The sequence below is a fragment of the Pseudoalteromonas piscicida genome (assembly GCF_000238315.3).
In the GTDB taxonomy this organism is placed as follows: Bacteria; Pseudomonadota; Gammaproteobacteria; order Enterobacterales; family Alteromonadaceae; genus Pseudoalteromonas; species Pseudoalteromonas piscicida.
Genome location: NZ_CP011925.1, coordinates 57,672 through 115,342, shown reverse-complemented (window position 1 = coordinate 115,342; position 57,671 = coordinate 57,672). Strand labels below are relative to the sequence as shown.

Genomic DNA, 57,671 nt, shown 5'->3' with positions numbered 1-57,671 from the left:
ATTGCACTGTTCAGACCGGTTGTTTATAACTTTGTAAAACACACTGGTCGTGAAGATTCGATACGTCGCAAATATGTACGACCCTGTATTGACTATGAATTCAGAGCAGAGTTGCTCTTCAGTTAATTGCTGTTAACTAAGTATGCTTTCACCCTAAGGAAATATCTGTGTTTGATGGAATAGTAATAGTAGTTATACGCTATCAAAGCAAAATTCGCTGGTTTAAGGGTGAACGAGAGTTATGGATATTAGATTTGGTAAAACTAAGAGACGCTTTTATAGAAAATGGATATCAAGTTCCAGAGCTTGACGACTCTGATAGGTTTGGCCTCCATACTTTAGATGAAAATAATGTAGAAACTTTTCTGGATAAAATTCAGGGTAATGAAATAAGTTGCAGAGAACTAAGTAAGAGACTGGCATCTAGGTTCCCATCAGCTAGATCTTGGTGGGATGTTGCTGATTTATTCCCTATCATGTTTATCGACTTTGATGCTAAAAGTGTAGCCACATTTTATCATGAGGGCGTGCAAATGGAAAAGTACATACCACAACATTGGAACGGTGAATTTATAGATTTTGCAAATGAGTACCCAGAGAATATTTTTCCTGATGATGACAAGTTCTGGGTAAAAGGCGATTCTGACTTACTTAAAGTTCTAAATGAACGAGCTAGAAAGCAATGATATTATTCGAAAGCTGTGTTCGCTGATTTTCGGAGAAAATTAGTACAACACATCTAAGATAAAAGCTTTTATTAAAAAGTCAGGATCACTAGCTCAACTCATAACTTCTTAGCGCTTCGCGTGTCCGAGTTAATTGAAAATACTAACATCGTTTCACTACCTTCAAAATCAGATGCTGTAGGGGTTATTCAAAGCCACCAATAGAGGCCCAAGACATGTCACAACCATAGACAAGGTTATCTTAAAAAATACCGGAGAATCCCTCTCCGCTGCGCTTGCCGTGCTGCGGCTTTTTACCTAAAGAAAAGTCGGTAAAGGCGACCCAGTTAAATACCTAAGAGGCATCAACTGGCAAGACCTAGGAAAACAATCCGCCACGGAAGTTAAAAACATCGTCAAAGGCATGCAAGCCACGGTAAAACGCCTAGACGACGTCAACACCACACCAGAAAAGCATAACTTCTCGGCGGATAAACCACCTTATATGGACTCCTCCAATTGTACAAGCCACTTTTAGCATTACTAGATTAGGTTCCAAGAAAAACCCCACTGGATACGAGGTTACAGATTTTTCAAACGGATACGCCAAAGCTATATATCTAATAGAAGATGGTAACATTAAATTGCACACATTATCCCCTGAACTAAAGAAGTGAATTAGAATGAGCAAAATTAAAGAACCTTTAAGATCAATATTAAGAGACTATTGTCATGTTGAAGTTTATGATTCCAATATATTAAGAATGGATATCGGTCACGGAGAATCTTACCCTTATGACAGCGACTTGGTAAAGGCTCAACTTCGGGAGGCTATAGACTTAAATCTTATTTCACTAACAGAGTATGAAGAATTAACAGACGAAGATTTTGACTCGATAGAGGACCTTCATGAATGGCTAGAGGAGCTCTATTCAGAGTTATTATGAAAAGTTAGCGAGTGAAATTCTTATTAGCAGGCTTTGCCGAACACGGTTTTGAATAGACCTGTAGAGCTAATGTCTAGCTTTATAACCCTTCTCATTGCTGATAACACTAGACATAACTGAAGCGGTAAAACCAGCCAGAGCACTAACCAAATGATATAGGGATCCGAGCTAATAGATCGGTTTCTCCCATATCAATACCAATCTGGCTGAGTAATGTCGTTATTTGCCCTCTATGGTGCGTCTGATGATTAAATAAATGATGCACTAAAAAACCAAACTTGCGAGAAAAGGTTTTACCTTGTGTGTTTTTGTAGTGTAAATCGGCTGCAAGCGCCTCCTCAGTGACTTCATTCGCAAATTCAATAATCACCTTATCCATTTCAGCCCGTGCTTGTCTCAACGCTACAAAATCTTCATACAGCATCGCATCAAGTTTTGTCGGCAGCGGCATCGTTGCTACAGCGTTCAGTGCTTCAACATGATAGCTATGCTTTGTATAGCGCTTAAGCCAAATAATATCGGCAACAAGAATATGGTTTAACGACCCCATGATGGAGCCAAAAAAAGCCCCTCGATCTTGGTGTAATTCCGTGACGCTCAATCCCGAAACAGCTTCATATAATCTTTCGTTCATCCAGCGATTGTAATCCGCCATTAATTCAAAGTTTGCTTTCATCTAAATATTCCCTGCTCTTGTAAAAATTGACTAATCTCAACTTAGCGGCATTGGCTAGGTTAAAAAATACAAATATTTGCAGTTGAAAACAATCAATTTTATTGAACGCTTTAATCTCAACTATCAATTATACAAATCAAAATGCGCACGGCATAATGGCTACATCAACTTAAGAAGGAAAGCAAAATGTTAAAGAATATTGAAGGTCAACGCGTACCACAGGTTACATTCCCAATTAGAGAAAATGAAGAGTGGAAGCACGTCACCACCGATGACATTTTTAAAGGCAAAACTGTAGTTGTATTTTCTTTGCCTGGTGCCTTTACACCAACATGTTCGTCAACGCATTTACCACGCTATAACGAGCTTGCCAGCGTTTTTAAGCAAAATGGTGTCGACGAAATCGTGTGTTTATCCGTTAATGATACGTTTGTAATGAACGCATGGGCACAGTACCAAGAAGCGCAGAATATTACACTACTACCTGACGGTAACGGCGAATTCACTGACGGCATGGGCATGTTAGTTGATAAAAACGATTTAGGTTTTGGCAAACGCAGCTGGCGTTATTCAATGCTGGTAAAAGATGGTGTGATTGACAAAATGTTTATCGAACCAGAAAAGCCTGGCGACCCGTTTGAAGTATCAGACGCAGATACTATGCTTGAGTACATAAACCCGCGCCAAATCAAACCTGAGCCGGTTACCATTATTAGCAAGATTGGTTGTCCATTCTGTGAAAAAGCCAAAGCCTTGTTAAAAGAAAAAGGACTGGCATATGAAGAGCTGGTACTTGGTCAACAGGCATCGCTAACCAGCCTTAAAGCGCTGTCTGGTCGCGAAACCGTGCCGCAAGTATTTATCGGCGGTAAACACATCGGTGGCTCAGACGATTTAGCTGAATATTTCGCTTAATCATTCATCCCCCACAACATGACTTGGTGAACTTGCTCACCAAGTCAAAATGTTCCCCCTCAACACAACACGATGGCTAATAACTGACTGTCATGGGGGAGTATACCAATTTATCTTAATACTTGCTCAATTTGAAGGAGCCAATCTGACGCTAACTGCGTTAAAAATTTCTCATTTAGAACAACTAAATAGCAAAATTTTTTCCTGGTTATCGACAAGATTTTCTCGCCTCAAATAGACCTCTTAATTAAGTAAACTGGTATCACACTTTCTGATTTCGGAGCAAAAAATGAAAAAGATAAACACCGACGTAGTCGTGATTGGTGCGGGAACAGCGGGTCTCAGCGCCTATAGAAATGCCAAAAAATATACCTCAGAAGTACTGATGATTGAGTTTGGCGTATACGGCACAACGTGCGCTCGGGTTGGCTGCATGCCGAGCAAGTTACTGATTGCCGCAGCTGAAGCTGCACATCAAATTGAAGTCGCACCTAAATTTGGTATTAATGTAAAACCCGCTGAAATTGACGGTAAAGCGGTTATGGCGAGAGTAAAGCATGAGCGAGATCGCTTCGTTGGCTTTGTCGTCGAAGCTGTCGACGAACTACCTGAGCAAGATAAACTACGCGGCAGTGCAAAATTTATCAACAGCCATACGGTACAGTTGGACGACCACACTCAGATCACAGCCAAACGTTTTGTTATCGCTACAGGTTCAAGACCTAGTTACCCCGGTGCGTTTAATAATTTTGGCGACCGCTTAGTCATTAACGATAACGTTTTTGACTGGGACGATTTACCCGACTCAGTGGCCGTATTTGGCCCCGGTGTGATTGGCTTAGAACTAGGTCAAGCGCTACACCGACTTGGCGTAAAGGTCAAAGTATTTGGTGTCGGCGGTGCCCTTGGCCCACTAACCGATCCAATCGTCAAAGACTATGCCACCACGGTGTTCAGTGATGAGTTTTACCTCGACACAGATGCCAAAGTATCAGATATGAAACAGGTCGGTGACAAAGCCGAGCTTACCTACATTGACAAACAAGGGAAACCACAAACCGAGCAGTTTGACTATGTGTTGGCAGCCACAGGTCGTGTGCCCAATGTTGATAACTTAGGGCTAGAAAATACCACGCTTGAGCTTGATGACCGAGGCGTACCGCTAGCCGACCCACATACCATGCAATGTCTTGATGGCTCAGGTAACGCCCCGATTTTTATTGCTGGTGATGCCAGCAACCAGATCCCGCTTCTACATGAAGCCGCAGATCAAGGCACGATTGCAGGTGAAAACGCCGGTCGCTTCCCTGATGTGAGAGTGGGACTGCGCCGTGCAAAGCTTGCGGCGGTATTTAGCGACCCACAAATTGCGATGGTTGGAGCAAGTTATAAAGAACTGGAAAAGCAATATGGCAATTTCGGCTGCTTTGCCATCGGAGAGGTGAGCTTTGAAAACCAAGGCCGCAGCCGCGTGATGTTAAAAAACAAAGGCCATATGCGAGTCTACGCTGAGCAAGGCACCGGATTATTCTTAGGTGCCGAATTTGTCGGCCCTGCTGCTGAGCATATGGCGCATTTACTTGCTTGGGCGCTACAAAACAAGATGACCGTGCCGCAAATGCTCGAAATGCCTTTCTACCACCCAGTGATAGAAGAAGGCCTAAGAACGGCACTGCGAAATCTAAATGCAAACTTGAAGTTTGGCCCAGATATTATCAAGCACTGCTTGGAATGTGGTCCTGGCGCTTAATACAAACATTGCTGGAGCCGGCCGTAACTGCTGGCTTTATCTTTTTACTGCGTTGCTTTAAATTCTCTGGCGAGCTCTCTATTTACCGCTTTTATCGTTTTCACTACGGACTTTTCGGAAACAGGGCTCGAAAAGTAATACCCCTGAATTTTATCTACTCGTGCTTCTTTGCACACATAATACTGCTGATAGTTCTCAACACCTTCAACAACAATGCTCAATTGCAGGCTCTTAAGCATATCAATCAAACCCTTAAATATCCTTTTCCCTCTATCGTCTACCTCAATTCTGTCGGTAAGCGATTTATCCACTTTAACAATATCAATTGGATAATTAAGCAAGTGCGATATTGAAGAATAGCCCGTTCCAAAATCATCTAGCGCAATCTTGCAGCCAAGCTCTTTAATGCGGCTTAGGCTTGATATTACCCGTTCACTTTCATCCAAAAGCGCAGTTTCTGTTAGCTCAAAGGTAAATAAAGTACCGTCAATATCGACTCGTTTTAGACAATCATTGATATATGCTGGTAGAGAAATGTCTCCGAGCTGTAATGGCGACAGGTTTATTGCTAAACGAATAGGATATCCGCACTTTGTCTGTATCAGTTTCAATGTAGTGATCGCGTGCTCAATAATCCACTTTCCCAACGGTTCTATGAGCTTTGACTCTTCAGCTATTGTAATAAACTCTTGAGGACTACTTGTGTATTTTGCAGTAGGCCATCGGATCAACGCTTCGAGAGACACGACTTTGGCCTGCTGAATATCGACAATCGGCTGAAACGCTAACTCTAACTCTTGCCTCTCTATCGCTCCTCTTAAGTCTTGCTCCACGTTATACTTCATTTGGAACTCAGTCTGCATATTATCTTCGAAAATGCACGCCATCGCACTTTGGGAAGATTTAGCTCTAAATAGTGCAATATCAGCAAAACGTATTAAGTCATCAGCATTATTACCATTAAGTGGGTAAAGAGAAATTCCCATTCTTACTTGGCAGTAGATGTCTAACTCATAGATTGAATAGTTTCGGCTTAGTAACCGGATAAGCTTTTCAGCTTCTATTTTAATTTGAAGCGGGTTGTCACAAGACACCATCAAACAAGCAAACTCGTCTCCACCAAAACGACTGACAATATCCTCTTGCTTGGTGTGCCTCTTAAAACTTGCTCCTAGTTCAAGTAAAAGTTGATCAGCGATTTCATGGCCAAAGCGGTCATTTATCTTTTTAAAATCGACGATATCAACGACAAGGATCCCAGCACACTTATAGCGCTTTTTATCGGCTTGCATCAGCCGCTGGCAGGTTTCTTCAAAATAGTAACGATTATACAACCCCGTCAATGAGTCGCGTTCAGCCATCTGCTTTACTTGCAGGTAGCTTTTATGCAGTTGACTTTCTAGCTCAAAGCGTTTCCTTGCTTGGATAATAGAACGGCTCAAAAGCGATGCGGTGACTTCTTCTTTGAGTAGAAAGTCCTGTACGCCCAAATCTAGACATTTCAAAACCAACTCTTCAGAATGCGAATTGCTGATCATGACTATGGTTAAATCTTTAATATGGTTAATACGCTTAAGTTCAATAAGTAAGTCCAAACCATTTTTGGACGGCATATTGTAATCCAGTAGTAATAGGTCGAAGCAAAGCTCTTCTAGCGCAAAGATTCCTTCTTCTACTGTACTAACCTCTGTCAATTGATGTTCAATCCCGCCTTTCACTAAGGAACGGCGGATCATCTTTCGGTCAACCACATCATCATCAACGAGCAATATATTCATTTACAACCTCATTACTTAGTTGGAAACTGTACAATTCGCCAATATCCATCCAACATATCAACAAGGCTCATCATTGAGTTACTTGCTTCTTCTTTTAAAAAATATCCTGCTACGTTTTTTTCATAACTATGATGAATATCATCTTCATCTTTCGAAGTAGTAAGTACAAACACAACGGTATCTTTTAACTCTGGGTCATCCCTCAACTTACCTAAAAACTCAAGCCCACCCATGCGAGGCATTTTTAAATCTAATAGAACAATAAATGGATACTCTATTTTCTTAGTTTGTAAGAATTCTAACGCTTCAACGCCATCAATTGCCCGAACCATAGGGTTCATAATCTTGCGTTTTGAAAAGCTACGTTTTACGGTCATATAGTCAATGTCATCATCCTCGACGACCAGCACTGTAATATCATTATTTTGCATAAAATGAATACCTAATTTGGATTAACTCTGGTATCTACTTTTGGCCACTTGATCACAAACTCAGTACCAACATTGCTATCCACAATGTCGACCGAGCCGCCATAGAAATTGAGCACTTTTTTAATTATTGCCAAACCCATACCACTACCTTCTTGTTGATCTCTAGGTTTAAGCGTTTGGAACATTTCAAATACTTTCTCTCTATACTCAGGTGGGATCCCCGGTCCATCGTCAATAAAATGCATTTCATACTCTTCAGGGCTTTCTTTAACGTGGATTATTAGTGAGCCATTTTCACAGTCGTGGTGTTTAAGCGAGTTGCTAATTAAATTGCGGGTCACTACTTCAAGTGCTGTTTTTGGTAAGGTGACAATTAAAGAAGTACATTCCAATTTCAGCTTCGCCTCAATATCAATAGAGTCATATATCTCTTTTGTAAACTCGCTGAATTCAAACGTTTCGTTTTCGCTATGCTTTCGATTTACCCGCGAGTAAATCAGTAAGTCATGGAGCAATTTACTCATTCTTGATACACGTTGCTGAATTAAATCAAAATTCTCCTTAGCACCATCGGGTAACTCATCGCCGTAGTCTTCATCAATCCAAGTTACCAACTTGGAAATCGCATTGAGTGGCGCTTTTAAATCATGAGAGGCAATATAAGCAAATTCGTCTAAGGCTTCATTGGAGCGCTTTAACTGAGCGACAAGATGCTCCCTTTCGGTTACGTCACTGGAAAGCCCTAAAATATACGTCGCGCCTTTGGCATCATAGAATCGCTTTTTGCGAGTAAATAATGTTCTTACGCCACCATCTGGGAAATTGATAATCTCCAAACACTCTGCATACCCTGTTTCCAAGGCTTTTTTATCATCTTTAATGAACTCTTCTACTTCTTCTGGTTGATAAGAGTCAAGTGTGGTGTAGCCAATAATTTTCTCTCTGGCTTCTTCTGGATACATGGAGCGAAAAGCACTGTTCGCTTTTACGATCCTGAGCTGATCATCTTTGATAAAGGCGTAGTCCGGAATATTGTCAAAAATTAAATCGGAAAGCGCATCATCGCCAATAAATCTGTCTGCTTTCTCAAGTAGGGTTGAGTCTGTCATAGGAATTTACATTGGGAACAGGTAATAAGATCTATAGTAGGAAAGCGATATTATTCAAGATAAAAGTAATGGAAATGTTAAATAACAAGTGTGCTTCATCACAAAAATGTCTACACTATTATTCGTGCCAGATGCTTTATTTACAGTGCGATACTTACCTAATATTAATCCTGTTAATAGCAACATAATTGCACTTTGACTTTTTAAACATAAAGACATAGCACACAATCTAAGCCTGCAATAGGAATAAAGGCAATAGCATGTTTGAAGATGTTGTAGAACTAAATAACTGTACCATAGTAGTCGTAGAAGATTCGCCACTCACTCAAAAGGTGCTATGCGCATGTTTAGAAGACATATGCAAAGTCGTCGCTTTTGAAAGTGCTGAGAAGGCCTTGGAATATGTAAAACTTGCATTGCCAGATTTAATCCTAATGGACTGGATGCTAGAAGGGATAACGGGTATAGAGGCTTGTACAGAGCTTCAAAAAGATCCAATAACCGCCCGAATTCCTGTCATATTTGTGACATCCAACATTAAAGAAAATCAGCAAGAAATGTGCTGGGATGCAGGTGCGGTCGATTTCATCAGTAAACCAATAGTAACACGCACGCTGTTTAATCGCGTACTTACCCACCTAAAGTATAAAAAGCAAGCCGATCAACTTAGAGAGTATTCATACGTTGACGGGCTTACTGAAGCGTTTAATCGCAGATTATTTGATACTGACTTGGAGCGCCACTATCGCGGTGCAAAGCGCTCCATTAGCCCGCTTAGTGTCGTGATGCTCGATGTTGACTATTTCAAACTCTATAACGATGAATATGGTCATTTGATGGGTGATGATGTCTTGAAGGTTTTTGTAAGCACCGCCAAAAATCATATTCGTCGACCTATGGATGCGCTGTACAGGTACGGCGGTGAAGAGTTTGCCATCTTACTGCCAAACACACCCTATTCTTTCGCCTTAGAGATCGCGCAAAGAGTGGTACAAACCTTCTTCGAAACCGCTATTGAACATAAACTTTCACCACTAAAAGCTGTATCGGTTAGTGCTGGTGTCGCTTCACTTAGTGAGGATAATATCAATCAAACTGTTGAAGAATTAGTAGAAAGAGCAGATAACGCGCTATATGAAGCTAAAAAGAATGGTAAAAATCGAGTGTTTGGAGAGGCAAGCTAGCAGCTGTTATCACCATAGTAAGTGGTGACCGTTTCCATACGGATCAGCGCAACCTCTGAATTAGGGAAAGGGAGCTGCTTTAGTGTCTTGCTGTAAGATAAATAACTAAAAATGGAGCCAACTCATCCACCATATCGTGTAGAGCTAGCTATAAACTTAGATTTCTATTTAGAACAATTCTTGATATTATTGCAACTCGTTGGGGAGTAGCCTGCTTCCAATGCTCGGAAGAGTCCGTATCAACATAATTGGCCATATGCCATGGTGCGGACACCTCTCGGTTGGCGAGACCATCGATATATCCATGCCTGTGGTCGGGCGTGTGGATGTATCGTGGACTCAAATCGCCCGGCCGGAGCAATGTAAATGAATTTCGTCACCCTGCTACTGTTAGCATACGCCATGTCTACCGATGCGTTTGCTGCGGCAATCGGTAAAGGCGCCAGCCTAAAATCACCTCGGCTTACCGAAGCCATAAAAATCGGCCTCATTTTTGGGATTATTGAAGCCAGTACACCGCTGATTGGCTGGTTAATAGGACAATCTGCAGCTGGCTATGTCGAGGCTTGGGATCACTGGATTGCCTTTATCTTACTGTTAGGACTTGGCGCTCATATGATTTATGAGAGCCTTAAGGGTAATGACGATGCGCCAGCACAGCACGCAAAGCAACCTTGGTTAAAAACCATTATCACAGCGTTTGGTACCAGTATTGATGCAATGGCTGTCGGTGTCAGTCTCGCATTTGTTGATGTGAATATATGGCTCGCCGCTTCGCTCATTGGCCTTGCCACCACCATGATGGTAACAATTGGTGTAATGATTGGGCATTCGGCTGGAAAGTTTCTTGGTAGTCGAGCTGAAACCTTTGGTGGGGTGACCTTAATCTGTGTGGGAACTTGGTTGCTATATAGCCATCTTTCGATTTAATCTGACTCGCAAAAAGAGCGGTATATTTACCGCTCGCTTACTAACACCCTTTGAGTTAGGGCTAATGGCTTTTAAGCCTTTTTAATCGCTTTTTTCAGCTTTTTGATTTTCGCTTCATGCTTTTCAATCTTTGCTTTACGCGCTTTCAGCTCTTTTTTAAGCGCTTTAACATCGCTTTTCTTCGCCATAACTAATCTCCTTTGGTTGTTTTGCGAACACCTACTACCATAGCAAAGTGGCTGACAATATCAAACTGCACTCGTACTAAGGATCTATCTAACCCTAAAACAAAACCCCTTAGCATCACGCCAAGGGGTTTTTTATACCAATTTACTAAATTAAGTGGTCTATTTTGAGGCAAGAAAATCTTGTCGATAGCCCAGCAAAAATTTTGCTATTTAGTTGTTCTAAATGATAAATTTTTAACACAGCTAGCGTCAGATTTAATCCCTCAAATTGAGCAAGTATTAAGTCAAATTGGTATTATTATCCGAATAGTAGAGTAAACTTTTTACTTCTCTACTGGAAAGCCTCTATCACGCATAAGCGCTTCAACTTCAGCGTCACGGCCTCTAAACTTGCGATACGCTTCTGCTGGATCCATTGAGTTGCGAACTGAGAATAGGTAATCCACTAAACGCTGTGCAACGCCTTTGTCGTAGAAGCCACCTGGCGCTTCAGCAAACGCTTCTGCTGCATCAGAAGTTAATACCTCAGCCCACAGGTAACCGTAGTAACCCGCTGAATAATCTTCACCTGAGAACACGTGACCAAAGTGAGTAGTACGATGACGCATCACGACCTCGTCCGGCATGCCTAGCGCACCTAACTGAGACTTTTCGAATGCAACAGGATCACCAATCTTATCAGGATCTGTGGTATGGAAAAGTATATCCATGATAGCCGAGCCAAGGTATTCAGTCGTCGCGAACCCTTGGTTAAAGGTTGCTGACTTCTTGATTTTCTCGACTAGTGCTTTAGGCATAGGTTTACCTGTTTTATAGTGAACTAGGTAACGATTGATCACTTCATCTGTCGCCAACCAACGCTCCAATAACTGAGATTGGAACTCAGTGTAGTCGCGCACGCCAGAGTTTGAACTTGGATACTTCACGTTTGATGAAAGCGCATGCAGTGCGTGACCAAACTCGTGGAAATAGGTTTCTGCATCTGACCAAGAAATTAAGGTCGCTTCACCTTCTGGTGCTTTCACAAAGTTGGAGTTGTTTGAGCTAAGCACATTTGTTTTACCATCAAATGTTGTATGGCTACGATATGATATGGCCCACGCACCAGAGCGTTTACCTTTACGTGCGAACGGGTCTAAATACCAAAGGCCGATATTATCACCGGTGGTTTTGTCTGTTACTTCCCATACACGAACGTCAGGGTGGAACACTGGTACTGAGCCCTTAGGCACTTCGGTGAACTCAAAGTTAAACAAACGGCCTGCAACATAGAACATTGCTTCGCGCAGATTGTCTAGCTGTAAATAGGCTTTAACTTCGTTTGAATCCAATTGATATTTAGCTTGGCGAACCTTCTCGGCGTAGAAACGATAATCCCATGGTTTGATCGTGATATCAGCGCCTTCTTTGTCGGCGATCGCTTGCATGTCAGCAACTTCTTCTTTCACGCGCGCAATTGCTGCTGGCCACACTTTTTTCATCAGCGCCATCGCGTTTTCAGGCTTTTTCGCCATGCGATCTTCAAGACGCCACTGCGCATAATTATCGTAACCCAGTAAGTTAACGCGCTCATGTCTAAGCGTTAAGATATCAGAGATAATCGCTTTGTTGTCGTACTCATCACCGTTGTTGCCGCGGTTATAGTAGTTGCTCCATACTTTCTCGCGTAACTCACGCTCTGTTGAGTAGGTTAAAAATGGATCCATTGACGAGCGAGAGTTGGTGATCGCGTACATATCCGCCTTGCCGCGTGCTTTTGCAGCGGCCGCTGCCGATGCAACAAACGACTCAGGCAAACCTGACAACTGCGCTTTAGTGAGGTAAACCACGTAGTTTTCTTCATCAGCAAGGACGTTATTTGCAAACTTAGTATGTAGCTTTGATAGCTCAAGATTAATGTCTGCGTAACGCTTAGCGTCTTCACCTTTTAGCGTCGCACCATTGCGAGCAAAGCCGTTATAACGCATCCAAGTGATACGCTGCTCTTCTGCCGTTAACTTTTTATATTCTGCACCTTCATAAACGGCTTTTACACGTTCAAAAAGCGCTTGGTTTTGGGTGATTTTAGAGCTGAATTCTGAAAACTTTGGCACAACTCGCGATTGGATTTCTCTAAACTCTGGGCTTGAAATGTTTGCACTCCAAAGGCCGTAGTAGGTAAAAACGCGATCCAAAGCGGCACCCGCTCTTTCAAGCGCAACAATGGTGTTCTCAAAAGTTGGCTTAGCTGGATTATTGGCTATTGCTTCAATTTCTTTCAAATTATCAGCCATACCAATTTCAAGCGCAGCTTCTAAATCTTCAAGCTTCATTTTGTCAAAATGAGGAACGCCTTGATAAGGACCTGAAAACTCCTGTAAAAGCACGTTATCATATTGCTTACTTTGCAGTGATTTTACTGGTTCTTGGCTTTGCTCTGCTGTGCCCGCACAACCCGCAAGGGCTAAACATACAGCTGCACTTAATAATGTGATGGAAGGTTTGAACATATTGTTTCATCGCTTGTTGTTATCGTGGGATAGATATTACGGATCGTCTCTAAAAGTGCAATCGCTTTGCGGGAGAAACAAGGTTCTCTGCGATAGAGCAAAAATGCTAGTACTCATAGTAGCTTAAAGACACTCAAACTATAGTGAGTAGAGTTTTTTCATGGGTTGTTACAATTTACCTTGAAAATTTAACTAAAATCAGCCAAGTTAGTAAAAAACTGATCTGTGAGAAGAAATAATGGAAGTTGGTATTTTTATCTATGACGGTGCGGAGTGTTTAGATTTCTGTGGCCCATTTGAGGTATTCAACACCGCAAAGCGATTTATCGAAACGCCAATTAACGTCAGCTTTGTCGCACCAAGTCATGTTCCTGTTACCTCGCGTGGCGGCATGAGTGTAAACCCCCATTACAGTATCTACTCGCACCCAAAGTTTGATTTGCTCATCGTAGTCGGCGGACTGCATCACCAAATTTGCGGAGATCACAACGTACTTAATTGGCTTGCAGAAACAGCGAACCATACCTCTCAGTGCGCATCTGTTTGTACGGGTGTGTTTTTATATGCCGAAGCAGGCCTCATTGATGGCAAGCGAGTCACCACCCACTGGCAGGATATTGACGATTTGAGAGAGCAATATCCCTCTTTAGAAGTCGTTGAGGACGTAAGGTTTGTAATGGATCAGAATTTTACTAGCTCAGCGGGTATTTCGGCAGGTATCGATATGAGTTTAGAACTGGTGAAAAAGCGCTTTGGGCAATCGGTAGCAAGAAAGACTGCAACCCAAATGGATTATGACTGGCCTAGAAGTTAATAATGATGAGTAAACCCACCATTATTAAACTAAGGCCTCGCTCACTCTAGCCATTGTTGATATCTGCGAACTCTAACTCACTCACGCGCTTTTTCGCAAATACGACGACTTTATCGTATTCACTTTGCGCCTGTTCCAAGTGTGATTTACACTGCCCTGCTTGGTGCTCACGCGCATAAGTCTCTATTTTATCGAGCAGATCAAAAAGTGTTTCTGCAGCTAAATCACCAGCTTGACCTTTAAGTGCACGGCTGTACCTTGCCGAAGCGTCGCAATTACTATTTTTGATACTCAATCTAAGCTGTTGCATTTGATTTTCAGAGTCGTTCAAGAATAAGGTGTACACCTTTTTAAGTAATTCTTCGTCCCCAGAGAGGCGCTCGAGCACGTCAGCTTCGTTTATCGGCATGCCCGTTTGCTCTTCTGCCACGCTTTCAAACGGGTGAATAAGCACAGAGTCATCATCCTTAGCATGCACACCTAGCACATCTAGCACGTCAAATAACTGTTCGACGACCACAGGCTTAGTCACAAACTCATCCATTCCTGCATTGAGACAACGTTCTTTTTCACCCGCAAGGGCACTGGCAGTCATCGCAATAATGATCGCATCTTTATACTTATCGCCACCTTGACCTTGACGGATCGCTATTGTGGCCTGATAACCATCCATTCCTGGCATATTACAGTCCATAAAGATAGCATCAAAATCAACCTCTTGATGCTCAAATAACAGTAGTTTATTCACAGCATCTTGACCATCAACGGCAAAACTCACCTTAGCTCCTTGTCCTTCCAAAATGCCTTTTGCCACAATCCGGTTGATTTGATTATCGTCTACCACCAAAAAGTGACAGCCCGCGACCAAGTTACCACTTAATGCGACTGTCTCACCTGACTTCTTCAAGCTAGGCTGTAATCGAATTGCTTTATTTAAGTCAAATAGCGCGACAAATTCTCCAACCCGAAGAGGTGAAGAGATATGCACTATGTTATCAGCATCGTTAATATTCTGAAGTTCATCCCCCACCAATATAAGTTTCTCAAAGTGATTTTGAGTTGATTTCACCTGAATATAATCTTGCTCATTCGTAATGATGCATATATCACTCTGCGTCTCTTTCTCAACGTACTTACCACCGCATTTAGCGATAAGCTTAGCGATAGAGTCTGACTCCAATTTGGTTTTACTGAGCACAGAGACTGTTTTGCCGGCCAATACTTCAGGCACGTTGATGGGTTTAGTTTGCGCACTAGAAAACGGTAATTCAAACCAAAACTTGCTGCCTTTAAACTTTTCACTCTCAAAGTGAATATGGCCGAGCATCTTTTCGACTAACTGCTTACAAATAGAAAGTCCAAGGCCTGTTCCACCAAACTCGTTCGAGGTATTAGCAGATTCTTGACTAAACGATTGAAATAGCTTGTTTTGATTAGCTTTTTCAATTCCCACGCCAGTGTCTTCCACTGTGACTTTAAGCCATACCGTGTCGTCTAACTGTTCTGTGGTAACGGTCAATTTCACATGACCTTTTTTAGTAAATTTAATCGCGTTACTAAGGAGGTTATAAATTATTTGTTTAACGCGCGCCGCATCACCGCACAGTTCAATATGCGCTACACCAGTTTGGTCCAAAATATAAGTGATACCTTGCTCTTTGGCTTTCGCCGACATAGACAGCGCGACATGTTCAATGACAGAGAGCGGGTTGAATGGTTCATTATCAATGTCCAGCTTACCCGCTTCTATCTTCGACAAGTCCAGTACATCATTAATTAACGACAAAAGCGTAGTCGAGCTCGTTTCCATCATTTCTAGGTACTTATGTTGGTGCTTAGTAACGGGCTCTTTTCTCACCAAGTTTAGTGATCCTAAAATACCATTGAGAGGCGTCCTCATTTCATGGCTGATAGTGGAAATAAATGCACTTTTCACTTCTGACGCTTTCGCTGCTTTATCTCGAGCCTTCACCAGCTCTTTGGTACGCTCCTTCACCTCTTGCTCCAGTCGTTCATTTGCACCAACTAACTGTGCTTCCGCTTCTTTTTTCGCAGTGATGTCTTCAACAAATAGTGCGACACCCTGAATGTGCCCACTCCCCCCATAGATAGGTGATAAACTAAGTGATAGCCAGATGTTTTCATGGGCGTTCAAGTCTAGTTGTAATGACTTAGACTCCACCACTTCGCCCTGTAAAACCATATTGGCATAGTGAAATAAAAACTGATGCACAGCCTCTGGCAAAAACTGTGGGTTGTTACCTAAATGACTGTTATTCAGCAGCTTAAAGAAGCGCTGTGCCGACTCATTAAAGCTGGTGAGCTTTAAGTTGCTATCAAAGCCAAGGACACCATCTGATGCACCATCTAAAATCGCCTTAAACTCTGCTCGCGTTGAATCAAGCGCACGTAAACTACTGGTATATTGCCAAAACGCAAAAAAGATGAGAGCGAATACACCGCAGGCAATCGCGAGTAAAACATAGGTGGTTAATCGTTTTTCATTGAGGCTTTGCTGATAGGTGGCAAAGGGGATGAGATTAACCAGCTTTACCGCTAAGTTATTAAAGTTTGCCCCTTCGACCTTGCTAATTAGCGCTAAAAACTGCTCCCCAGTTTGCTTATCTTCCACCAGTTGGATGTTACTGGACCACGGAGTAACGCGATACAGTGTATTAAAGCTGATTTCAGGGTTTAAATCCTTGCTATATCGTAGCGAAAACTCGGGGTGATAAATAAACGAATCATCTTCACCTAAGAACATCACTTTTTGCATATCTGGCGCTTGAGAGACTATCCTCTCTATCATCTTTTCAGTATTGGTATTAATTACCAAGATACCAAATAAGTCGTTATCTATATCGTAAGTCGGTAAGGTAAAGCGTTTGGTTGGTTGAAAAGGCGTGACGACCTGTCCGTGCTCGCGATTTAAGTTGATTGTTGTGGAATAGATAGTGCGCTCTGGCAGTTGCAGTGCTTGAAGGTAATAGTCGTGCTTACTTTTATCTTGTAATTTGCTATCGGGAACCGTGATCACTTGGCCTAATTGCCGCTCAACCCTAACCATTTCCATCCCTGTATGGGCATCAAGTAAACGGATTTGGTTAATGCCATCATAGGAATATAACATTGACCTAAAAATCGTACTTAGTCGTGCCCGCCAAACATCAAGCGGCGTGTTTTCTTGAGGGTCGATACCATCGTTTTTTTCCGCTCTGGCGATCCCCTGAATTGGCGGGGTGTCTAGCAGAAAATAAAGAAACCGGCGGTTATCGTCGATCTCTCCCAAATAAATATTGTTTTGCGCCCAATGTACCTGCTCTAAGCGCTGATAAAAGCTTTCGTTAAGGTCGCGATGGATACTGTTTTCAAAATATAAGATGGCACTCACCATCACGGCGAGCAGCAGTACAATAGCGCCCTTAGCAATATTGGAAGAAGACACATTTTCTCCTTGGACAGTGGCCTGACTGTTAGGCATAAAGACCTAAAATGCGTTTGCACTTAAGCACAAGGAGCAGCTATAAGCAAACGCATTATTAAATCTAGTCCAAATAGAAACAAAGACAAAGATTACTTACCCTGCACACGGAGGTTATTTACAACGTGATGCCTTTACGGTTATGAAAACGGTGATAATCAATGCTTGGCCCTTCTGGTACCACTTGGGTTGGATTGATCATCGTATGGCTAAAGTAGTAGTGCCTTTTAATGTGGTAAAAATCAACCGTATCTGCAATACCTTGATGTTGATATATGTCACGCACATACGCAGAAATATTGGGGTAATCTTCGATTTGCTTAATGTTGCACTTGAAGTGACCATGGTACACGCTGTCGAAACGGATGAGAGTCGTAAATAGTCTCCAGTCGGCTTCCGTTAATTGTCCTTTCACAAGATAACGTTGCGCAGCGAGTCTTGCTTCGAGCTTATCTAGCGCGTTAAATAACGCGCTTACCGCACTGTGATAAGCATCTTGGGTTGTCGCAAATCCGGCTTTATATACGCCATTGTTGATGTTGTGATAAACAAAGTCGTTTATTTCATCGATTTCATGCTGTAGCGCCTCTGGGTAATAATCAGTGTCGTTTCCCGTTATCTGGTTAAAGGCACGATTAAACATACGAATGATTTCACTCGATTCGTTGCTCACGATTTGCTCCGTTTGTTTATCCCAAAGGACTGGCACCGTGACTCGACCCGAATAATTTGGGTCGTTTTTCGTATACAGCTGATGCATAAAGCTGAGCTGATACAGGCTATCACCGACTTCTGGACGCTGACTGGTAAAACACCAACCTTGATCTAACATATCAGGGTCTACAATCGATACATCAATATGCGCCTCTAAATGTTTAAGCTTTCGGAAAATGAGCGTTCTATGAGCCCAAGGACACGCAAGAGAAACATACAAATGGTAACGTCCAGACTCGGCTTTAAAGCCCGCTTTACCCGTTGGCCCTGCACTGCCGTCTGCTGTTACCCAATTTCTTAGTTTTGCAGACTCACGCTCAAACTTGCCTTGGCTACTTTTTGTGTCATACCACTTATCGTGCCATTGACCGTCAATTAATAATCCCATGTAAACCCCCTATACAATATCGCCGAAGCGTCCTTGTTGATAATCTCTTACCGCTTGATGAAGCTCCTCTTGGGTATTCATCACAAATGGTCCCATATGCGCTATTTTTTCATTAATCGGCTGCCCTACAAGGATCAAAAAGCCAACATCATCCGTCGCTAAGAGAGCTAGGTTTTTACTTGGGTCAAGCTCAAGCAGCGTTTGCTCCCCATAGTTTTCAAATCCAGCGATGCGGTTAATATTTACGCCAGCACCATCTTGTGTTGCCTGTGCTTTGTTAGTTCGAATAATTTTCATAATAGCTCTCGGGTTAACCTGAACTTGGAATAATCAGTTCAGCGCAATTATTTAATAGTTAGCCTACCAAACCTGCGTGAGAATAAAATTAGTCAAATTTGGCTATTTCGTTCTATTACATCGAATGATTGTTCCAATCTATTACAACGCGTGGTCATACTGGTCAGAACAGTCTTTAACATTGCTCGCATCTAACAATTTTTAACAGTATTTACACAATTATCTGACAAGCTTGTGAAGCTACAATTTAACCCTTAATAGGAGCAAAGGATGAGGTCCCTAAGTTTATTGTTTGCGCTGGCACTACTTGCGGCGTGTAGTTCAACAAGTCCGGTAAGCGTAAATACGGTTGCAGGTCCCCCAACGAATCTTACGGTTGAGATCACTGATGTGACCAATACCGATGGTCAAATGCTAGTACTGTTATTTGACAACAGCGCTGACTACCACAGCGATAAAAATGTGAATGATCCAGACGCTCACTTTTTCCGCAAGCTGATTGTCACACCGCAAACCCCTACCACAACGGTCACTTTTGAAGGCGTGCCTGCAGGCCAGTATGCGATCCACGTGATCCATGACGAAGATGGTGATGGCGGCATGGATCGGATGATCTTCCCATTTACCGGTATGCCAAGTGAGCCTTATGCGCTGTCGAATAACATTCACGATAGCTTTTCAAAAGGCGATTTTGAAGAGGCTTTGTTTACTGTAAAGGCCCCTGACACTAAGATCCAACTTGCCCTCTCTACGCATTTATCAAAAATGACAGGGCTGTAATGCTTGAATACTCACAGGTGCAGCAATGCCTGTGAGTTCTCTTTTTAAGTTCTGACATTTGTCATTTTATTTCCTGACAACCCTCACTCACGCTTCATCTTATAGCAGCGCATACTGCAAATCGTACAGTTCAGTAGGAGCGAAGACGGTGAGCAACGCCATTGAGTTATCAAATATCAGTTTTGCATACAACAATACTAAGCCAATATTAGCAGACCTAAACTTTACGCTTGAACAGGGTAAAGTATATTCCATTCTTGGTCCAAATGGCGCAGGAAAAACCACCCTAATCAATATAATGCTTGGCAGACTAAGACCCACTTCAGGACGAGTTTCGGTTCTTGGTCATCAGCCTGAGTCTGATTTTTGTCGCCAGCGCGTGGGTGCCATGATGCAGTTAGGCGGACTACCTCTGCAAACCAAGGTGAAGGAGTTTCTAGCGTTATTTGCAAGTTACCATCAAGCCCCAATTCCATTGGAGAGGTTAATTTCACTCTGCCAATTAGCACCATTTTTAGAACAAACTTTCGATACGTTATCTGGAGGTCAAAAGCAACGACTGTTTATGGCAATTGCACTGGCAGGCAATCCCGACATTGTTTTTTTGGATGAACCCAGTGTTGGTATGGATGTAGAGTCAAGACAGCAACTGTGGCAGGCCGTACGGACGTTAAAACAACAAAATAAAACGGTACTCCTTACCACACACTATCTTCACGAGGCAGAAGCATTAGCGGATGAATTGTTGGTGTTAAAAGAAGGAAAATGTACCAAGCTTAACGATATACCTGAACTTGCTTACACCTATCGTCGCTCACAAATCAAGTTCACCAGCGACCTGTCTGCTGCTGCACTGGTTAACGCACTTCCCATGATAGATCTGAATGTTAAAGGCGATCAGTTCACTATATTGACGGACGAGCCAAACCATATTTTGCAGCAGTTATTAGAGAAATTTTCTATCCGCAATTTGTATGTAGCCCCAATGAGCCTCGAAGAAGCTTATTTATCTCTAATGAATGCTAGGAGCGCTTAACCATGATAAACACAACATCCTTTATACTTGAAACCAAAACTGAACTCTTGAGCACATTTAGAAGTAAGGGTTTTGTGATCCCAGCCACCCTATTTCCTTGCTTGTTTTATCTTTTCTTCGGCGTGGTGTTCAGTCATCATGACTCCCATAACTATATGTATATCAATTATCTGATATTTGGCATGATAGGACCTGCGCTATTTTCCTTTGGCGTTAACGTCGCCCTTGAAAAGCAAAATGGTTGGCTGATACTCAAGCAGCTCTCTCCCGTTTCTCCCTATCAGTATCTGCTCGCAAAATGTGTGAGTGCGACGGCTTTTTCATTGCTCGTAGCCTGCCTAATGAGCTTGCTGGCATTATTTTCTGGCGTGTCTTTAAGTTTAGCTCAATGGTTACTCGTGATTGCCATTGCCCTGCTCGGCACCTTGCCTTTGTGTATGTTAGGGCTGTTAGTTGGGCTGTCAGTGTCAGCAAAAGCGACACCTGCAGTGGTTAATTTAGTTTACCTACCACTCTCCTTGCTTTCTGGCTTGTGGCTGCCTATCACACTATTTCCTGAAGCAATGCAATGGTTTGCTTGGCTGTTGCCCACTTTCCATATTTCCCAGTTAGCGCTTTCGACCATTGATACCACCTTGGGTTTTCCAATTTACCTCCATGTGGCCGCCCTAATTACACAAACGCTAGCATTATTTTTTGTCGCACAAATTAAATTTAAAAAGGCTTAACAGGACAACCAAAAGCGCACGGCCCCAACCCTGTGCGCTTTTATTTTGTAATTACTTAACCTGAGGTTTGGATAAGGAATGTTCCAACTCATTGTTGCTAAAGCACAACTTAGTTTTTTCCTTGTCTAGCCAGAGAGTTTTAGGGAAAACAAGGCGAATTTACGCACCAATAGCTGGCTATTGGAAGTGAATTCAACGCAGTTAGCGCTAAAACTGGCTGCTAGAAAGGCATTAATTATCCGCAGCTCAGGTTACTTACTCTCTACGAGCTTACTATCGATACTGAATTTACCAGCACCTGACACGGCAAGTGCGAGAAAGCCACCAGCCATTGCAATATTTTTAAAAAACATTAAGAACTGCATTTGGTCGGCCAGCTCAAAGTGAAACAGCAACGCACTGACAACACTAAACCCTGCAAATGCAATTGCTGTCAGTTGAGTAAATGCTCCCGCAAGAATGAAAAGCCCTCCTATCAACTCAAAGGCTATAACCAATGGCAGCAGCTCGCTTGGTAATCCGCTTGAAGCCATGTATACAGCATTACCTTCGAAGTATTGGATTTTATTAATCGCAGCCAGTATAAAAATGCCTGACAGCCCTACTCGACCAAATAAAGATAATACTGATGCCATGGTACTGTTCGGTTTAATGATGTTAATTAGGTTCATGATACTTTCCTCGATAAATATAGACGGTATTGGATTGGCTCTCGGTGATGAGCCGTTAGAAGAAAGTATACGTTCGCTTTAAAATAATTAAATTAGTAAAAATATCACACATCATTCTATTGAAAAGAATTAAAGTTATCCAAACAGATTCGCTTCCAATAGGTAGTCAATAACCGCCCGTGTCCTAGGTGGAATTTGTTTACGTGATGGATACACGAGAGAAAACACCAGTTGCTCGCTACTTAACTCTGGACAGATCATTTGTAACTCCCCATGCTCAACTTCTTGCTTCACAGTAGAAGGCAATAACTGCGCAACTCCTAATCCTGCCACTGTCATTTGTTGTAACAGCATAGGGGAATTGCACCAATGTACTTGAGTTGGTGTAAAGTTTACGGCTTCACCGCCACGATAAAATTGTGTCATCCCCGTTGATTTAGCCTGCTCTAACAGTAACCAAGGTAACTGATTTAGCTGTGTGTCTTTGCTTGGTAAACCATGCAATGCTATCAGTTTAGGGCTTGCATAGAGCTTAAAACATTCTTGATGTAATTGCCTTGCAACCAGTGCGCTATCTTTAGGAAAGCCAACCCTGATGGCGAGATCTATTTGGTCGTTAATAATATCGCGCTTGTCATCATCAACGATGATATTTAACTGGATCTTCGGATATCGTGCAGTGAGCTCAGGAAGTTTAGGTAACAGAAACTTATGTGCGGTGTCGTGTGTCATGGTTATTGAGACCATACCATGAGGCTCTTTGTTATCGAGCAATACCTCAACATCATCCAAAATAGCGTGCAATGAATGCGCTTGAGCCAAAATGTCACGCCCCTCTCGCGTTAGCGTGAGTTGCCTCGTGCTACGCTGCAGTAGTCGAACGCCTAGCATGGTCTCTAACTGAGACACTTGTTCACTCACTCTAGAACGGCTAGTAGCCAGCTTTCGCGCAGCTTGAGCAAAGCTTCCCACATCCACAACCGTTGCAAATATTGCTAAGAGTTTTAGTGCATTTAAGTCTATTGTACTCAATTTCAGAACTCACCATACCGAATTAACCCACTTATGATAACAAAAATTACCACGCATAATAGCCACATCTAATACATTCTCGTTTTAAAAAGAGGTATACATCATGATCGCAATCACAGGCGCAACAGGCAAATTAGGTCAATTAGTTATCGAGTTTTTGGCACAGAAGATCCCAGCCAAGCACATTGTGGCTCTAGTTAGAGATCTCGATAAAGGAAAGGCACTTACCAATTTAGGGATCACGGTACGGCAAGCTGATTACGACAAACCGCACACACTTGACGCAGCACTTACAGGTGTTGAAAAACTGCTACTGATCTCAGGCAATCAGATCGGAAGCCGCACACCTCAACACAAAGCAGTTATTGACGCCGCAGTGAAAAACCAAGTGCGCTTAATTGCCTATACCAGTATTTTGAATGTGGACAATTCACCACTAAAGCTGGCTAAAGAGCACAAAGAAACAGAGGCGTATTTGAGATCAAGTGGCGTGGCTTATAGCATGCTGAGAAATGGATGGTATAACGAGAACTACACTGATTTAGTACCTGTATTTACAGCAAATAATGCCATTACCTCAATCGCGCCGAAAGCTCAGATCAATAGCGCTGCTCGTGCAGACTACGCACTGGCTGCTGCAACCGTATTAAGTAGTTCTGGCCATGATAATTCAGTCTATGAGCTGGCTGGCGATAACGCATTTACAATTGAAGGTTTGGCACAAGCTGTGTCAAAGCATAGTCAAGTTGAAGTAAAAGCAAAGTTTGTATCTGACGAAGAGTATTTGGCCTACTTGGTTGCTCTTGGCGTGCCCGCAGGTTTTGCCGCACTATTGGTTGACGCCGAGGCACAAGCGCAACAAGGATATTTGGCAACCCAGAATAATGCGCTCAGCCAGTTGATTGGTCGCCCGACCACAACGGTGGCCCAGTCGCTCGCAAAAAATTAAGCGTATTTTACCGCTGATATAGTGCACAGGCTTTGCTTGTGCACTTATTTTTTACTCAACCTTACCTTCTAAGGTTGATATCAATAAGTCTCGGCTCACTAGAAAACCACAAATGCTCACCACGACTAAAAAGATACCGTACATAGAGCCGATATAAACCCAGTCGCTTTGGCCAAACCAAAGGCTTGCACGAGTACCATCATTCACTAACAAGATGTTAACAAGAGACAATGTGATCACGCTGCGAAAATAAATCGGTTTATCCATATGGCTCGCAAATGCTGCGATAATGAGGGAAAACAGGCATAAGTAGAAGCCTATAACGGAAAACGTACCAGGTTGCATACTAGGATAAAATGCGACGAGAGAAAGGAGTACAGCAGCCCAACCGGTAGTTTTGTATATCATTATCAAGTCCTTTGAAAATGTTAAAAAGTGTTTGTTATGTAAACAGGCTGGAGTATGAGGTAATACTCGTAATTACGCAACTAAATGGTGATAAATATTGGCTGATATGACCTTTATTCCTTAGTTTTAAACCTATCAGATTGCCTTTGATTTTAAACCTAACCCTAAAGCATTAATTGAAAACTTAATTATCGCGTTATCAAGATGATAGCGCAGCTGAAACTCTTGTCTTTAACTGCGGTACACTGTCTTTTTCAAACCAGTCGTGCTTTTTTAACCAGATCTGATTACGGGGGCTAGGATGAGGTAATGGCAAATGACTTTGGCTGGAAAAGTCAGCATTTTTTACCATCTCAGTTACTGATGAATATTGCGTTAAGTAGCATTTTTGCGCATATTGCCCAATAAGTAGTGTCAACGATACGTGGCTGAGTGTAGCTAACACCTGAGAATGCCACGTTGGCGCGCAGATTTTAGGCGGCGGTAAATCTCCAGACTTCCCTTTACCCGGGTAACAAAACGCCATAGGCATAATGGCAAATAGTTCAGGGTTATAAAACTGTATTCGATTTACACCGAGCCAGTCTCGCAATCTATCTCCACTTGGGTCATTAAACGGCTGGCAGGTTTGATGTGCTTTTAACCCCGGCGCTTGGCCTATAATTAAGACTTTGGCCTTATAACTGCCTTGGATGATAGGTTTTGCCCCCATGGGAAGCATTTTATCGCAAAGCCTGCACTGCCTAACACGTTCAAAAATATCCATCTTCCCTTACCTGTTTTACCCAATCGCACCGTGGGTGATTATGACATAACCACATTCAAAACCCCATTGAACCAAAAGCACTTAGTCGTTAAAACGCCTCCACTCAACTTAAAACAAGTACGAATCACTATCATTTAGATGCAAATTATTGGATAATATTCTATTACGTTTTCTGTCTTTTTAAGAGGTGCTATGCCTAGTCGGGATAACACAAACAATAAGGCTATTTTGTACAGAGCTGAAGTGCTAGCACGCTTTTTCATCGCTATTTTCGGCGGCTATTACGTGACCGTTTTGGCTTCATCTTTGTTAGCTTTAACTTTACCTACTCCGCGCCTAGATGCGCTTTTATATGCATTAACAACCGGCATCGTCTTTTACGCCATCGTTTTTATTTGGGTGTTTGGATGCCGCTCTTTTAGAAAAGTATTTCTTGGCATGATCGGACTACTTTGTATTCTCTACGGCGCACTTACGCATTTTGGAGGCTCCCTGTGAGAGAGTCATTTTTCCGCAGTATGACTTGGCTACACACTTGGGTTGGTTTACTCGTTTGTTGGTTGCTGTTTTTAATCTTTTTTGCCGGTACAGCGAGTTTTTTCAGACATGAGATCAGTCTGTGGGCACAACCTGCGACACATCATCTACCTCATTACGATAGCGCTCAACAAAATGAAACCGTCAAAAAGAGTATCGAGCGGTTTCAAGATATAGCACCAAACGCAGAATCTTGGCGTATTGAAATGCCAACGGAGCGTCGCCCCAGCTTGCTACTGATGTACTCAGAAAAGCCAGCAGAAGGAGAAAGGCGCGGAAAACGCCACTCGGAGTATCTTGACCCAGTAACGCTGGAGGCACTTCCTGAGTTTAGAGAGACTAAAGGTGGTAACTTTTTCTACCGTCTGCATTTTGACTTGCATTACATGAACGCGATCACCGCGCGTTGGATTGTCTGTTTTGCAACTCTGTTTATGCTGATTGCGCTTATTTCTGGCGTAGTGATCCATAAGCGCATTTTCAAAGACCTATTCCAATTTAGAAACGGGAAAGGGTTGAGAAGTTGGCTAGACGCCCACAATCTCTCTTCAGTGGTGGCATTACCGTTTCATATTATGATCACTTATACTGGCTTAGTGACGCTTATCTTTATGTTGCTGCCACAACCTGCCGAGCAGCGCTTTGAAGATACAAAAACGCTCCGAGCCGAACGCTACCCCTTTCTTGCTGAGATCCCTGAAACAGGACAGCCACTGCAGGATCTTGAATTAAATACAGCGTTAGATCATTATTTTACTAACTCAGGCGACGCACCGCTTCGCCGCATTGTGATCTCATCGCCAGGAGATGCAAGTGCAACAATTAAGCTTTATGCCAATGCTCAACGTGCTGTTCAGGATGATCCACCAAGCTGGATGTATAGCGCGGCATCAGGAGAGTTGTTAAAAACACACAATGTGACACTGTCTGGCGCTGAAAATCTTTACGGCGGAATGATAGCACTGCACACCGGGCGGTTAGCAGAGCCGCTTTTGCGTTGGTTATACTTTGTTGCTGGATTAGCAGGATGTGCCATGATTGCAACGGGTGCGGTTATGTGGGCAAAAAGACTGCGCCAAAAGCTCAAAGGTGATGACAAGCCGGGTGTAGGCCTTAGGCTTGTGGAGTCGCTCAATTTAGGCACCATTATGGGTCTGCCAGCCGCAACGGCGATGTTCTTTTATGCAAACCGATTGCTTCCAGTGGAATTAGCGGGGCGTGCAGACAAAGAAGTTCTGGCGTTCTTTGTTACGTGGGGAGTATTCACTCTGGCTGCTCTCTTTAAGTCGGATAGACTAGCGTGGCGGCTATCTGCGAAAGTGAATGCAATCGTGTGGGGCCTACTGCCTGTCGTAAATATGCTAACCACTGATAGCAGTCTTGTGAGCTATTTCATTAATGGTCAGTGGGTATTATTTGGTTTTGATGTGATGGCTATTGGTATCGCGTTCGGTTTCTTGGTTCAAGCCAAAAAGCTCGGCAGTACCAAAGCAGCACCAGCGACACCACGTCGCCAAGCAAAACATGAGGTAAACGCCTAATGGAATGGCTAACGTTTTTACTTTGTCTGCTAGCGTTTATGGGTTTTGCAGTAGCAAAACCCAATCACTATAAAGAAGTATTTGGTACACGTCCAAAAGGAAACATAACAAACCAATTAACCATTGCCGGCTGGCTTTGCCTCAGCGGCAGCTTGGCACTTGCTCTTAAAACTCAAGGGGCCTACGGTAGCTTAGAGTTTATCGGTTATATGACCTTGGCAGTATTACTACTTATCGCTATCTTTGCGACCAAACCTAGTTACTTCAGATCACTATTTTACCTAGTCATTACCGCTATGCTGCTCAGTACGCTGTATTGGATCATATTTTAACTAAGGCGCCACTAATGGCGCCTTTTTTAGATCACAATTTTACTAACATTCCTTTGTTAACTCTTTGAAACCACATCATTTAGCATAAAATATCAGCAATAATGACGCTATACACCGCAAATTTACTAACTCAAACTAAGTTAGGTTAGTAAAATCATGATCTCATGAGCTCAATTAGCTTAATCAGTTGGTAAAAACATGATCTGGTAGTCTTGTTCTCGGACTAACTTAGTAAAATTCTGATCTAAGCGCCAAAGGAAATCTGTTGGTTGGTTAAATTCTGATCCAGAAAGCGAGAAGAGTAATTCTGCTCTGATCCGAGCTTAAGCTTTATCTTACCTTCAAGGTCTATGTGATAAGAAGATTAGCGTGCAATTTCAATTTGAAACTACCTCTTAGGATGATGGCAGTTTATCAGTGCCAGTCCCTTTATCTTTGAGCCTTTATCAACTCAGGGTAGGAAGCGCCCCTACCCTGAACACGATTTACTCGGCTTTATTCCAATCCAGCTGCATATCCCACACATATCGGTGCTCTGGCTCTAGAGGCTGTTGAGAATCATCGACTTGTTCAAGCACATTACGCGCTTTTACTATAGTGGCGTCACGACCGAACAGGTAGCTTTGCTCTTTGACAATGGTTAAGTAGGCTTTATTCAGCGCCAGCGCACGTGGTTTTGATGGTGTGATCAATTCATAAAGGTTTTTCGCAGACTGCACTTTTTTGCTGTTTACCGTACCATCCTTGTTAAACCAGCGCATTAGCATCTCTTGGTTTTGCCTAAACTCATCCCCACCGCCAACACGCATCATATAGGTCAAGAACTCGCCCTGCTCTTCGCCTTTGTTAGGTACGTCTTGCATCTCTTTTAAATTGATATAACCCCAACCCAGTTTGCCTTCAACTTTACGCGCAAACGAGAAGGTTTGGTCATAGGTTGAGCCAATGGTTTTGTGACAACCATTACAAAAAGCAAGCTCTTGCTCATGTTGCGGACGAAGCGCACCATTTTTGTCTTCAATATAACCGTTAATTGTCCAACCGAAGTTGTTATTGATCCCTTGGTCGCCCAAATAAAGCGTTTGTGGGTAATTTTCGAATGACTTTTCTTTAGCTTCTCTGTAGTAAGCAGCACCGAGTGATTGTTTGGATTTAAAGTTGTGCTTCTTCATGTAGCGCACTTCTTTCATTCTTGGCGCATTAAATACTTGGCCATTATCATCCACTCCAATATACCGAACGGTGTGTAAGAATTCAGTGTCTTGTGGATATAACTGATGAGCAAGCTCGATAGGATTGGCATCACCAAGGTAACGTTCACTGCGCAGCATGCTGGTGATCTGTGTGAGTTTGCCATCACCATTTAAATCTACGCCAACTCGCGATTCAGAAATCACTGGCGTTGATATTTCGTCAAGCCCCTTTACAGCCATTTCAACCAGACTTAAGTTGGCAAGATAGACGTCCTGATTATACGTTTCGCCCTTTTCTCTGAAGGCGTCAGCAAGACGGATCATGACATCCCCCGTCGAGCCATTGGTTGGCCAAAAAGTACTAGGAAAAGGCTTATAATTGAATGCCACCCAGCCACTGCCGTCTTTTGCTATACCAAGCTCATCGAAGGCTTTTTCCGGATATGCCAAGTTGTTAAGCGGGGTGATCTCACCTTTCCAGTCGGGGTTATTTTTTAGTTTTTCGATGAAAGGGCTGTAATTATCTTGGTTAACCCAGTTAGTAATATCTTGATCTGAGATACCTTTGATAAGCTCAGAACGATCTTTAAACAAATTTTTCCAGTGGTTTTTAAATCCAAGATCGGAAAACTCATAGGCGCCTTGTAAATTGGCATCACGCATCATGTTTGGTCGGTTTTTTTCATCATATGATTGATGGCAGGCATAGCAAGGGTTATTCACGCCATCCGTTTTGGTGTAACACTGAGGTGGGATCACTGATTCAGGGTTATAGACTTCATTGTGCTGCATAAATGCGGCCGCAGGAATATCATCACCCTGCTTATAAGGTGTTGTAGTTTGCGCCGACATAAGTGCGGTATTGGTTAGCCCTTGGGTCTGTTCATCATTACAACCAAACAAGGCTACGCTCGTCAATGCCACTAGAGTTAGGCTAACGTATTTCATTTTTATGACTCCAAAATTTTGCTAAAAAAAAGCAGCGCACCATGAAGTGCGCTGCTACTTGCTTAATTATTTTGCTTTAGGGTCATAAAGCCAAAGCGTGTTGTTTTCTTGGAAGCCATCTTCACCAATGATGATGCGACCATCTTCCATTACGATTACGTTATCAGGCTGCGAAAGCTGATTGACGTCACAACGCTCAGCGCCAGTTAGTGACGAGCGGTAAGTTGCACCCATGACAACCGGTTCAATGCGAGTTAAGTTATAGTTGTTATCGATATGAGCACGGTATACACCGCCACAATCTTTAACACGCGCAGAAAGCTGCATGTCACCTTCGCCATCAATCATGGTGTTGTCGATATCCGAGATACCGATATACATATAGGCTTTATCTACCACCTCACCGGCAACAACATCTTGACCAGTTACCGCCTCAAGTACGCGGTTATGGTTGATGCTTAAGCCTTCAAGTTTACGCCATTCAGCCGTAGCGCCTTTTTGGCGTGCAGCCTGACGAGACTCAAGGAAGATAGCACGGTTGTCCATCGCTTTACCTGCCGTTACTTTACCACCACCGTTTGCAACTGTTGGATAAGTAGCAGCACCTTCTGCCCACGCTTTTACATCAGCAACAGACAGATAGCTTGTTTGACCTTCAACATAGTCAGTCTCATTGATGCCGTCGTATTCGGCCACCCAAGTTTCAATCTGTGCATTACTGCCGCTACCAAGCTCAACCCAGCTAATGTCAAAGCCAGTTACAGCCGGATCGGTAAGGCCTGCATCTTGAGTTAGCTTTGCTGCGTATAGGGTACCTGCACTTAAGTCTTCTGGTTGATCTGCAACAAATTTAAATAATACGCCACCGGTATCATCTTGTGAGGAATAGACAGTACGACGGTCAGGCATTACAACTGAGTTTTCATGCTCATAACGACCGATTGTAAAGTGTTTTACAACATCAGGCGTTTCGGTTGTAGGATTTTTGATTTCTGCAATGTAACCGTAGCGATAAGGGTTAGGGAAATCAGGTGCCATTAACGCTTCCATTGTGTCGTTACCTGTTTCAGCAGGGTTATTCCACTGTGGATCTTGTGTTGAATCAACTTCAGACCAGACAATCCATTCTTCCGAAGTCAGCGGTGTGCCCCAAGGTGATACTGAACCAAAGCAGTTAGCAGCAGTGCCTTTAACACCGTCAAAGTCTACCATCATGGCTTCTTCGATTGACCATTTACCCGTTGTCGCTTTACTCATTTTCAAACGACTGACACCACCTGGGTACGCTTCCCAGTTTGTGAATAGGTAACCTGTGTTTGCATCGACTGGAATATAACCATTGAAATCAGGGTTATCATTTTTAATGATTTCTTCACCAGTTGAGATGCTGTAATGTACACCCAAACCACCTGCTAACCCCTTAGTGCCAAGGTTTGCGAATGTATCACCTGTTTGGCCTAGAATTTGATATTGACCAATTGCAGAAATCACGGTTTGTTGTTCCATGGTCGAAGCAGGAACTGGCGCGCTTGGGATATTTGCAGGTAAATTATTAAAGTTCACACCGGTTAGTACACCAACAGTACCCGTATTGAATGGCTTGCTATTGAACTTATCAGTAGCTGTGTTGGTATCATTTGGGTGCTGTACATTGAAGAACAAGTCACCCCCTTCAGAAAGAAATAGACCTGTTACTTCAGCACCAGCTGGGACGGTTGCGATGCGAACAAGGCCAGGTACGCTGTAACTACCATCACGACCATTTTGGCCGTCTTGTCCATTTTGACCGTCCTGGCCGTCAGTACCATTTTGTCCATTTGTGCCGTTTGAGCCATTAGTACCATTCGATCCATTAGTGCCGTTTGCACCGTCTTGGCCAGCAGTGCCCTGCTCACCTTGAGGACCCGCAGGACCTTGTGCTCCATCGTCACCATCACAGGCTGTAAGTGCCATTGCAACTGCTGCTGCAATAAGAGAATATGCTACACGCTTCATGAGTTACTCCAGTTCCTAAGTATTATTTTTTGTAAAGCGTGCAACAGTGTGAAGTGTTCCTGTTACAGTTGACTGAATGATTTATTAACCATTTCCTACAGGAATAAGACACTTAGACTCAACCTACATACAGCCTCCCTTCTGTTAGTAAGTTAAAATACCCATAAAAGGAACTTTAGTGTAAAGGGGGTTTACACTATTCTTTTTGAACGGGTTTGTGTCTCATATAGATAAGTTCATTGGTGTTAAAACCATATTGTTCTGACATGGTTTTAAACTTGTTCATTACGGTATCGGACACTTTAGGTGCTCTAGAAAGCAACCAAAGGTAATCACGGTTGTAGCTGGTAACAAATGCATATTGGTAATCCTCATCTAACTCGAATACCACATAACTGCCATAAAACGGACCAAAAAATGACACTTTCAGATGCGCTATTTCATCATTTGCAACAAACTTAGCTTTGCCAATCGCTTCTTTCCACTCCCCTTCCTCTGTTACATATCCCTTATTGACGACTTTAATTGAACCGTCAGGATTTTGGCTATACGTCGCCGTGACGTTCTGCATTCCCCTTTCAAATGAGTGATCTAATCGCGCAATTTCATACCAGGTGCCAGTATAACGCTCAACATTAAAGTCTTTAACTGGTTTAATGCCCTCAGGCAGCCCTGTGCATGCTGAAACTACAAGCACCAAAATCACCGTGAAAAATAACTGACGTACTTTCATATAAGTTCTCCATATTCCATCTTAATGTCATACGTAGAAACCAAGCACTAAGATTAACGATAGGTTCGATTTTTACCTAGTAAGAATAAAATTTAAATTGAGACCCTTACCATGCCAATTTCACCTTATTTATTTTAAACTTACGTGCAAATGAATAGTTCGCAGCAAAGTATGATGAATACAGCACAGAGCAAAAAAATACTAACTCATGGTTTGGGTGTAGCAACGGGTAAAGTTGCGTTTTATATTGAACATCCACCAAGCATAGAACCTTATAATAATTTGATGCAAGTCAGTGCGTTAGCCAATAGGGAGATCGAACATATTAATGCGCATTGCGGCAATGGTTGGCGGAAAATCTTCAATGTTTTTGCCAAGTTCTTATTTGCTGCAAGGCTGCCAGATCACGATATTACTAACTATTCAACTTGGCAGTCATATCGTGATAGCGCATTACTTCAAGCTTCAAGTCAAGAAGCCCTGCTCTTCTCAACGCCTGATTTTTCAGCAAAAACATACGATTGGCATATTATTGCAGGACGCACCTACGCGAAATCATTGCTCAGAGATCAGATTTTTACTAACAATCTAATTTGGCTAGATGATGAGTTCGTCGTTGACTATAACTTGCGCCTTATCATTTCGCCATTTTTGGATTATCGCCAACTTAGTAATATAAAAATCAATAAGTTAGTAGAGATAATAAGACAAGGTTAGATATTAGGCGACAACTGAACTGCATACCAATTCGTGAATAGATCAAATTTTTACTAAGTAAAATACTGATCTACCTTCCGTATCACAGTCATTGAGATCAGAGTTTTACTAACTTTTTAGAAGTTATAGATAGATAAAGCGCGGTGACGTCAGTGGCAGAGCAGCAATTGACTTGGTATAGATCACTATTTTACTAACTTAATACAAGCTACTTTGAAAGAGTTAGAAGGTAAAAGCCAAACCCTTATGTGGTCTGGCTTATTTAACCTGAGGTTTGGATAAGGAATGAGCTAACTCATTGCAGTTAACGCACAACTTAATTTACCTCTTTGTCTAGCCAGAGAGTTTTGGGGATAGATAACACCGCTTCCGCGTCCTGCTCTCGCTAAGGTACCTACATCCTGTAGGCAAGGCGAATTTACGCACCAATAGCTGGCTATTGGAAGTGAATTCAACGCAGTTAGCGCTAAAACTGGCTGCTAGAAGGCATTAATTATCCGAACCTCAGGTTATTTAGATAAAAAACTACTGTTTTTCTACCACAAAGCCTGCAAACCCAAGGGCTTTGAAGAAAGGTTTAGCAATGCCAAAACCTGCGGTGTCTAGCAGCTCTGCAAGACGCATCTTATCCAAGGGGTAAAACTCATGCTCTAAATTCACCCTCATGCGCTGCTCGCCAACATCAGTCAGCCCAAGTTGTTTGCAAACGATTAATTGCGCTTCACGTTCAAAGCTTGTCGCAGGTTTTTCTAAGTCGGCAATAAAAAGACGCCCATCCGACTTTAGCTGCTCACTCATTTGCTTAAACAAGCTTGCTTTATCACCGTTATCTTTTACAAAGTGCATCACCAGCAAGCACAGTACCGCATCCGCTTGATAGGCCTGTGGTGAAATCGCGCCATGATGGATCTGCACGCGCTCCTGTAGGCCTAACTTAGTAAAATGCTGATCTGCAATTGCCAACATATCAGCAGATACATCTTGCGCTATAAACCGCCAACTCGGGTTTAGCTGAGCAAGCTCTACAATTTCTTTGCCTGTCCCTGCACCCACAACCAAAATGGTTGCGCTATCTGGGTAAAGTGCTAAAAGTTGTGCCCCAGTAAGTTGGTGAATTAACGCATAGCCCGGCACTAATTTTGTGATCCTCGAGTCGTAGTTTTGGGCTTCTTCGCCCGTAAAAGTCGGCATCCAAATTTCCTTATGTTTGTGGTACTAAATTTAAAGATGAGTAGCCTCCCGGCTGTTTATTCACATGGATACGGGTGGCGATCCGCTCGCTCATCTGAGCAACATGCGAGATCACTCCAACCTTGCGGCCTTGTGATTGCAACGCGTCTAGTGCATCAATCGCGACACCTAGCGTCTCAGGGTCTAACGTACCAAACCCTTCATCAATGAATAATGAATGTATTTGCACTTTATTTGATGAAAGTGCAGCAAGTCCAAGTGCTAAAGATAAAGATACCAAGAAGGACTCTCCTCCAGACAAGGTGTTGACGCTACGTTGTTCGTCAGCCATGTCTTTATCTATCACCGCAATTTCTAAAGACTGCTCAATATTGGTAAGCAGATAACGTCTAGAAAGCGTATGCAATTGCTGGTTAGCATACTGTAATAAGATTTTTAACGTTTGTGTTTGCGCCCAATTACGCAGCTTTTTGCCTGTTGCGTCGCCTAATAGCTTATCTAACAAATGCCATTGCTCGTAGTCTTGTTGCTGCTGAGCGAGATTTGCCGCTTGCAAAGAGAATTGTTGTTTATTCTGAGCATCGACCTCTAATGCACTTTGCACTTGTAGCAACTGATTTTGAGTTTGCTCAAGTGCTTGCGTCGTCTCGGCATGACTTAGTTTCACTTGTTCACTATCAACTCCATCAGGGTATTTACTTTCAAGTTGGCTGAGTTCTTCACGCTGATGACTAAGCTGCAGCTTAGTGTTTTGAAAAGCTTGCTGAACTTGCGCACACTTTTCTAAATTCGCTCGAGCTTCATCTAACGAAACCTCAAGTAATGCTAATACTTTTACTTTGTCTAGCTGCCCCTGCTGGTCGAGCAACCATTGTTCAAAGCGCACATCAAGTTGCTGCAACCGCAATGTTTGCTCGGCAATTTGCTTTTCTAGCTGCGTCAGGCTGTGCTGAGCCTTTTCACGCTGTGCTTCGGTTTGGCTCAGCGCCAGCTGGGTTTGTGTGATCTGCTCTCGGCTTTGCTGCTCTTGCTGCTTAAGCTCTGCAATCCAATCATCCAAGCTGGTGTGCTGCTGTGGTAAGTATTCAGCACGTTCGTGATTGAGGCGTTCAATATTCTGCTGATGTTGTATAAGCGTATGTTCTAATTCTTCAAGCCGCTGCGCCTCATCTTGTTTTTGTTGACTGACAAGATGTAATTGATGCTCAAGCTGAACTTTATTCGCCGTTAATACATCTGTACGCTCGGTGGTTTTTAGCCAAGTTTGCACCCCTGTTTTAAGTTGGCTGATGGCAGCTTGAGGAGATGAATCAAAGTCTTGCCACCACGACTTATCGGAAATTAACGCTTCAAGCCGATTGCGTAAGGCATCCACTGTCTGTGATAGCTGATCATATTCGGTTCGCAAAAAGGCAATATGATTACCTAAATCATGGTGCTGCTGCTGAAGTGCCTGCCCTTTATGTTTAGCCTGCTCGAGGTGTTGTTGTGCCTGCTGAACCGATTGCCACTGGCGGTCGATATCATTGCGTAACTTGGATAGTTCATTTAGCCGTGACTGTATATTCTCCAGTTGCAATTCAGCTTGCTCAGCGCTGCCAACTTTATACTCATCATTTAACGTATCTAGTCGAGCGCGATTCTCATTTATTTGCTTAGTGCAGTGAGCAATTTCCTGACTGACGGACTGCCATAGTGCATTTTCACGCTCTTTTTCACCGACTTGTTGGTTATAACGCTGCAACACCTGTTCCCGAGCTTGCTCAGCAGCTTGATACTGAGACCGGAAATCCGATAGTAACTGTTCCCAATGGGCATCGATATGCTCCACACCATAAGGATGTTCTTTTGAGCCACACACCATACATTCTTGCCCTGCTCGCAGTTGAGAACGTAAATCGCTGATCCGCTCACTTGCGCGTAACTGCACTTGCTCCAAGTTATCACGAGTTAGGGCTAGACGCTGTTTAGACAACTCATCTTGCTGCTTGGTATCTCGGATCAGTATCTCAAGCCTTTCCAAGCCAATATGATGCTGAGTTTGTTGCGATCGTAACTGATGCAGCAAGGCATCCCCTTCTTCAATACTACGATAGGCTTGCACGCATAGAGACCAGTCCTGCAATGCCAAATTTAGGTCTTGTTGAGTCAAAGGTGCGAGTGCTTCTTTTAACGCGGAGAGCACGCTGGCTTCGGTGTCGTAAACCTTTTGTAGGTGCTGTACCTCAGCCTCATGTTTGCTCAATTGTGTACCTAGCGCTTGCTGTTCGTTCGGTAATTTTTGCAACTGGGTTTCATGATCGTTGCGTTGTTGTTGGTACTTTTGCAGATCATCGAATTGAGGTTGAACCACGCTCCATTGCCTAGCAATATTGCTAACTGAGTGCAAATTCGCTTGCTCATGCTCTAGTTGCTGTAATTCAGTAGCGATCTCGCCTTGTTGTACTTGATACTTCTGTATCGCAGCTTCATGTTGCGCAATAAGATTAGCGTGCTTATCAAGATAGGGCTTAGTTTCTCGTTCTTGCGCTTTGTGTAGGCTCAGCTTTTCATCCAATATACGAATGGTGTTAAAGCTTGCTTCTAACTTTACAAAATTGGTTTGCTGCGTAATAAGCTGCTGTTCCAGTTGCTGCTGTTTTGCTTTGAGCGTTGTAATGGCGGATACAAAATCTTGTTGCTGCAGTGCTAGCTGCTCTTGAGATAGCTGCGCAACGCGTTTATCCGCCAGCTCATGCTGCTCACGATTATCACGCATCTCATTGGCTTTTAAGACTTGCTGCGCATATTCCTGCTGTGGCTTTCCATCTTCTATTTGCTGCTCAAGCGTTTTTAGCCTGTGTTCCACCTCAGTTATTTTTTGCTTTCTTAGCTCGACATCCGCGAGCCATTGCAGCTGAGCTTGCAGCTTTGTGCTTGTCTCTTGTTGTCGATTTCTTGTATCAATCAACGCCAACTTCTGTGCTTCAAGTTCGGTAAGCTGCTCTGGTGACAAGAGCACAATTTGACCTAGCCTATCTTGCAGGGATTGCAGCTCGATTTTCTTTTGTTTGTGCGCTTCAAAAACCGCTTTACCTATATTGCTGAACTTTTCGGTACCCGTAAGACATTCTAGTAACTGAGCCCGTTCATCTCCCCCTGCCTTCAAAAACGCGGAGAATTCATGCTGAGCAAGCAGCACAGCTCGAGTAAACTGTTCAAAGTTAAGCCCGACTAGCTGTTCGATTTTTTGTTCTGTTTCTTTTTTCTTCTCACAGACTAGGGTCATATCAGGTAGGCTAAACAACTCTATAGTGGCGGTTTTTAAATTACCTTTAGGGCTTTTTCTAGCACGCTCTACCGACCAAATAGCTTGATAACGTTTACTATCTTGGGCAATAAAAACCACGCTCGCAGATGCTGCAACACAACCCCGACGCAATAAGTTTCGCGGGTCGTTTAACTTAATGTTATCGCCATTAAAGGCAACTCTCTCTTTGTCATCCGATTTTAATCGTGCGGTTTTGCCATAAAATGCGAGGCAAACCGCATCCAGTAAAGTGCTTTTTCCCGCCCCTGTATCACCAGTAATGGCATAAAGACCGGTGTCTTTGAGTGGTGCCGCAGTAAAGTCGACTTCTGCGCTTTCTATAGAGGCAAGGTTGGTGATTAGTATTTTTTCAAGTTTCATCGCCCTACTCCTCCATGCTCGCGATCACTTCAGCTAATTTTTCATGCAATGTCGTTGGTGCCTTTTCCTGCTCAGGTTCAATTTCGCGATAGGCAATATCCAACAAGGTATTGGGCGATAACGATTCAACTTTGCCCAAATCTTCAAACAACCACTCACTGGCAGCTGCGCCTTTGGACACCCGCTCAATACCACAAAACTTAATATCCTTTCCTTTTAGCGCTTCATCAATCTCGGCTCGAAAGCGGCTATTGGTTTCCGCTGCAGATAATTTTAAGCGAATATAGGGAGCGCTATCGAACTTGCTAAAATCTTGCGCCGCGATAGCTTCGCATAATTCAGTCAAGCGCTTTGCACCATCTTCAGGGATATATAACACATCTTTAAAACGGGGAACGTAAAGGGGGTTTACATCGACCAGACCTTGCTCGTTAAATTCAGCGAGCAATACCTGATGCTTATAATTGCGTTCGGAAAATGACATTGGCAAAGGTGTGCCGCAGTATCTGATAGCACTTTGCTTAGCGACGGTTTGCGCTTTATGTAAATGACCTAGCGCAACATAGTCAAACTGCTCGCCAAACACACCTGCAGATACCGCATCAAAACCGCCAATGTTGAGGTTACGCTCAGAATCTTCAGAAATCGTTCCCCCCTTGGCGTGCAGATGCCCCATTAGCACAATAGGGCCTTTCACTTCTTCTATCGTACTTAGCGCATGCTGATAAGCTAATTGCACCCCTGCTTGATAGTCAAACTCGTCATCTAGCGGTTTTGGTAAATCAGCACTGCGTAAAAATGGCATTGCCACAACATGCATATGCTGCGCTGCGATGGGTAAATCGATAACAACCTGTTCCGGCGCTTGCTTGTTAAAACGTCCAATAACATGGGTGTTAAATAAGGTTAAGAGTGGTTTTGCGGTTTCAATGCGATTAGCGGAATCGTGGTTGCCAGCAATCAGAATAATGTGCAGCTGAGGGCACAGTTGAGATGCTTTTTGGATAAAGGTATACAGTTGCTTTTCAGCACTGGCGGGCGGTGTTGCGGTATGAAAAATATCACCGCTGATCAACAGTACATCGACTTGCTGTTCAACCAGCGCATCGCATAGCCAGTCTAAAAACAGCTGATGCTCTTCACTGCGGTCATGCTCGTAAAACGATTGCCCTAAGTGCCAGTCAGACGTGTGTAAAACCTTCATTTAGCGTTCCTTTTCCTATAGAAACGCTAATATAGCATCGTCGAGCAATATTCGTCTTGTGAATATTGACGCTTTAACAGCTTAGTGAGTCAACTGCCACCAAGCAAAAATGATTATAGGTAATGCCAGTAAAAAGAATTTAGCAGGTAACTTGAAAACACGACTATGCTTATCTTGCACGCGTTTAATCGCCGATTTCTCGTTACAGGCAGCTACTTTATCAACATAAAAATAGCCGTCATCTAAATAATCTTTACAGTTTTGTTCGTCTGCAGGAATTGCAACAAACTTCTCTTGTTTTTTTAGTATGTAGAAATCCATACTGCCCACCACATTCGATTCGCTAAACGGGTATTTAGTACAGAGCAAAACTAACGCCAGTTTTACCCAGAGATTGTAAAGTGCGCGATTTTAAAGACAAACTTGGGTCAATATCAACAACTAATTTTGTTTTCTTTATTTATTTATAAAATGTAGACAATAACCCAGCAAAATACCTTTTTGGCATACAAATTAATTTTTTAGACCACTGTATTTTTTCTATCAAAAACAATAGATTAAAAAACACTCAAAACAGTCTAATTTCAGTCGAGTCCAAATCTTGTTACTTTATCTCAAAACTTTGATTTATGTGTTTTTATTTGTCAGTTTATTGACACGTAGAAGGTTTTATTTGTCTTCCTTTGTCACCATGCAAATCCCCTCTACTCACTCAGAGCAAAAAACTGAAATAAAAATGTTTATCGGTCAATACCTTGGCATGATAAAACGGGAAATAACAATGAAAAAATCAACACCAGCTATGCCTTTATTGGTTGCACTCGCGCTATCCGGTGTCGCACACGCCAGCGCCATTTCACAAACCAAAGGGCATTTTGAAGATAAGTTTCGCCAATTAGATGAAGCCTTACCTACCCCAAATATCTACCGTAGTGCAGCCGGTGAGCCCGGAGAGCGTTATTGGCAACAAAAGGTGGATTATGATATTGATGTAAATTTGGACGAGAAAGCCAAAAGATTAACCGCTACGCAGACCATAAATTACAAAAATAACTCTCCTCACACCCTCAAATATTTATGGCTACAATTAGACCAAAATATCTTCAAAAACGATTCAATCGCTGAACGCACTGCAACTTTTGGGAACGAATTACAGAGTAATCCGGTTGCAAAACATGCAAAAATTTCACTAAATCAACTCAGACGTCAGCAGTTTATGGATGACACAGAACTTGGTTTTGTCATTAATAATGTCAAGGACGGTCGCGGTAAACCGCTCAAGATCACGATTGTTGATACCATGATGCGTGTTGACCTAAACGAACCGCTCAAATCAGGTAAAGATCTGCAATTTAGCATGGACTTCGCCTTTAATATTGTTGAAGAAGATGCGGTTGGCGCACGTTCGGGTTATGAGCACTTTGAAAAAGATGGTAATGACATCTTTTTGCTCGCGCAATGGTTCCCTCGTCTAACGGCGTATACAGATTATGAAGCTTGGACCAACAAGGCGTTTCTTGGCAGTGGTGAATTCACGCTCGAATTTGGTGACTACGACGTTGAAATCACGGTGCCAGCCGATCATATCGTTTCTGCAACCGGTGAGTTAGATAACCCAAAGCAAGTTCTGAGCAAAACCCAGCGTGACAGACTAGCGCAAGCAAAAACAGCAAAACGCCCGGTATTCATCGTTACTGAAGAAGAAGCGCTAGAAAACGAAAAAGCCGGCACAGATGACACTAAAACGTGGCGCTTTAAGGCCAAAAATGTGCGCGATTTTGCTTGGGCTTCATCACGTAAATTTATGTGGGATGCTAAAGGCTATCAGCAAGGTGGTGACGAGCAGCCTCTCGTGATGGCCATGTCATTTTTCCCCAAAGAGGGGGGGGACTTGTGGAAAAAATACTCCACCGAAGCCGTTATTCATACCATGGAAGTCTATTCACGCTTCTCGTTTGATTACCCCTATCCAACCGCGCAGTCGGTAAATGGTCCTGTCGGTGGGATGGAGTATCCGATGATCACTTTCAATGGTCCTCGTACGAAATTGCAAGATGATGGCTCTCGCACCTATTCACTGGCCGAGAAACGTTTTTTAATCGGCGTTGTCATTCACGAAGTAGGGCATATCTACTTCCCGATGATAGTCAACTCAGACGAGCGCCAGTGGACATGGATGGATGAGGGCCTCAACAGCTTTTTAGATGGCGTTGCTGGCCGCGAATGGGATCCCACCATTCCTTGGGGCGTTGAGCCAAGAGATGTTGCTGCCTACATGAAATCTGAAGATCAGTCTCCCATCATGACACAATCAGACAGCGTATTGCACTTAGGTCCAAATGCCTACACTAAGCCAGCAGCGGCTCTTAACATTCTGCGCGAGGTGATTTTAGGTCGTGAGCTATTCGATTTTGCATTTAAAGAATATGCCCTACGCTGGAAATATAAACGCCCAACGCCTGCCGACTTCTTTAGAACGATGGAGGAAGCTTCTGGGGTCGATTTAGATTGGTTCTGGCGCGGCTGGTTTTACAGCACAGATCATGTCGATATCTCATTGGATAAAATCTATCAATTGCGGTTAGACACCAAAAACCCAGACATCGACTTTGGCCGTCTACGTGAGTTTGAAAAGAACAAACCAATGTCGTTATTCGTCAAACGCAATCAAGAACAAGGGCGCGCACTTTGGATTGATAAAAACCAAGACATAACAGACTTTTACGATAGTAATGACCAGTTTACGGTAACCAATGAAGAACGAAATGAGTATCGTGAGTTTTTATCTGAGCTTAAACCTTGGGAAAAACGTACCCTTGAGCGCGCGGCAAAAGAAGACAAAAACTATTATGTGCTTAAGTTTAGTAATGTCGGTGGACTCGTGATGCCAATCTTACTTGAGCTCACGTACCAAGATGGTAGCAAAGAAGAGCGAACTATCCCTGCCGAGATTTGGCGTCGCAATGCCCGTAACGTCAGCAAGCTAATTATTACAGATAAAGATAAGCCGCTTGCATCCGTGACTGTTGATCCGCGATGGGAAACTGCTGACGTTGATATCGAGAATAACCATTACCCAAGGCGCATTATAGAATCCCGCCTAGAACTCTATAAAAAGAAAGAGCGTGAAGGTAAAGTGTATCGCGATATCATGCAAGACGTGAAAGCCGAGCTAAAACCATTCGAAGAGAAAAAGGATAACTAATGAAAACCTGGCGCTTAGCCTGTTTACTGGTGCTGATTTCGCCGCTTTGTCAGGCGCACCAATTAAAAGCAGCGATCACCACTGTTTTATTTAACGAACGCAGTGGCAATATCGAGATCATGCACAGATTTTATCTCCATGATACTGAGCATGCGGTAGAGAGCCTATTTAGTCACAATGCCGATATATTTAACAATGCTGCTGATAGAGTAAGCTTTGCGAATTATGTCAGTAAGCGCGTTGAATTAAAAACAGGCGCAGGTAAAGTGCTGCCCTTAAATTTGGTTGGTGCGGAAATTGATGGCCAATTTTTTTGGGTATATCAAGAAACGCCACTGTTCTCACCAATAAATGAACTTAAAATGCGCCATAATGCACTCAGAGATGTGTGGTCAGAACAAGTCAATTTAGTAAACTTTGAAGGCAAAGGAAAAGTCAGGTCGTTGCACTTTGATGGTAATGATGATTGGCTAAGCGTCACGTTTTAGGTTATCTAACTCGCTAAAGTTAAAAGGCACTCCGGTGCCTTTTTTACTTTATCAACTCAAGTTCTGCGCTAAAGTTAAAGAATACTTTTTAATGCACGATGAGGAAAAGGAATGATAGCCTCAATAAAGCTGGTGTTGACCTGCATATTACTGACGTCATTTAGCGTCTGTGCAAACGATTTAGTGCGCTATAACATCTCTAAAGAATTTGCAGATCCAAAACAAGACTACTACATCGCGTTATTAAGGCTGGCTCTAAATAAGAGCCGCGATAAATATGGCGCTTACCAACTCAGTGAAAACTCTTTCGATCATACCCCTCAAGGACGCACCTTAGAAATTTTGGAGCAAGGGAAGCTTTTAGATGTTCACTGGAGTATGACATCCATCAAAAGAGAAAAGAGTTTAGCGACGGTATATGTGCCGCTACTAAAAGGAATGATGGGCGCGCGTTTATTTCTCATCCACAAAGATACCGAAGAAAGACTCTCTTTGCTTCACTCTCCCGCCCAATTAATGAGTTTCACGCTTGGTAGTGGTATCGACTGGCCCGATACTTCAATCTACGAAAAAAATGGCTTTGTTGTAGTCACAAGCATGGCTTCTTTGCTACCAAAGATGTTAGAAGAAAAACGCTTTGAGCTCTTCCCTCGCGCACTTCACGAACCATGGACAGAGTTACAAAGCATGGATAGCACAGTAGTAGAGTCTAGGTTCGCGTTTTGTTATCCCACTGCTATGTACTTTTTCGTCAATAAAAATAATAGTCGACTCAAGGAACGCCTTAGCTATGGCCTCAACAAAGCAATAGAAGACGGCTCATTTGATAGACTATTTTTCAATCATCCAATTACTCGTGAAGCCATTGCAAAAGCCAAATTTGAGGATAGGAAAGCTTTAAAACTGCAAAACCCAAACTTGAGTGGTCACACAAGGGATACCCTGTTTAACTCCAAATATACTTGGCAACCTATCCACCAGTGTATATCACCCAACTAAACCTAGCTCAGAGCGACAAGCTATTGAAACTTGAATTATCGGCTTTGGTTAATTAATCTGGGGCTGGGATACAGCAGTAAGGGACCTATATTAGTTCAATCATGCTTTTGTAGATTTCTCTGCCTATTCAGTAGTTCATTTTACACGATGGTATCGTACACCAGCGCTGGCTACCTAAAGTTGTCAACTAAAATAAATTCACCATCAATAAATAATAAAAACAAAGAAGGCCATTACCTTGATCAATATTCCAGCCAATATCCCACGCTCAAACAGCCCTATTGGTCGAAAGCTTGGAAACTTGATGCTTAAGATGATGGGATGGAGGATAGCTGGCACTTTCCCAAGTGAAGACAAATTCGTAGCAGCCGTCGCGCCGCATACATCAAACTGGGATTTCTTTATTGGCATTGCTGTCAAGCTTGCACTTGATGTTGAAATTCGTTTTTTAGGCAAGCACACCATTTTTATCCCACCATTTGGCTGGCTATTACGTAAATGGGGCGGTATTCCGGTTAGGCGAGATACACCTCATGGTATGGTCACGCAGGTTCGCGATATCTTCAATGCCAACGACCAATTAATTTTGGGCCTAGCCCCAGAAGGGACTCGTAAATACACCTCAGAATGGAAAAAAGGTTTTATCTACATAGCACAATCCGCCGAAGTCCCCATTGTGCCTATGGCAATAGACTACCGTAGTAAAACTTTTGTTGTTATGCCGGCGATTAACAATACTACAGAGCTCACTCCCGATCAGTTACTTCACCAAGTCAAACAACAGTTTTCAAAACAAATGGCAAAATACCCTGAACACGCATCAGGACTATGAATAAAAGCGTCAACTAAAGCTGAAAACTTTAAATATACAAATCAACTAGATAGAGACTAACAGATAAATAATGCCACTAATTGAAAAAATAAAGTCAATCTAATCAATTACTTTAAAAAGACACACTTTAGTTACATTAGTTTGACAACTCCACTACTTAACACATTTAACCACACCACATTGTAAAGATTTGTTAATGAGATTTATACATATATATCATGAAGATATTTAATTTTAATGAATCCAGATGAAAACACTTGGTAAATTAAAAGTTGATCACAAACCCGCAAAATGAATAGTATTTCACCACTTATTAACGTATTCGTGGTGGATTATGCGATTGCTCATTGTTGCATTACTTGTTGGTTTTATTGGAATTGCTTTTTGGAAAATGATGCCTGAAGCTCAACTTTCACATGCAAATGTAATTCAAGTTTCGAACAACACAGAAGATGAGTCGAAGGCGACCCTAGAGCTTGATACGCTTGAACAAGGTTCTAAGCAAGTCACCATCACAGCAGCGCCAATACAAAAAAGCAGTGACTTTTATGCGGTGAATAAGGTATCGAATAAAGCAAAAGCCGTGCTGTCAGCCGCAAAGGTGTTACCACAAGACTTAAACAATGAAGCTTATATTGAATTTGATTTACCTACACTCAGAAAATTAGAAGGCGGCGATAACTTTGAATTGCTTATTCCGCAAACACAAGAGTCATTTGTAGCAGAAGTGACCGGCATATCCTTAGCAGAAAACGGCGATAAAAGCGTCTTTGGTAAGGTCACAGGTGCTGATGGTCGTTTCCATACCACCGTTTTGACGGTAGGAAAAGACGCCGTATATGGTCAACTCACCGCGCCAAGCGGCAACTATGTATTCGAATCAAAAGACCAATTTGGCTGGATCGCAGCCAAGCGAGACTTATATCGCTCTCACAAAGAAGAAGAACTGCATCCGCATGATAGTCATGACGAAACAGAACGTAACTCAGTGTCTGTGAAGGAAGATATTTTTCAACCCAAAAGTAACGTTAACTAAAAGAAAGGAAAAACAATGAATACAACAGTAAAGGCAGCATCGCTGGCAACAGCACTCGCTCTATCTGCAAGCGCATCAGCAGTCACCGTTGATATCGGCATTCTTTATACTGATCAGTCAGCGGCTGCTACATCAAACATTAACACTAAAATCAATCAGTTGATTGCGTTTACAAACCAAGTTTACAGCCAAAATGGTATCGATCTGCAACTACGTCTTGCAGGCACGCAAAATTTAGGTAACTACAACATCACACCAACGAGTACTTGGTTAGATTCTGTGACTAACAGCAGCTATGTAGCTAACCTACGTAATACTTGGCGTGCAGATATGGTTGCAGTACTTGGTACAGGTGAGCGCAATGGTAACTACATCACATGTGGTCTAGCTTGGGTAGGTCAAGGTAGCAATGGCAACCTATATTCAAGCATGAGCAACCGTATGTTCAGCATTACAGGTATCGATTGTGGTGCAACAACATTTGTTCATGAGCTTGGTCACAACCAAGGTCTAGCGCATTCACGCAAACAAGGTGACACCAGCGGTGGTGTATACGTTGACGGTATGGGCCACGGCGTACAAGACAACTTCGCCAGTATCATGGCTTATCCACATGTATTTGGTAATGCAACACAGTACGACTACTTCGCTAACCCGAACTGGTCTCTTGGCGGTGTGCCTTACGGTGTAGTTGGTCAATCATATGCTTGGAAAACGGTAGATGCGACTAAAACGAGCATCGCAAACTTCAAGTAATCGCTTGACGTTCAAGTTTCAAACTAAAACACACCCAAACCCGCGCTCTTAGCGGGTTTTTTCGTGCTTAGTATGCTTACTTTGCCAACCATTGATTGATTTCTTTATACATAAAGTCGCGGATTAGAGGTTGTGCTTCTTTGTTTGGGTGTAAGTTATCGTTTTGCATTAACTCCGGTTTGTCCGCCACTTCTAACATAAAGTAGGGCATTAGATAGCTACCGGTTTGCTCTGTCACTTGTTGGTAGCTCTCAGTAAACATACTGGTATAACGTGGACCTAAGTTAGGAGGTATTTGGATTTCCATTACGGCAACGTTGGCGCCAGCTTGTTGACTAGATTGCACCAGTTGTGTGAGATTTGCCTTTAACCTTTTAACAGGGAAGCCACGTAAACCATCATTACCGCCCAATTCGATTAATACATGAGTAGGCGAAATCGTTTTCAATTGCTGATTTATTTTTGCCACAGCATTACCTGTTGTTTGACCGCTAACGCTAACATTGATAATTTCGATCGGATTTTGTTCTGTTTCGTATTTATTTTGTAACAATTTAACCCAACCATCATCTTGTTTCAGGCCATAAGCGGCGCTTAAGCTATCACCAACTATCATGAGTTTTTGCTTGGCATTTGCGCTTAACGGCGTCATTACAATAACAAGTATGAACAACAACTTTAGGAAATAGTACTTCATGTCAGTGCTTTCTCAGTTAAATATGATCCAAGTAAAAGGCCTTACTAAACAGGTCTCGACCGTCGAAGGTAATCTCACTATCCTTAGTGATATCGATTTCACTGTCAAGTCAGGTGAGTCCGTGGCAATCGTTGGCGCTTCAGGCTCTGGTAAGTCAACCTTACTTAGTTTGCTTGCCGGCTTAGATATCGCATCCAAAGGAGAAGTTCATTTAGATGGCGAATCATTGCAAAAAATGGATGAAGAAGCTCGAGCTCAACTGCGAGCAGAAAAAGTCGGCTTCGTATTTCAGTCATTTATGTTAGTGCAAAGCTTAACCGCGCTTGAAAATGTGATGCTTCCTGCTGAATTAGCTGGGGACAAAGGTGCGAAAAATCAAGCGACAGAGTTATTAGAAAAAGTTGGCTTGTCTCATCGACTAACTCACTATCCCTCACAACTTTCGGGTGGTGAGCAGCAGCGAGTGGCTATAGCCAGAGCCTTTGTTGGCAAACCCAAAATCTTATTCGCCGATGAACCATCAGCCAATCTAGACAGTAAGAACGGCCATCTTATCGAGCGTTTACTGTTTGACCTAAACAAAGAGAATGGCACCACTTTGGTGCTTGTTACCCATGATGAGCAACTCGCTCAACAGTGTGATCGCATCATTCATATTGAAGCTGGAAAACTAGAAGTAATAAAACAAGGAGCGGCTGTCAATGTGGTTTAAGTTAGCACTTACTTTATTCTCTAGGGAATTAAGACGAGGCGAGCTCACCATCATCCTAGCTGCAATTGCGCTTGCAGTATTGACTGTGTTTAGCTTGTCTTCCATTACCGAGCGGATCCGTTTGAATCTAGAACAAAAATCCGCAGATTTTATCGCTGCTGACAGGCGGCTTTCGAGCAACCATGATTTCGACGACCGAGTATTGACCACAGCACGAGAGTTTGGCTTAAATACCGCCAAGCAAGTGTATTTTGACTCGATGTTATTTGCCAACGATGAGTTAATTCTTGGCGCGCTAAAAGCTGTGACAGAAACCTATCCACTTAGAGGTAAACTTACTTTAAGAGATAGCCTTAATGGCGAGAATTACCAAGTTCAAGCCGCCCCAAAAAAGGGCAATGTATGGCTCAGCGAAGGCTTGTTTTATTCCCTTAGTCTTAAAATTGGCGACGTGGTAGAAATAGGGGCAGGGCAGTTTACCGTGAGTAAGGTGCTTATTAGCGAGCCTGATGCCCCTTTCTTCTCGCTGACGGGGAACAAACGCGTCCTTATTAATTATGATGATATTGCGGTGACGAAAGCCATTCAACCCGGAAGCCGAGTATTTTATCGCCTACTATTTTCGGGCACAGAGCAGCAGCTGGGAGAGTACTACACTTGGCTCAAGCCGCAACTCAAGAGCAACCAATCTTGGCAGGGAATAAAAGACAGGCAATCACCTTTAGGTGAAAACTTAGCTCGTTCGGAGAGCTTTTTACTCCTTGCTGGATTGTTCGGTATCATGCTCGCTGCCGTAGCGATGGCGGTTTCTGCAAAGCGCTATTGTGAGCGCCAATATGATCCTGTCGCCATGATGAAAACTCTCGGTGGTAGTCGCAAAACCATCCGCCGTATTTATCTTTTACACCTTTCTTTAGTGACCTTTTTTTCCGTTGTAGTCGGTCTTGCTATCGGTTACGGGCTGCAAAGTATTGGGGCCGCTTACCTGATTAACTTTATGGATACAGCCCTGCCTGAAGCAGGCTTCAGGCCTTGGCTGTTGAGTATTGCTGTGGGTGTAGTGTGTGCAATGATGTTTTCATTAAAACCACTATTAGATTTATTTGATATCCCGCCGCTGCGCGTCCTAAGACGTAACCTCGGAGACACCATCGCGATTAGCCGAATTCATATGGCGCTCTCGGTATTAACTATTTTTGGATTAATGTGGCTATTTAGTCGCGATATTAAGATCACCGCGATTTTATTCGGCGCAACCTTGCTACTCATGGCCGTGCTATACGTGATCTCAAGACTGTTATTTTCAGCGGGCAGAAAACTGGGGTTGAGCCCTGGCTCAAGTTGGTCTCTTGCCATTGCCACACTGCAAAAACGTGCTAATGCAAATGCGGTACAGCTTATTAGCTTTGCTCTGGCTATCAAATTAATGTTGTTTTTAGTGGTACTGAAAAATGACATGATCTCAGATTGGCAGATGCAAGTTCCAGAAGACGCACCTAATGCGTTTTTTATCAATATCATGGAACAAGAAATTCAGCCAATGCAAAGCAAACTCGATGAAAGTGGCATCAAACATGAACATTTTTACCCCGTCTTTTTGGGCCGTGTCAATGCGCTAAATGGCGAAGAGTTTGCGCGCCGGGTCTCACTACAAGAAGGTGAAGAAAAAGACGAAGATGCACGAGAAGGGGTAGGGCGCGAGCTCAACCTTACCTGGCTAGATGAATTGCCAGCGGGCAATGAAGTAGTCGATGGCGAATGGTTCGATGATTCTGATGCGCTTCAAGTTTCCGTCGCTCAAGGGCTCGCCGAACGGGTAGGGATAAAAGTGGGGGACACGCTTAGCTTTCTAATCAATAGTCAAACAATTGAAGCCAAAGTAACGAGTTTACGTAGTGTCAATTGGGGCTCGCTGAAACCTAACTTTGTGATGATATTTAACGATAAAATCGCCGGCCAATTCCCAGTGACTTACTTTACTGCCGCCAAGCTTGAAATAGCAGACACTAAGGTTATTAGCCAGTTTTTGAAAGCGTATCCGACAATTAGCATGATCGACATTCAAAGCCAGCTCAAACAGGCGCAGTCGATGATTTCTCAAGTCTCACTGGCGATTAGCTTTGTACTTAGTATCGTGCTTATCAGCGGTTCTTTGGTGCTCATTTCTCAGGTTCAGGCAAGCCTTGCCGAACGTATGCAAGAAATCGTTATCTTGCGCACTCTCGGTGCCAAAGGTCGTTTGATAAAACTCGCCACGCTTTATGAGTTTTTATTACTTGGCGGATTAGCAGGGCTGGTAGCTGCCGTGGTCAGTGACATTGCACTGTTGGTGATCCAAGTCCAAACATTCGATGTGGATGGCCGCTTGCACCCCTATATTTGGCTATTAGGGCCTGCAACTGGCGCAACGTTCGTCGCTGTAATTGGTTACTTTATGGTGGCGAATACCATGAAACAAAACACACAAGGACTACTACACAAACTCGCATAAAACTTCGAAAAGCCTAAAAAGTGGCTCACCGTTACCATCAGTGAGCCACTCATCTCGCAAAAGCAAAACTCCATCGTCTTGATCTTTACAAACTTCAATTACGTACCTACCTTTAAGTAGGGCTACGCAGTACATATGCGAAACCAAAGGATATTAAAAATGGATAGGATACCGGTTAAAGGCATCATTTTTGACCTAGATGGCACACTAGTGACATCTGAACTCGATTTCTCACTTATTCGGGCACAAATTGGCTGTCCGGTAGGGCAAGACTTACTCAGTTTTATCAGTGGATTGCCTTCACCTTATATGCGTGAAGAGGCCATGAACATCGTCCACCAACATGAATTATGTGACGCACAGCACTGTGAAGTTATTCCTGGGGTTAAGGAGTCTATTGCGCACCTTTCGAGAATGGGTGTCCCGCTTGCCGTTGTGACCAGAAACTTTGCAAAAGCGGCGCGACTGAAGCTTAAAACAGCGGGATTGCCAATCCCATTGATTTTAACGAGGGACGACGCGCCAGCCAAACCAGACCCAGCCGCACTGCTGCAAGTTGCTCAGACCTGGCAAGTGCCACCTTATCAATGCGTTTATGTTGGCGATTACCTCTACGATATAGAGGCGGCACATAACGCCAATATGCCATCATGCTTGTTTGCCCCCAATGACAAACCTCACTACGCAGAGCAAGCAGATGTCGTCATTAGTCACTTTGCTGAGTTAGTTGATGCGCTGTACACGCTAGACATGAGAAGACACCGCTACTTAGCCTAGCGCAATAACATTGAAGCTATCAGTTATGTGTTATTTGGTAGTTTGCCTTTTTTCCCTCAGTCGACTCAAATGACCCTTTGTCACCCACCGCAATCGCGTCAACATCGCTCTGTACCACCGTAAAATTACTATGTGCTTTACCGTGCTTAAAACGACCGTCGTGCATCAATACAACTTTGCCTTGTTGCCCAGAAAAGCACCCGATTACTGCTTCAAAGCCATTAAATTCAACATCTCCTTCTTCGGTATAGTGAAGCTGATAATAAACTTCGCTACTGCCTTCAATTTCGCCGTCATAACTGAGGCTCACCACGGCTTTGGAGAGTTTAGCACCATCATCAAATTGTTTTTCTGTGGTTTCTTGCCAATTGATAATTTCGTACACACCTGTTAGTTGCATCGCATTTCCCTTAATTTTATAGTAGAAGAGTTTGACCTTGCTCTGCAGTTTCATGCAGCTTGTTTTAAATCTAGCACGCAATTTAAAATTGGTATTGTAAAAACACGACAACAAACAATGAGCTCTATCCATAACAAGGCAGCGATGAAATCTAACCTTAGCCCAATCAACGGCGTACTTCACCAACAGCAAAGCGCGCCAAACTACCAGCTTAGACGGTATTTCCCATGCACAGAGTTAAAAGATCTTGTCGAGCAATTTTGGTTTGTCGACTGGTGTTTGCCGGATAATAAAACCCATACACAAAGAAACTTACCAGATCCCAACTTTCATTTGCTGCAAAGTACCGATGAAATAAAAATTATTGGCCCTGTAAGCAAAGTATACGATTACACAATGCATGGAAAAGGGCAGATCTTGGGAATTAAATTTAGGGTAGGTGCCCTAGTAGCGCAATTTAATATCACCCCTTTGGCATGTGTCGATAAAACCTTTTCTTTGGAGCATCTTTGCGATGTGCCATCGAGTTCGCTTATTTCTTCATTAACGGCGGCAAGTGATGATGCAGAGCGGGTAAAAGTGCTATCACAATTTTTAATGTCGTTTACACTCCCTCAAAGCACTGGTGCTGCTATGGCTGAATATATTCTCAACACCTTGCAAGATCACAGCGATATTTTTACGGTTGAGCAACTTGCTAAACACTGCGACATGCCAATACGAAAAATACAAAGGCTTTGCCAACACTACATAGGTTTTAGTCCTAAATGGCTAATTCGAAAGTATCGCCTGCACCAAGCACTTGCACTGCTGGAATCCAATGTGACTACGATGGCAGATATTGTTGCTCAGTTGGACTATACCGATCAGTCCCACCTTATAAGAGATTTTAAAGAAATAATCGGCACCACTCCCATTCGTTATCTCAAGCGTCCCTAACAGGTACTTCGCCTCTATGTGTTGTAATGCCCCTTTACAACGCCACAACGCAATGACACTTAAGCCTCAATCGCTTTACACATTAGTGCAATTGCACCGCTTGTCATCGAGACATTTAACGCTTCTCTATCTGGGTTACACTCCATAGCGAGTGCAAAACCATGTAGATAATCAACCAGTAAGCAAATCGCATCTTGTTGTGCCTGCCCTTGTAATTCAAGCGTTTGAGTCACTTCTTCAAATCGAGTTTGAAATACTTGAGCTGGACCTACTGAGTCCATTGACAGCAGCACAGTTAACAACCCTGGATAGTCATCGAGTAGCTGTAAATAACTTGCACTGAGCTTTTGTAGTTCTGTTTGCCACGGTTCATCGCAGCTAGGTTCATAGATTTCATCGACTAAAGAGCAGGTCAAAGCTTCGAGCAAAGCCTGTTTGTTTTTAAAGTAATGATAAATTGCCATCGCATCGACATTTAGGCTGCTCGCCAACGCTCGAATACTAGGTACTTTTCTACTTTCCTTCATCTGCAATTTGGCTGCTTGTATGATCCGCTCCTGACTTAGTGCTTCACCTTCCGCTAACGGTCGGCCACGCTTCTTATCCTTGACACTCATTGTTTACTCTCGCTAAGATAAAATAAATTCTACACTGTAGAATTTATTTTATCTTGAAATGGTTTAGGGTTCAATTGGAGTATAAAATGGCAAACATCGTCTATATCGGGGCAAGCCTAGACGGCTTTATCGCCGATAAAAACAACTGCTTAGACTGGCTACACGATTTACCCAACCCTGAAGGTTCAGACTTGGGGTTCGCCGATTTTATGGCCCGCGTAGATGCCATCATCATGGGACGTAATACCTTTGAGACAATCCAAGGATTTGATTGCGAATGGCCATACAATAAACCTGTTTTTGTATTAAGTAATACGCTTAAAGAAGTACCAAAAGTTTTTTCAGATAAGGTATCGCTTGTGCGAGGTGAACTGACAGATATCGCCGAACAACTGGCTCAGCAGGGCTTTAAAAACCTTTACATTGATGGCGGAAAAACCATACAAAGCTTTCTTCAACAAGATCTCATTGATGAGCTAATTATCACGACCATTCCAACTATTTTAGGTAGTGGAACACCTTTATTCGGAGAATTAAACGAACCGCTTAAATTTAGACATGTGAATGCTGTGAGATATTTAGATTGCGTGGTAAAAAATTACTACGTACGCCAAAGATAACCCTAAGAAGGCGCTTAAAATAAGCGCCTACAGTATGCAACTAAGCGCACTGCTTATCTTCTGACGTAGCTTCCATATCTGCATGCTTTAACTGACATAAGTCACGCCAAAGCAGAGGGATGATAATAACGGTTAACGTGATGTTTGAGATAGGTACCGCAAGCCACACCCCATCGACACCAAGCCAGAAGGGCAATAAATATAAAAACGGCAATTGCACCAACATGTTTCCAAGCGAAATAGCCAACGCTTTACCGCCTTTGCCTACCGCAACAAAGTACATTGAGGTAAGAAATATAAAGCCATCCAAAAATAACGTGGATAGATGCAGCTGCAAACCACGCTCGGCCGCGTTGAGCAAAGCAAAATCCTCACTGAAGAGCCCAAGTACATCCTCCGGAAACAGATAAAACATAGTTATCATCATCACACCAACACCCAAGCTCACTTTGAGCGCCAGCTTAAATATAGTGTGAATGCGCTGGTAAAGGCCTGCTCCATAATAATAACTGATAGGCGGCTGGACACCATTCGCTACGCCTTCTGCGATAAAATAGTAAATAACGCCAAGGTAACCAACCACAGCGAAGGCCGCCACCTCAACTTCACTGGCAAATATCAGCAACTGCTTGTTATGTAACGCAACGATAAAGCCAAAATACAAAAACATCACCAATCCTGCAGCGCCTTGTTTTAGTATTTCCAGAGCTAGAGGCTGATTAAACGCACCTTTGGGTTTATTTACTTCACTAGGTGTGAGCAAAAAGTAGAGCGCTGTAAGTGCGACTATCCCTTGTGAAATCAGCGTAGCAAGTGCAGCACCGGGCAGCTGCCATTGCATTTTCACAATCATAAAATAATCGAGCACTATATTGCTGAGCGCCCCTACAATCAGTAAAGCCGTTGCTATTTCTGGCTTACCGCTGTTTCTTAGTAGTAACGGCAACGCACCTGCCGCAATGGTAACCCCAGCGCCCCAATTTAATACCTGTAAGTAGGCCAAACTGGAATGTAAAAGCTCACCCGATGCACCTTGAAGCTCGAGCAAACCCGGTCCGAATAATATAAGGACAGTCATTGCAACCACAGTCAAGATAGCGATGAGCCAAAAGCTGGTGCTCATCAGCTGCTGCACACCTGTATTGTCGCCAGCGCCACAATAAATCGACAACAAACTGCCAGATCCCATCCCGATTAAAACGCCAAAACCAATAATGATCCCTATAATGGGCCAAGCAAGGTTTACAGCAGCCAACCCCTGAGCACCAAGGTAGTAACCAATAAAAATACCATCGACGATTTGGTACAATCCGTTGACCACCATTGCGACAACGGCAGGAATGGTATAACGCCAAAAAGTGCGGGTAACGTTAGCGTCTTTTGTGGGAGTTTTGCTCGCTGAATCTAACAGCATGATGAAATCCTTAAACATGAAAAGCCGTTATTATCCTTGTAATTGAGATTGGTCAAAGTTAGTATCCATCCGAAATTCGGATAGGTTAATCATTATGCATTGGACACTCGATCAACTTGAAGCCTTTGTTACCGCCGTCAGGTTGGGGTCATTTTCAGCTGCAGCAAGACACTTGGGGAAGGCACAATCTCGGGTCAGCACCGCAATTGCCAATTTGGAAGCCGATCTAGGTTTTGCACTTTTTGACCGCTCCGCCAGACTGCCAATGTTAAATCAAGCTGGCCTCGATCTGTTTAAAGAAGCTGAAGCGGTGCTCATGCAGTGTCAGCGCCTGCAATCAAGAGCCAATTCTCTTAATAGTGGCGAAGAGGTGTCTCTCACTGTTGCCATGGATGAAGCAGTGCCCATCATCGCATTTGAATCATTGTTTGAACGATTAGCTCAGCAATTTCCGCTATTAAAATTAGCCATTATTAATGGTTCCCAAGACGACATTGCACAATGGGTGAGCGCAAAAAGGGCAGAAATAGGCATTTTATTTCACCAAAAACCATTGCCAGAATCGCTGGATTTCACTTCGATAAACAGCTTTAAACAAATCTTGATCTGCTCCCCTCACCACCCGCTGGCACAACATCCTGCCCCGAGCATTGAAGAACTAAATCGACATCGGCAGCTCGTAATACGCGACCGCATTGGTAATACTCAGTCACAAGCCATATCCACAAGTCACTGGCACATTGACAGTTACTATTACATCATGGGTTTAGTCATTAGAGGCGTTGGATGGGCATTAGTACCTGAACATGTTGTCAACACACTGTGGTATATGGGAGAACTGTTCGAGCTATCAACAGAGCATATCCCTAATCCTCTAGTCGTCGAAATGGGCATAGTGCAACGCAGAGATCAAAGTAAAGGCCCTATTGTGCAGTGGCTTTATAACGAAACAGCTAACTTATTCTGAGTAAACCTATACTGTCAAATTAAAGCCATACTGGCTCTGCATAGGCTGGTATTTTTTCTACACTGATGGTTAAATTGATCTGTTTTGGATAAATTTCCTTTTAGCAAACACCAGTAACAAAAGTTCACATTTACATAGTAGAGTGGAATTAATACTGAGAACCAATTTAGGAGCACGTAGTTTTATTGTTTAAGACTGCAGTTAGGATACATTATGTTTGATAAAAATACGCTTATTGAAGCCTACGAAAACGTTTTAATTACGCTCATTAAAAAGCGTATCAACGAGTTAAAGTTTTATGTAAATCAAAGTACTTATTCTCATATGTCGTTATCTGTTGAATTTTGGCATTACGATGTAAACTGGAATATCTACAGCCTGCCCGAAAGCCGTTTCGAACAGCATAAAAACGTTACTTCAGACGAGTTTATCATCTTGTCTGACTTTGAAGATGATTGTCCAGAAGTCAGTAAACTGAGAGACATTTTCGAGAGCTGGGAAGATATAGAACTCGTTGAAGACGAGGACGAGAATATGGATCTGTTGTTCAAGCTATCTCATGAAGCGCTCGCCGAGGCACTATGCGGAAACGAAGTAAAACCACTATTACTAGACATCTTTGCTGAGAATAAAGCGCTGAAAAATAAACCGCTTAACGAGCTTATCAAAGTAGAAGATCCTGACGGACGCTTTGATATCAACTTTGTAGAAGCTGTTGCTTAGTAAGCCGTCAAATAAGCCTAGATCATATGTTTACCAGACTACTTTAAGTAAGCCCCGTAAAGGGGCTTTACACGCTAGTTCATCTCACGCGCCTTTGTGATTGCAGCTTGAATGGCAGCTTTGGCCTGTGGGCTGTTTTTCCAACAGGTTGTTCGCAACATTGAAGCGACCCGCTCAGAAATTTCTTCAACTTCATAAGTTGCAAGCTCGCTCAAACTGCAAATACCGATTTCTTCAAAACGCTTTATCACCGTAGGGCCGACTCCTTTGAGGGCCAGTAAGGTGTTTTTTTCACTTTCAGAGAAAACCATAATTCAGCTATCCTTTTCTTTATCAAAACAGTCAACATTAGCGCGATAATATTGAAATTCTATCACTATCTTGGCTTGAGAAGTCTGGATCAACATAAATATGCATTCTTGTGATCAAGCTATCAGAGAATTCGAACACACTACAAAAACGGCCAGATGAAATTTGATTATCAGGCCAGTGCGTACCATTACGCATCACACCGCCTTCGCGCCCTTCAACAACAACAGTTTTTCCAGACACAATGAAATTAAAATGCGCAATATCGTGCCAAATACTGTTGAGTGAGCTACCAATTTTATCGCCAAACTCAAGTAATGCTTGCTTACCAACAGCGTCACCAAACTTTGGAAAAAAGAAAATCACTTCATCATGAAATAAGTCTAAATAGCTTGAATCTCCAGCATCAATCTTTTTAAAGTACTCAGTCACCAATTCAATTAAGGTATTTTTATCCATCGTGTTTTCTTCCTAATCCTTTGCAATTAATTTGTTATCTCAC

53 protein-coding genes and 1 riboswitch are annotated in these 57,671 nt (G+C 42.9%); of the genes, 28 read left to right on the top strand and 25 right to left on the bottom strand.

What is annotated here, in order from left to right; translation table 11 throughout:
- The first annotated feature begins 167 nt into the window (after nucleotides 1-167).
- Both PPIS_RS19970 and PPIS_RS19965 read left to right on the top strand, forming a co-directional pair.
- Nucleotides 168-686 carry a hypothetical protein gene (locus tag PPIS_RS19970; protein WP_010375998.1) on the top strand — a complete coding sequence of 173 codons (519 nt, stop codon included), beginning with the start codon at nucleotides 168-170 and terminating at the stop codon, nucleotides 684-686.
- A 662-nt stretch (nucleotides 687-1,348) separates the two neighbouring features.
- Nucleotides 1,349-1,612: a hypothetical protein gene (locus tag PPIS_RS19965; RefSeq protein WP_010376000.1), complete on the top strand. Its 264-nt coding sequence runs from the start codon at nucleotides 1,349-1,351 to the stop codon at nucleotides 1,610-1,612.
- Between the two features lie 142 nt (nucleotides 1,613-1,754).
- On the opposite strand, the gene PPIS_RS19960 is transcribed toward PPIS_RS19965, so the two are convergent.
- A complete protein-coding gene (locus tag PPIS_RS19960) occupies nucleotides 1,755-2,288 on the bottom strand; it encodes a DinB family protein (protein WP_010376002.1) in 534 nt (177 codons plus the stop codon).
- A 186-nt stretch (nucleotides 2,289-2,474) separates the two neighbouring features.
- On the opposite strand from PPIS_RS19960, the gene PPIS_RS19955 reads away from it, so the two are divergent.
- Complete coding sequence (locus PPIS_RS19955) at nucleotides 2,475-3,203, top strand: glutathione peroxidase (protein ID WP_010376005.1); 729 nt, start codon at nucleotides 2,475-2,477, stop codon at nucleotides 3,201-3,203.
- 289 nt (nucleotides 3,204-3,492) lie between these two features.
- Complete coding sequence (locus PPIS_RS19950) at nucleotides 3,493-4,953, top strand: dihydrolipoyl dehydrogenase (protein ID WP_010376006.1); 1,461 nt, start codon at nucleotides 3,493-3,495, stop codon at nucleotides 4,951-4,953.
- Between the two features lie 44 nt (nucleotides 4,954-4,997).
- On the opposite strand, the gene PPIS_RS19945 is transcribed toward PPIS_RS19950, so the two are convergent.
- The 3 genes from PPIS_RS19945 to PPIS_RS19935 are packed head-to-tail and all read right to left on the bottom strand — an operon-like array spanning nucleotide 4,998 to nucleotide 8,271.
- Entirely contained in the window at nucleotides 4,998-6,731 is a 1,734-nt protein-coding gene (locus tag PPIS_RS19945) for a putative bifunctional diguanylate cyclase/phosphodiesterase (protein ID WP_010376009.1), read from the bottom strand.
- 11 nt (nucleotides 6,732-6,742) lie between these two features.
- Complete coding sequence (locus tag PPIS_RS19940; RefSeq protein ID WP_010376011.1) at nucleotides 6,743-7,162, bottom strand: response regulator; 420 nt, start codon at nucleotides 7,160-7,162, stop codon at nucleotides 6,743-6,745.
- Nucleotides 7,163-7,173: 11 nt separating this feature from the next.
- Nucleotides 7,174-8,271 (bottom strand): sensor histidine kinase, encoded by a 1,098-nt coding sequence (locus tag PPIS_RS19935; RefSeq protein ID WP_010376014.1) that lies wholly within the window; start codon nucleotides 8,269-8,271, stop codon nucleotides 7,174-7,176.
- A 260-nt stretch (nucleotides 8,272-8,531) separates the two neighbouring features.
- Between PPIS_RS19935 and PPIS_RS19930 the strand changes: the two genes are divergently transcribed.
- On the top strand, nucleotides 8,532-9,455 hold the full coding sequence (locus PPIS_RS19930) for a GGDEF domain-containing response regulator (protein WP_010376016.1): 924 nt from the start codon (nucleotides 8,532-8,534) through the stop codon (nucleotides 9,453-9,455).
- A 189-nt stretch (nucleotides 9,456-9,644) separates the two neighbouring features.
- A riboswitch (yybP-ykoY riboswitch) is annotated at nucleotides 9,645-9,814 on the top strand.
- Nucleotides 9,815-9,821: 7 nt separating this feature from the next.
- Entirely contained in the window at nucleotides 9,822-10,385 is a 564-nt protein-coding gene (locus tag PPIS_RS19925) for a manganese efflux pump MntP (RefSeq protein WP_010376018.1), read from the top strand.
- Between the two features lie 511 nt (nucleotides 10,386-10,896).
- Here PPIS_RS19925 and PPIS_RS19920 read toward each other — a convergent pair.
- Nucleotides 10,897-13,062 carry a M3 family metallopeptidase gene (locus PPIS_RS19920; RefSeq protein ID WP_010376020.1) on the bottom strand — a complete coding sequence of 722 codons (2,166 nt, stop codon included), beginning with the start codon at nucleotides 13,060-13,062 and terminating at the stop codon, nucleotides 10,897-10,899.
- A 238-nt stretch (nucleotides 13,063-13,300) separates the two neighbouring features.
- Here PPIS_RS19920 and PPIS_RS19915 point away from each other — a divergent pair, with 238 nt between their 5' ends.
- The gene (locus PPIS_RS19915; protein WP_010376023.1) at nucleotides 13,301-13,876 is read left to right on the top strand and encodes a DJ-1/PfpI family protein; all 576 of its coding nucleotides are present in this window, start codon (nucleotides 13,301-13,303) and stop codon (nucleotides 13,874-13,876) included.
- Nucleotides 13,877-13,922: 46 nt separating this feature from the next.
- Here PPIS_RS19915 and PPIS_RS19910 read toward each other — a convergent pair whose 3' ends face one another.
- The 3 genes from PPIS_RS19910 to PPIS_RS19900 all read right to left on the bottom strand — a co-directional run bounded on the left by PPIS_RS19910 (nucleotide 13,923) and on the right by PPIS_RS19900 (nucleotide 18,756).
- Nucleotides 13,923-17,321 carry an ATP-binding protein gene (locus PPIS_RS19910; RefSeq protein WP_010376024.1) on the bottom strand — a complete coding sequence of 1,133 codons (3,399 nt, stop codon included), beginning with the start codon at nucleotides 17,319-17,321 and terminating at the stop codon, nucleotides 13,923-13,925.
- A 154-nt stretch (nucleotides 17,322-17,475) separates the two neighbouring features.
- A complete protein-coding gene (locus tag PPIS_RS19905) occupies nucleotides 17,476-18,459 on the bottom strand; it encodes a glutathione S-transferase family protein (RefSeq protein ID WP_010376026.1) in 984 nt (327 codons plus the stop codon).
- Nucleotides 18,460-18,468: 9 nt separating this feature from the next.
- On the bottom strand, nucleotides 18,469-18,756 hold the full coding sequence (locus tag PPIS_RS19900; RefSeq protein ID WP_010376028.1) for a pirin-like C-terminal cupin domain-containing protein: 288 nt from the start codon (nucleotides 18,754-18,756) through the stop codon (nucleotides 18,469-18,471).
- A gap of 270 nt (nucleotides 18,757-19,026) precedes the next feature.
- Here PPIS_RS19900 and PPIS_RS19895 point away from each other — a divergent pair, with 270 nt between their 5' ends.
- The 3 genes from PPIS_RS19895 to PPIS_RS19885 all read left to right on the top strand — a co-directional run bounded on the left by PPIS_RS19895 (nucleotide 19,027) and on the right by PPIS_RS19885 (nucleotide 21,300).
- Nucleotides 19,027-19,536, top strand: a complete 510-nt coding sequence (locus tag PPIS_RS19895; protein WP_010376030.1) for a DUF2141 domain-containing protein — start codon at nucleotides 19,027-19,029, stop codon at nucleotides 19,534-19,536.
- Nucleotides 19,537-19,684: 148 nt separating this feature from the next.
- Complete coding sequence (locus PPIS_RS19890) at nucleotides 19,685-20,572, top strand: ABC transporter ATP-binding protein (RefSeq protein ID WP_010376032.1); 888 nt, start codon at nucleotides 19,685-19,687, stop codon at nucleotides 20,570-20,572.
- Between the two features lie 2 nt (nucleotides 20,573-20,574).
- Nucleotides 20,575-21,300 (top strand): ABC transporter permease, encoded by a 726-nt coding sequence (locus tag PPIS_RS19885; RefSeq protein WP_010376034.1) that lies wholly within the window; start codon nucleotides 20,575-20,577, stop codon nucleotides 21,298-21,300.
- Between the two features lie 251 nt (nucleotides 21,301-21,551).
- Here PPIS_RS19885 and PPIS_RS19880 read toward each other — a convergent pair whose 3' ends face one another.
- The gene (locus tag PPIS_RS19880) at nucleotides 21,552-21,971 is read right to left on the bottom strand and encodes a DoxX family protein (RefSeq protein ID WP_010376036.1); all 420 of its coding nucleotides are present in this window, start codon (nucleotides 21,969-21,971) and stop codon (nucleotides 21,552-21,554) included.
- A 135-nt stretch (nucleotides 21,972-22,106) separates the two neighbouring features.
- Nucleotides 22,107-23,003 (bottom strand): LysR family transcriptional regulator, encoded by an 897-nt coding sequence (locus PPIS_RS19875; protein WP_010376038.1) that lies wholly within the window; start codon nucleotides 23,001-23,003, stop codon nucleotides 22,107-22,109.
- Between the two features lie 103 nt (nucleotides 23,004-23,106).
- Here PPIS_RS19875 and PPIS_RS19870 point away from each other — a divergent pair, with 103 nt between their 5' ends.
- Nucleotides 23,107-23,952: an SDR family oxidoreductase gene (locus tag PPIS_RS19870; protein WP_010376040.1), complete on the top strand. Its 846-nt coding sequence runs from the start codon at nucleotides 23,107-23,109 to the stop codon at nucleotides 23,950-23,952.
- Nucleotides 23,953-24,003: 51 nt separating this feature from the next.
- On the opposite strand, the gene PPIS_RS19865 is transcribed toward PPIS_RS19870, so the two are convergent.
- The gene (locus tag PPIS_RS19865; RefSeq protein ID WP_010376042.1) at nucleotides 24,004-24,360 is read right to left on the bottom strand and encodes a hypothetical protein; all 357 of its coding nucleotides are present in this window, start codon (nucleotides 24,358-24,360) and stop codon (nucleotides 24,004-24,006) included.
- 199 nt (nucleotides 24,361-24,559) lie between these two features.
- Nucleotides 24,560-25,126, bottom strand: a complete 567-nt coding sequence (locus PPIS_RS19860) for a uracil-DNA glycosylase family protein (protein ID WP_010376044.1) — start codon at nucleotides 25,124-25,126, stop codon at nucleotides 24,560-24,562.
- A gap of 228 nt (nucleotides 25,127-25,354) precedes the next feature.
- Here PPIS_RS19860 and PPIS_RS19855 point away from each other — a divergent pair, with 228 nt between their 5' ends.
- Genes PPIS_RS19855 through PPIS_RS19845 form a run of 3 tightly spaced genes read left to right on the top strand, consistent with a single transcriptional unit; the run spans nucleotide 25,355 to nucleotide 27,536 of the window.
- On the top strand, nucleotides 25,355-25,624 hold the full coding sequence (locus tag PPIS_RS19855; protein ID WP_248694183.1) for a hypothetical protein: 270 nt from the start codon (nucleotides 25,355-25,357) through the stop codon (nucleotides 25,622-25,624).
- Nucleotides 25,621-27,204 (top strand): PepSY-associated TM helix domain-containing protein, encoded by a 1,584-nt coding sequence (locus PPIS_RS19850; protein WP_010376047.1) that lies wholly within the window; start codon nucleotides 25,621-25,623, stop codon nucleotides 27,202-27,204. The genes PPIS_RS19855 and PPIS_RS19850 overlap by 4 nt, the downstream gene beginning before the upstream one ends.
- On the top strand, nucleotides 27,204-27,536 hold the full coding sequence (locus tag PPIS_RS19845; protein ID WP_010376049.1) for a DUF3325 domain-containing protein: 333 nt from the start codon (nucleotides 27,204-27,206) through the stop codon (nucleotides 27,534-27,536). The genes PPIS_RS19850 and PPIS_RS19845 overlap by 1 nt, the downstream gene beginning before the upstream one ends.
- A 485-nt stretch (nucleotides 27,537-28,021) precedes the next feature.
- Here PPIS_RS19845 and PPIS_RS19840 read toward each other — a convergent pair whose 3' ends face one another.
- The 3 genes from PPIS_RS19840 to PPIS_RS19830 form a co-directional block, all read right to left on the bottom strand.
- A complete protein-coding gene (locus tag PPIS_RS19840; RefSeq protein WP_010376052.1) occupies nucleotides 28,022-29,677 on the bottom strand; it encodes a hypothetical protein in 1,656 nt (551 codons plus the stop codon).
- A 66-nt stretch (nucleotides 29,678-29,743) separates the two neighbouring features.
- A complete protein-coding gene (locus tag PPIS_RS19835; RefSeq protein ID WP_010376054.1) occupies nucleotides 29,744-31,672 on the bottom strand; it encodes an alkaline phosphatase PhoX in 1,929 nt (642 codons plus the stop codon).
- Between the two features lie 196 nt (nucleotides 31,673-31,868).
- On the bottom strand, nucleotides 31,869-32,405 hold the full coding sequence (locus tag PPIS_RS19830) for a lipocalin family protein (protein ID WP_010376057.1): 537 nt from the start codon (nucleotides 32,403-32,405) through the stop codon (nucleotides 31,869-31,871).
- A 171-nt stretch (nucleotides 32,406-32,576) separates the two neighbouring features.
- Here PPIS_RS19830 and PPIS_RS19825 point away from each other — a divergent pair, with 171 nt between their 5' ends.
- Nucleotides 32,577-33,122: a DUF6942 family protein gene (locus tag PPIS_RS19825; protein ID WP_248694182.1), complete on the top strand. Its 546-nt coding sequence runs from the start codon at nucleotides 32,577-32,579 to the stop codon at nucleotides 33,120-33,122.
- 525 nt (nucleotides 33,123-33,647) lie between these two features.
- Here the strand turns inward: PPIS_RS19825 and PPIS_RS19820 are convergent.
- The 4 genes from PPIS_RS19820 to PPIS_RS19805 form a co-directional block, all read right to left on the bottom strand.
- Nucleotides 33,648-34,313 (bottom strand): class I SAM-dependent methyltransferase, encoded by a 666-nt coding sequence (locus PPIS_RS19820; protein WP_010376062.1) that lies wholly within the window; start codon nucleotides 34,311-34,313, stop codon nucleotides 33,648-33,650.
- A gap of 10 nt (nucleotides 34,314-34,323) precedes the next feature.
- Nucleotides 34,324-37,983: an AAA family ATPase gene (locus PPIS_RS19815; RefSeq protein ID WP_010376064.1), complete on the bottom strand. Its 3,660-nt coding sequence runs from the start codon at nucleotides 37,981-37,983 to the stop codon at nucleotides 34,324-34,326.
- A gap of 4 nt (nucleotides 37,984-37,987) precedes the next feature.
- Entirely contained in the window at nucleotides 37,988-39,187 is a 1,200-nt protein-coding gene (locus PPIS_RS19810) for an exonuclease SbcCD subunit D (RefSeq protein ID WP_010376066.1), read from the bottom strand.
- 81 nt (nucleotides 39,188-39,268) lie between these two features.
- Nucleotides 39,269-39,508, bottom strand: coding sequence for a hypothetical protein (locus PPIS_RS19805; RefSeq protein ID WP_010376069.1), 240 nt, complete (start codon nucleotides 39,506-39,508; stop codon nucleotides 39,269-39,271).
- Nucleotides 39,509-39,968: 460 nt separating this feature from the next.
- Between PPIS_RS19805 and PPIS_RS19800 the strand changes: the two genes are divergently transcribed.
- The 6 genes from PPIS_RS19800 (at nucleotide 39,969) to PPIS_RS19775 (ending at nucleotide 46,503) form a co-directional block, all read left to right on the top strand.
- On the top strand, nucleotides 39,969-42,392 hold the full coding sequence (locus PPIS_RS19800) for a M1 family metallopeptidase (protein WP_010376072.1): 2,424 nt from the start codon (nucleotides 39,969-39,971) through the stop codon (nucleotides 42,390-42,392).
- Complete coding sequence (locus PPIS_RS19795) at nucleotides 42,392-42,880, top strand: DUF6702 family protein (RefSeq protein ID WP_010376075.1); 489 nt, start codon at nucleotides 42,392-42,394, stop codon at nucleotides 42,878-42,880. Before PPIS_RS19800 ends, PPIS_RS19795 begins: the two co-directional genes overlap by 1 nt.
- A gap of 111 nt (nucleotides 42,881-42,991) precedes the next feature.
- Nucleotides 42,992-43,879, top strand: coding sequence for a hypothetical protein (locus tag PPIS_RS19790; RefSeq protein ID WP_010376078.1), 888 nt, complete (start codon nucleotides 42,992-42,994; stop codon nucleotides 43,877-43,879).
- Between the two features lie 238 nt (nucleotides 43,880-44,117).
- Nucleotides 44,118-44,711 carry a 1-acyl-sn-glycerol-3-phosphate acyltransferase gene (locus PPIS_RS19785; RefSeq protein ID WP_010376081.1) on the top strand — a complete coding sequence of 198 codons (594 nt, stop codon included), beginning with the start codon at nucleotides 44,118-44,120 and terminating at the stop codon, nucleotides 44,709-44,711.
- A 334-nt stretch (nucleotides 44,712-45,045) separates the two neighbouring features.
- On the top strand, nucleotides 45,046-45,747 hold the full coding sequence (locus tag PPIS_RS19780; protein ID WP_010376083.1) for a hypothetical protein: 702 nt from the start codon (nucleotides 45,046-45,048) through the stop codon (nucleotides 45,745-45,747).
- A 15-nt stretch (nucleotides 45,748-45,762) separates the two neighbouring features.
- On the top strand, nucleotides 45,763-46,503 hold the full coding sequence (locus PPIS_RS19775) for a reprolysin-like metallopeptidase (RefSeq protein ID WP_010376086.1): 741 nt from the start codon (nucleotides 45,763-45,765) through the stop codon (nucleotides 46,501-46,503).
- 76 nt (nucleotides 46,504-46,579) lie between these two features.
- Here the strand turns inward: PPIS_RS19775 and PPIS_RS19770 are convergent, their stop codons facing one another.
- Entirely contained in the window at nucleotides 46,580-47,200 is a 621-nt protein-coding gene (locus tag PPIS_RS19770; RefSeq protein WP_010376088.1) for an arylesterase, read from the bottom strand.
- Between PPIS_RS19770 and PPIS_RS19765 the strand changes: the two genes are divergently transcribed.
- The 3 genes from PPIS_RS19765 (at nucleotide 47,199) to PPIS_RS19755 (ending at nucleotide 51,180) form a co-directional block, all read left to right on the top strand.
- Nucleotides 47,199-47,912: an ABC transporter ATP-binding protein gene (locus PPIS_RS19765; protein ID WP_010376092.1), complete on the top strand. Its 714-nt coding sequence runs from the start codon at nucleotides 47,199-47,201 to the stop codon at nucleotides 47,910-47,912. The genes PPIS_RS19770 and PPIS_RS19765 overlap by 2 nt on opposite strands.
- Nucleotides 47,902-50,403, top strand: coding sequence for an ABC transporter permease (locus PPIS_RS19760; RefSeq protein WP_010376094.1), 2,502 nt, complete (start codon nucleotides 47,902-47,904; stop codon nucleotides 50,401-50,403). Before PPIS_RS19765 ends, PPIS_RS19760 begins: the two co-directional genes overlap by 11 nt.
- A 159-nt stretch (nucleotides 50,404-50,562) precedes the next feature.
- Entirely contained in the window at nucleotides 50,563-51,180 is a 618-nt protein-coding gene (locus PPIS_RS19755) for an HAD family hydrolase (RefSeq protein ID WP_010376096.1), read from the top strand.
- 19 nt (nucleotides 51,181-51,199) lie between these two features.
- Here PPIS_RS19755 and PPIS_RS19750 read toward each other — a convergent pair whose 3' ends face one another.
- Complete coding sequence (locus PPIS_RS19750; RefSeq protein ID WP_010376098.1) at nucleotides 51,200-51,580, bottom strand: DUF3224 domain-containing protein; 381 nt, start codon at nucleotides 51,578-51,580, stop codon at nucleotides 51,200-51,202.
- A 144-nt stretch (nucleotides 51,581-51,724) separates the two neighbouring features.
- On the opposite strand from PPIS_RS19750, the gene PPIS_RS19745 reads away from it, so the two are divergent.
- Entirely contained in the window at nucleotides 51,725-52,519 is a 795-nt protein-coding gene (locus PPIS_RS19745) for a helix-turn-helix domain-containing protein (protein ID WP_248694181.1), read from the top strand.
- 59 nt (nucleotides 52,520-52,578) lie between these two features.
- On the opposite strand, the gene PPIS_RS19740 is transcribed toward PPIS_RS19745, so the two are convergent.
- Nucleotides 52,579-53,136: a TetR/AcrR family transcriptional regulator gene (locus PPIS_RS19740; protein WP_010376101.1), complete on the bottom strand. Its 558-nt coding sequence runs from the start codon at nucleotides 53,134-53,136 to the stop codon at nucleotides 52,579-52,581.
- A gap of 86 nt (nucleotides 53,137-53,222) precedes the next feature.
- Between PPIS_RS19740 and PPIS_RS19735 the strand changes: the two genes are divergently transcribed.
- Nucleotides 53,223-53,756 carry a dihydrofolate reductase family protein gene (locus PPIS_RS19735; protein ID WP_010376104.1) on the top strand — a complete coding sequence of 178 codons (534 nt, stop codon included), beginning with the start codon at nucleotides 53,223-53,225 and terminating at the stop codon, nucleotides 53,754-53,756.
- Nucleotides 53,757-53,796: 40 nt separating this feature from the next.
- On the opposite strand, the gene PPIS_RS19730 is transcribed toward PPIS_RS19735, so the two are convergent.
- Nucleotides 53,797-55,170: an MATE family efflux transporter gene (locus PPIS_RS19730; RefSeq protein ID WP_010376105.1), complete on the bottom strand. Its 1,374-nt coding sequence runs from the start codon at nucleotides 55,168-55,170 to the stop codon at nucleotides 53,797-53,799.
- A gap of 94 nt (nucleotides 55,171-55,264) precedes the next feature.
- Here PPIS_RS19730 and PPIS_RS19725 point away from each other — a divergent pair, with 94 nt between their 5' ends.
- Both PPIS_RS19725 and PPIS_RS19720 read left to right on the top strand, forming a co-directional pair.
- Entirely contained in the window at nucleotides 55,265-56,137 is an 873-nt protein-coding gene (locus PPIS_RS19725; RefSeq protein WP_010376108.1) for a LysR family transcriptional regulator, read from the top strand.
- 213 nt (nucleotides 56,138-56,350) lie between these two features.
- Nucleotides 56,351-56,860, top strand: a complete 510-nt coding sequence (locus PPIS_RS19720) for a hypothetical protein (protein WP_010376110.1) — start codon at nucleotides 56,351-56,353, stop codon at nucleotides 56,858-56,860.
- 74 nt (nucleotides 56,861-56,934) lie between these two features.
- On the opposite strand, the gene PPIS_RS19715 is transcribed toward PPIS_RS19720, so the two are convergent.
- Both PPIS_RS19715 and PPIS_RS19710 read right to left on the bottom strand, forming a co-directional pair.
- Nucleotides 56,935-57,171 (bottom strand): helix-hairpin-helix domain-containing protein, encoded by a 237-nt coding sequence (locus PPIS_RS19715; RefSeq protein WP_010376112.1) that lies wholly within the window; start codon nucleotides 57,169-57,171, stop codon nucleotides 56,935-56,937.
- A 37-nt stretch (nucleotides 57,172-57,208) separates the two neighbouring features.
- On the bottom strand, nucleotides 57,209-57,628 hold the full coding sequence (locus PPIS_RS19710; RefSeq protein ID WP_010376114.1) for a nuclear transport factor 2 family protein: 420 nt from the start codon (nucleotides 57,626-57,628) through the stop codon (nucleotides 57,209-57,211).
- Between the last annotated feature and the right edge of the window lie 43 nt (nucleotides 57,629-57,671).

Excerpts from the sequence above, each read along its gene's own strand:
- PPIS_RS19965 (WP_010376000.1), top strand. The coding sequence starts at position 1,349 with ATGAGCAAAATTAAAGAACCTTTAAGATCAATATTAAGAGACTATTGT.
- PPIS_RS19960 (WP_010376002.1), bottom strand. The coding sequence starts at position 2,288 with ATGAAAGCAAACTTTGAATTAATGGCGGATTACAATCGCTGGATGAAC.
- PPIS_RS19955 (WP_010376005.1), top strand. The coding sequence starts at position 2,475 with ATGTTAAAGAATATTGAAGGTCAACGCGTACCACAGGTTACATTCCCA.
- PPIS_RS19950 (WP_010376006.1), top strand. The coding sequence starts at position 3,493 with ATGAAAAAGATAAACACCGACGTAGTCGTGATTGGTGCGGGAACAGCG.
- PPIS_RS19945 (WP_010376009.1), bottom strand. The coding sequence starts at position 6,731 with ATGAATATATTGCTCGTTGATGATGATGTGGTTGACCGAAAGATGATC.
- PPIS_RS19940 (WP_010376011.1), bottom strand. The coding sequence starts at position 7,162 with ATGCAAAATAATGATATTACAGTGCTGGTCGTCGAGGATGATGACATT.
- PPIS_RS19935 (WP_010376014.1), bottom strand. The coding sequence starts at position 8,271 with ATGACAGACTCAACCCTACTTGAGAAAGCAGACAGATTTATTGGCGAT.
- PPIS_RS19930 (WP_010376016.1), top strand. The coding sequence starts at position 8,532 with ATGTTTGAAGATGTTGTAGAACTAAATAACTGTACCATAGTAGTCGTA.
- PPIS_RS19925 (WP_010376018.1), top strand. The coding sequence starts at position 9,822 with ATGAATTTCGTCACCCTGCTACTGTTAGCATACGCCATGTCTACCGAT.
- PPIS_RS19920 (WP_010376020.1), bottom strand. The coding sequence starts at position 13,062 with ATGTTCAAACCTTCCATCACATTATTAAGTGCAGCTGTATGTTTAGCC.
- PPIS_RS19915 (WP_010376023.1), top strand. The coding sequence starts at position 13,301 with ATGGAAGTTGGTATTTTTATCTATGACGGTGCGGAGTGTTTAGATTTC.
- PPIS_RS19905 (WP_010376026.1), bottom strand. The coding sequence starts at position 18,459 with ATGGGATTATTAATTGACGGTCAATGGCACGATAAGTGGTATGACACA.
- PPIS_RS19900 (WP_010376028.1), bottom strand. The coding sequence starts at position 18,756 with ATGAAAATTATTCGAACTAACAAAGCACAGGCAACACAAGATGGTGCT.
- PPIS_RS19895 (WP_010376030.1), top strand. The coding sequence starts at position 19,027 with ATGAGGTCCCTAAGTTTATTGTTTGCGCTGGCACTACTTGCGGCGTGT.
- PPIS_RS19885 (WP_010376034.1), top strand. The coding sequence starts at position 20,575 with ATGATAAACACAACATCCTTTATACTTGAAACCAAAACTGAACTCTTG.
- PPIS_RS19880 (WP_010376036.1), bottom strand. The coding sequence starts at position 21,971 with ATGAACCTAATTAACATCATTAAACCGAACAGTACCATGGCATCAGTA.
- PPIS_RS19870 (WP_010376040.1), top strand. The coding sequence starts at position 23,107 with ATGATCGCAATCACAGGCGCAACAGGCAAATTAGGTCAATTAGTTATC.
- PPIS_RS19865 (WP_010376042.1), bottom strand. The coding sequence starts at position 24,360 with ATGATATACAAAACTACCGGTTGGGCTGCTGTACTCCTTTCTCTCGTC.
- PPIS_RS19860 (WP_010376044.1), bottom strand. The coding sequence starts at position 25,126 with ATGGATATTTTTGAACGTGTTAGGCAGTGCAGGCTTTGCGATAAAATG.
- PPIS_RS19845 (WP_010376049.1), top strand. The coding sequence starts at position 27,204 with ATGGAATGGCTAACGTTTTTACTTTGTCTGCTAGCGTTTATGGGTTTT.
- PPIS_RS19840 (WP_010376052.1), bottom strand. The coding sequence starts at position 29,677 with ATGAAATACGTTAGCCTAACTCTAGTGGCATTGACGAGCGTAGCCTTG.
- PPIS_RS19835 (WP_010376054.1), bottom strand. The coding sequence starts at position 31,672 with ATGAAGCGTGTAGCATATTCTCTTATTGCAGCAGCAGTTGCAATGGCA.
- PPIS_RS19830 (WP_010376057.1), bottom strand. The coding sequence starts at position 32,405 with ATGAAAGTACGTCAGTTATTTTTCACGGTGATTTTGGTGCTTGTAGTT.
- PPIS_RS19825 (WP_248694182.1), top strand. The coding sequence starts at position 32,577 with ATGATGAATACAGCACAGAGCAAAAAAATACTAACTCATGGTTTGGGT.
- PPIS_RS19820 (WP_010376062.1), bottom strand. The coding sequence starts at position 34,313 with ATGCCGACTTTTACGGGCGAAGAAGCCCAAAACTACGACTCGAGGATC.
- PPIS_RS19815 (WP_010376064.1), bottom strand. The coding sequence starts at position 37,983 with ATGAAACTTGAAAAAATACTAATCACCAACCTTGCCTCTATAGAAAGC.
- PPIS_RS19810 (WP_010376066.1), bottom strand. The coding sequence starts at position 39,187 with ATGAAGGTTTTACACACGTCTGACTGGCACTTAGGGCAATCGTTTTAC.
- PPIS_RS19805 (WP_010376069.1), bottom strand. The coding sequence starts at position 39,508 with ATGGATTTCTACATACTAAAAAAACAAGAGAAGTTTGTTGCAATTCCT.
- PPIS_RS19800 (WP_010376072.1), top strand. The coding sequence starts at position 39,969 with ATGAAAAAATCAACACCAGCTATGCCTTTATTGGTTGCACTCGCGCTA.
- PPIS_RS19795 (WP_010376075.1), top strand. The coding sequence starts at position 42,392 with ATGAAAACCTGGCGCTTAGCCTGTTTACTGGTGCTGATTTCGCCGCTT.
- PPIS_RS19790 (WP_010376078.1), top strand. The coding sequence starts at position 42,992 with ATGATAGCCTCAATAAAGCTGGTGTTGACCTGCATATTACTGACGTCA.
- PPIS_RS19780 (WP_010376083.1), top strand. The coding sequence starts at position 45,046 with ATGCGATTGCTCATTGTTGCATTACTTGTTGGTTTTATTGGAATTGCT.
- PPIS_RS19775 (WP_010376086.1), top strand. The coding sequence starts at position 45,763 with ATGAATACAACAGTAAAGGCAGCATCGCTGGCAACAGCACTCGCTCTA.
- PPIS_RS19765 (WP_010376092.1), top strand. The coding sequence starts at position 47,199 with ATGTCAGTGCTTTCTCAGTTAAATATGATCCAAGTAAAAGGCCTTACT.
- PPIS_RS19770 (WP_010376088.1), bottom strand. The coding sequence starts at position 47,200 with ATGAAGTACTATTTCCTAAAGTTGTTGTTCATACTTGTTATTGTAATG.
- PPIS_RS19760 (WP_010376094.1), top strand. The coding sequence starts at position 47,902 with ATGTGGTTTAAGTTAGCACTTACTTTATTCTCTAGGGAATTAAGACGA.
- PPIS_RS19755 (WP_010376096.1), top strand. The coding sequence starts at position 50,563 with ATGGATAGGATACCGGTTAAAGGCATCATTTTTGACCTAGATGGCACA.
- PPIS_RS19750 (WP_010376098.1), bottom strand. The coding sequence starts at position 51,580 with ATGCAACTAACAGGTGTGTACGAAATTATCAATTGGCAAGAAACCACA.
- PPIS_RS19745 (WP_248694181.1), top strand. The coding sequence starts at position 51,725 with ATGAAATCTAACCTTAGCCCAATCAACGGCGTACTTCACCAACAGCAA.
- PPIS_RS19740 (WP_010376101.1), bottom strand. The coding sequence starts at position 53,136 with ATGAGTGTCAAGGATAAGAAGCGTGGCCGACCGTTAGCGGAAGGTGAA.
- PPIS_RS19735 (WP_010376104.1), top strand. The coding sequence starts at position 53,223 with ATGGCAAACATCGTCTATATCGGGGCAAGCCTAGACGGCTTTATCGCC.
- PPIS_RS19730 (WP_010376105.1), bottom strand. The coding sequence starts at position 55,170 with ATGCTGTTAGATTCAGCGAGCAAAACTCCCACAAAAGACGCTAACGTT.
- PPIS_RS19725 (WP_010376108.1), top strand. The coding sequence starts at position 55,265 with ATGCATTGGACACTCGATCAACTTGAAGCCTTTGTTACCGCCGTCAGG.
- PPIS_RS19720 (WP_010376110.1), top strand. The coding sequence starts at position 56,351 with ATGTTTGATAAAAATACGCTTATTGAAGCCTACGAAAACGTTTTAATT.
- PPIS_RS19715 (WP_010376112.1), bottom strand. The coding sequence starts at position 57,171 with ATGGTTTTCTCTGAAAGTGAAAAAAACACCTTACTGGCCCTCAAAGGA.
- PPIS_RS19710 (WP_010376114.1), bottom strand. The coding sequence starts at position 57,628 with ATGGATAAAAATACCTTAATTGAATTGGTGACTGAGTACTTTAAAAAG.